Origin of the sequence: Paenibacillus ginsengihumi DSM 21568, assembly GCF_000380965.1 — a bacterium.
Taxonomy (GTDB): domain Bacteria; phylum Bacillota; class Bacilli; order Paenibacillales; family NBRC-103111; genus Paenibacillus_G; species Paenibacillus_G ginsengihumi.
This window is the reverse complement of the sequence record NZ_KB905554.1, coordinates 1-57403: the sequence shown is the minus strand read 5'-3', so window position 1 is coordinate 57403 and position 57403 is coordinate 1. Positions and strand designations below refer to the sequence as shown.

Annotated in this window: 56 protein-coding genes, 5 tRNA genes, 1 pseudogene and 1 other annotated feature (1 of these 63 cut by a window edge); of the genes and pseudogenes, 14 read left to right on the top strand and 48 right to left on the bottom strand. The window is 57.8% G+C overall.

The features are described 5' to 3' along the window. The 9 genes from F591_RS0105705 to F591_RS0105665 form a co-directional block, all read right to left on the bottom strand. Window positions 1-530, bottom strand: the 5' portion of a protein-coding gene (locus F591_RS0105705; protein WP_019533627.1) for a selenium metabolism-associated LysR family transcriptional regulator. 382 nt of this gene lie to the left of the window's left edge; 530 of the gene's 912 nt are visible here — the first part of the coding sequence; it begins with the start codon at window positions 528-530; the stop codon falls past the left edge of the window. A gap of 122 nt (window positions 531-652) precedes the next feature. Next, on the bottom strand, window positions 653-1090 hold the full coding sequence (locus F591_RS0105700) for a hypothetical protein (RefSeq protein ID WP_019533626.1): 438 nt from the start codon (window positions 1088-1090) through the stop codon (window positions 653-655). A gap of 248 nt (window positions 1091-1338) precedes the next feature. Further along, the gene (locus F591_RS0105695) at window positions 1339-1605 is read right to left on the bottom strand and encodes a YlbG family protein (protein WP_026326394.1); all 267 of its coding nucleotides are present in this window, start codon (window positions 1603-1605) and stop codon (window positions 1339-1341) included. 95 nt (window positions 1606-1700) lie between these two features. Next, on the bottom strand, window positions 1701-2141 hold the full coding sequence (locus tag F591_RS0105690) for a YlbF/YmcA family competence regulator (protein ID WP_019533624.1): 441 nt from the start codon (window positions 2139-2141) through the stop codon (window positions 1701-1703). Window positions 2142-2245: 104 nt separating this feature from the next. Then, entirely contained in the window at window positions 2246-4348 is a 2103-nt protein-coding gene (locus F591_RS0105685) for a helicase-associated domain-containing protein (RefSeq protein ID WP_019533623.1), read from the bottom strand. Continuing rightward, entirely contained in the window at window positions 4345-6045 is a 1701-nt protein-coding gene (locus tag F591_RS27470) for a DNA repair helicase XPB (protein ID WP_019533622.1), read from the bottom strand. The genes F591_RS0105685 and F591_RS27470 overlap by 4 nt, the downstream gene beginning before the upstream one ends. Before the next feature lie 111 nt (window positions 6046-6156). Beyond that, the gene (locus F591_RS0105675; RefSeq protein WP_019533621.1) at window positions 6157-7323 is read right to left on the bottom strand and encodes a Gfo/Idh/MocA family protein; all 1167 of its coding nucleotides are present in this window, start codon (window positions 7321-7323) and stop codon (window positions 6157-6159) included. 172 nt (window positions 7324-7495) lie between these two features. Further along, the gene (locus F591_RS0105670) at window positions 7496-7909 is read right to left on the bottom strand and encodes a CBS domain-containing protein (RefSeq protein WP_040741165.1); all 414 of its coding nucleotides are present in this window, start codon (window positions 7907-7909) and stop codon (window positions 7496-7498) included. A gap of 178 nt (window positions 7910-8087) precedes the next feature. After that, window positions 8088-9260 (bottom strand): M20 family metallopeptidase, encoded by a 1173-nt coding sequence (locus F591_RS0105665; RefSeq protein ID WP_019533619.1) that lies wholly within the window; start codon window positions 9258-9260, stop codon window positions 8088-8090. 250 nt (window positions 9261-9510) lie between these two features. Here F591_RS0105665 and F591_RS0105660 point away from each other — a divergent pair, with 250 nt between their 5' ends. Together F591_RS0105660 and ftsW are read left to right on the top strand one after the other, a co-directional pair. Next, entirely contained in the window at window positions 9511-9855 is a 345-nt protein-coding gene (locus F591_RS0105660) for a YugN family protein (RefSeq protein WP_019533618.1), read from the top strand. A gap of 14 nt (window positions 9856-9869) precedes the next feature. Further along, a complete protein-coding gene (gene ftsW, locus F591_RS0105655; protein ID WP_026326392.1) occupies window positions 9870-11048 on the top strand; it encodes a putative lipid II flippase FtsW in 1179 nt (392 codons plus the stop codon). A gap of 75 nt (window positions 11049-11123) precedes the next feature. Here ftsW and F591_RS0105650 read toward each other — a convergent pair whose 3' ends face one another. Both F591_RS0105650 and F591_RS0105645 read right to left on the bottom strand, forming a co-directional pair. After that, window positions 11124-11510 carry an Asp23/Gls24 family envelope stress response protein gene (locus F591_RS0105650; protein ID WP_019533616.1) on the bottom strand — a complete coding sequence of 129 codons (387 nt, stop codon included), beginning with the start codon at window positions 11508-11510 and terminating at the stop codon, window positions 11124-11126. 147 nt (window positions 11511-11657) lie between these two features. Then, the gene (locus F591_RS0105645; RefSeq protein WP_019533615.1) at window positions 11658-12443 is read right to left on the bottom strand and encodes an SDR family oxidoreductase; all 786 of its coding nucleotides are present in this window, start codon (window positions 12441-12443) and stop codon (window positions 11658-11660) included. 193 nt (window positions 12444-12636) lie between these two features. Here F591_RS0105645 and cax point away from each other — a divergent pair, with 193 nt between their 5' ends. After that, on the top strand, window positions 12637-13701 hold the full coding sequence (cax, locus tag F591_RS0105640; protein ID WP_019533614.1) for a calcium/proton exchanger: 1065 nt from the start codon (window positions 12637-12639) through the stop codon (window positions 13699-13701). Between the two features lie 35 nt (window positions 13702-13736). On the opposite strand, the gene F591_RS0105635 is transcribed toward cax, so the two are convergent. From F591_RS0105635 to F591_RS0105620, 4 genes are all read right to left on the bottom strand, one after another. After that, complete coding sequence (locus F591_RS0105635) at window positions 13737-14027, bottom strand: Fpa/YlaN family protein (protein ID WP_019533613.1); 291 nt, start codon at window positions 14025-14027, stop codon at window positions 13737-13739. A 254-nt stretch (window positions 14028-14281) separates the two neighbouring features. Further along, entirely contained in the window at window positions 14282-14530 is a 249-nt protein-coding gene (locus F591_RS0105630; protein WP_019533612.1) for an HPr family phosphocarrier protein, read from the bottom strand. 114 nt (window positions 14531-14644) lie between these two features. Beyond that, a complete protein-coding gene (locus F591_RS0105625) occupies window positions 14645-15760 on the bottom strand; it encodes an aminopeptidase (protein WP_026326391.1) in 1116 nt (371 codons plus the stop codon). A 14-nt stretch (window positions 15761-15774) separates the two neighbouring features. Beyond that, entirely contained in the window at window positions 15775-16410 is a 636-nt protein-coding gene (locus F591_RS0105620; RefSeq protein WP_051109113.1) for a TVP38/TMEM64 family protein, read from the bottom strand. A 460-nt stretch (window positions 16411-16870) separates the two neighbouring features. On the opposite strand from F591_RS0105620, the gene rpsD reads away from it, so the two are divergent. Further along, complete coding sequence (gene rpsD / locus F591_RS0105615; RefSeq protein WP_019533609.1) at window positions 16871-17473, top strand: 30S ribosomal protein S4; 603 nt, start codon at window positions 16871-16873, stop codon at window positions 17471-17473. Between the two features lie 197 nt (window positions 17474-17670). Here the strand turns inward: rpsD and tyrS are convergent, their stop codons facing one another. Beyond that, the gene (tyrS, locus tag F591_RS0105610) at window positions 17671-18924 is read right to left on the bottom strand and encodes a tyrosine--tRNA ligase (RefSeq protein ID WP_026326390.1); all 1254 of its coding nucleotides are present in this window, start codon (window positions 18922-18924) and stop codon (window positions 17671-17673) included. A gap of 72 nt (window positions 18925-18996) precedes the next feature. Further along, window positions 18997-19307, bottom strand: a binding site (T-box leader). Window positions 19308-19442: 135 nt separating this feature from the next. On the opposite strand from tyrS, the gene F591_RS0105605 reads away from it, so the two are divergent. Next, window positions 19443-22637: a transglycosylase domain-containing protein gene (locus F591_RS0105605; protein WP_019533607.1), complete on the top strand. Its 3195-nt coding sequence runs from the start codon at window positions 19443-19445 to the stop codon at window positions 22635-22637. Window positions 22638-22740: 103 nt separating this feature from the next. On the opposite strand, the gene acsA is transcribed toward F591_RS0105605, so the two are convergent. Then, window positions 22741-24465 (bottom strand): acetate--CoA ligase, encoded by a 1725-nt coding sequence (gene acsA, locus F591_RS0105600; protein WP_019533606.1) that lies wholly within the window; start codon window positions 24463-24465, stop codon window positions 22741-22743. A gap of 234 nt (window positions 24466-24699) precedes the next feature. Between acsA and F591_RS0105595 the strand changes: the two genes are divergently transcribed. Both F591_RS0105595 and F591_RS0105590 read left to right on the top strand, forming a co-directional pair. Continuing rightward, a complete protein-coding gene (locus F591_RS0105595) occupies window positions 24700-25332 on the top strand; it encodes a GNAT family N-acetyltransferase (protein WP_019533605.1) in 633 nt (210 codons plus the stop codon). Between the two features lie 23 nt (window positions 25333-25355). Beyond that, window positions 25356-26561 (top strand): acetoin utilization protein AcuC, encoded by a 1206-nt coding sequence (locus tag F591_RS0105590; RefSeq protein WP_019533604.1) that lies wholly within the window; start codon window positions 25356-25358, stop codon window positions 26559-26561. Window positions 26562-26622: 61 nt separating this feature from the next. On the opposite strand, the gene F591_RS0105585 is transcribed toward F591_RS0105590, so the two are convergent. Next, a complete protein-coding gene (locus F591_RS0105585; protein ID WP_019533603.1) occupies window positions 26623-27189 on the bottom strand; it encodes a YkoP family protein in 567 nt (188 codons plus the stop codon). 84 nt (window positions 27190-27273) lie between these two features. Then, entirely contained in the window at window positions 27274-27669 is a 396-nt protein-coding gene (locus F591_RS32620) for a hypothetical protein (protein ID WP_245580988.1), read from the bottom strand. On the opposite strand from F591_RS32620, the gene F591_RS0105580 reads away from it, so the two are divergent. Next, on the top strand, window positions 27583-28587 hold the full coding sequence (locus F591_RS0105580) for an MGDG synthase family glycosyltransferase (RefSeq protein ID WP_245580985.1): 1005 nt from the start codon (window positions 27583-27585) through the stop codon (window positions 28585-28587). The two genes, F591_RS32620 and F591_RS0105580, sit on opposite strands and share 87 nt — an antisense overlap. An 89-nt stretch (window positions 28588-28676) precedes the next feature. Here F591_RS0105580 and F591_RS0105575 read toward each other — a convergent pair whose 3' ends face one another. The 13 genes from F591_RS0105575 to aroA form a co-directional block, all read right to left on the bottom strand. Then, the gene (locus tag F591_RS0105575; protein WP_019533601.1) at window positions 28677-30059 is read right to left on the bottom strand and encodes a glycine--tRNA ligase; all 1383 of its coding nucleotides are present in this window, start codon (window positions 30057-30059) and stop codon (window positions 28677-28679) included. A gap of 59 nt (window positions 30060-30118) precedes the next feature. Beyond that, window positions 30119-30820 carry a 5'-methylthioadenosine/adenosylhomocysteine nucleosidase gene (locus F591_RS0105570; RefSeq protein ID WP_019533600.1) on the bottom strand — a complete coding sequence of 234 codons (702 nt, stop codon included), beginning with the start codon at window positions 30818-30820 and terminating at the stop codon, window positions 30119-30121. A 64-nt stretch (window positions 30821-30884) separates the two neighbouring features. Beyond that, window positions 30885-31904: a catabolite control protein A gene (gene ccpA / locus F591_RS0105565; protein ID WP_083935326.1), complete on the bottom strand. Its 1020-nt coding sequence runs from the start codon at window positions 31902-31904 to the stop codon at window positions 30885-30887. 309 nt (window positions 31905-32213) lie between these two features. After that, complete coding sequence (locus F591_RS0105560; protein WP_019533598.1) at window positions 32214-32633, bottom strand: hypothetical protein; 420 nt, start codon at window positions 32631-32633, stop codon at window positions 32214-32216. A gap of 153 nt (window positions 32634-32786) precedes the next feature. After that, on the bottom strand, window positions 32787-33221 hold the full coding sequence (locus F591_RS0105555) for a VanZ family protein (protein WP_019533597.1): 435 nt from the start codon (window positions 33219-33221) through the stop codon (window positions 32787-32789). A gap of 10 nt (window positions 33222-33231) precedes the next feature. Continuing rightward, the gene (locus F591_RS0105550; RefSeq protein ID WP_019533596.1) at window positions 33232-33768 is read right to left on the bottom strand and encodes a type 1 glutamine amidotransferase domain-containing protein; all 537 of its coding nucleotides are present in this window, start codon (window positions 33766-33768) and stop codon (window positions 33232-33234) included. A 43-nt stretch (window positions 33769-33811) separates the two neighbouring features. Further along, window positions 33812-35572, bottom strand: coding sequence for a phosphoenolpyruvate--protein phosphotransferase (gene ptsP / locus F591_RS27465; protein WP_019533595.1), 1761 nt, complete (start codon window positions 35570-35572; stop codon window positions 33812-33814). Next, window positions 35565-37454: a glucose PTS transporter subunit IIA gene (locus F591_RS0105540; protein WP_019533594.1), complete on the bottom strand. Its 1890-nt coding sequence runs from the start codon at window positions 37452-37454 to the stop codon at window positions 35565-35567. The genes ptsP and F591_RS0105540 overlap by 8 nt, the downstream gene beginning before the upstream one ends. 211 nt (window positions 37455-37665) lie before the next feature. Beyond that, window positions 37666-38361: a hypothetical protein gene (locus tag F591_RS0105535; protein WP_019533592.1), complete on the bottom strand. Its 696-nt coding sequence runs from the start codon at window positions 38359-38361 to the stop codon at window positions 37666-37668. A 136-nt stretch (window positions 38362-38497) separates the two neighbouring features. After that, window positions 38498-39148: a thiamine phosphate synthase gene (thiE, locus tag F591_RS0105530; protein WP_019533591.1), complete on the bottom strand. Its 651-nt coding sequence runs from the start codon at window positions 39146-39148 to the stop codon at window positions 38498-38500. Window positions 39149-39151: 3 nt separating this feature from the next. After that, complete coding sequence (locus F591_RS0105525; protein WP_019533590.1) at window positions 39152-39580, bottom strand: CoA-binding protein; 429 nt, start codon at window positions 39578-39580, stop codon at window positions 39152-39154. Window positions 39581-39646: 66 nt separating this feature from the next. Beyond that, on the bottom strand, window positions 39647-40480 hold the full coding sequence (locus F591_RS0105520) for a C39 family peptidase (RefSeq protein WP_019533589.1): 834 nt from the start codon (window positions 40478-40480) through the stop codon (window positions 39647-39649). 55 nt (window positions 40481-40535) lie between these two features. After that, window positions 40536-41831 (bottom strand): 3-phosphoshikimate 1-carboxyvinyltransferase, encoded by a 1296-nt coding sequence (gene aroA, locus F591_RS0105515; protein ID WP_019533588.1) that lies wholly within the window; start codon window positions 41829-41831, stop codon window positions 40536-40538. A gap of 214 nt (window positions 41832-42045) precedes the next feature. Between aroA and F591_RS0105510 the strand changes: the two genes are divergently transcribed. Then, entirely contained in the window at window positions 42046-42339 is a 294-nt protein-coding gene (locus F591_RS0105510) for a rhodanese-like domain-containing protein (protein ID WP_019533587.1), read from the top strand. A gap of 53 nt (window positions 42340-42392) precedes the next feature. On the opposite strand, the gene F591_RS0105505 is transcribed toward F591_RS0105510, so the two are convergent. Then, complete coding sequence (locus F591_RS0105505; protein ID WP_019533586.1) at window positions 42393-42917, bottom strand: shikimate kinase; 525 nt, start codon at window positions 42915-42917, stop codon at window positions 42393-42395. 218 nt (window positions 42918-43135) lie between these two features. Here F591_RS0105505 and F591_RS0105500 point away from each other — a divergent pair, with 218 nt between their 5' ends. Further along, a complete protein-coding gene (locus tag F591_RS0105500) occupies window positions 43136-43483 on the top strand; it encodes a hypothetical protein (protein WP_019533585.1) in 348 nt (115 codons plus the stop codon). Here F591_RS0105500 and gndA read toward each other — a convergent pair. From gndA to F591_RS0105450, 10 genes are all read right to left on the bottom strand, one after another. Beyond that, complete coding sequence (gene gndA, locus F591_RS0105495) at window positions 43480-44892, bottom strand: NADP-dependent phosphogluconate dehydrogenase (RefSeq protein ID WP_019533584.1); 1413 nt, start codon at window positions 44890-44892, stop codon at window positions 43480-43482. The two genes, F591_RS0105500 and gndA, sit on opposite strands and share 4 nt — an antisense overlap. A gap of 129 nt (window positions 44893-45021) precedes the next feature. Next, entirely contained in the window at window positions 45022-45789 is a 768-nt protein-coding gene (locus F591_RS0105490; protein ID WP_019533583.1) for an SDR family oxidoreductase, read from the bottom strand. Between the two features lie 21 nt (window positions 45790-45810). Further along, complete coding sequence (locus F591_RS0105485; RefSeq protein ID WP_019533582.1) at window positions 45811-47367, bottom strand: gluconokinase; 1557 nt, start codon at window positions 47365-47367, stop codon at window positions 45811-45813. After that, window positions 47368-48636, bottom strand: coding sequence for a nickel pincer cofactor-dependent isomerase, group 22 (locus F591_RS0105480; protein ID WP_019533581.1), 1269 nt, complete (start codon window positions 48634-48636; stop codon window positions 47368-47370). Further along, on the bottom strand, window positions 48633-49649 hold the full coding sequence (locus tag F591_RS0105475) for a LacI family DNA-binding transcriptional regulator (protein WP_019533580.1): 1017 nt from the start codon (window positions 49647-49649) through the stop codon (window positions 48633-48635). Before F591_RS0105475 ends, F591_RS0105480 begins: the two co-directional genes overlap by 4 nt. Window positions 49650-49830: 181 nt before the next feature. Further along, complete coding sequence (locus F591_RS0105470) at window positions 49831-50427, bottom strand: hypothetical protein (RefSeq protein WP_019533579.1); 597 nt, start codon at window positions 50425-50427, stop codon at window positions 49831-49833. Between the two features lie 524 nt (window positions 50428-50951). After that, a complete protein-coding gene (locus F591_RS27460; protein ID WP_051109111.1) occupies window positions 50952-51860 on the bottom strand; it encodes a stalk domain-containing protein in 909 nt (302 codons plus the stop codon). A 329-nt stretch (window positions 51861-52189) separates the two neighbouring features. Further along, window positions 52190-52266 (bottom strand) — tRNA-Pro (locus tag F591_RS0105460). A gap of 4 nt (window positions 52267-52270) precedes the next feature. Beyond that, window positions 52271-52347: transfer RNA gene (locus F591_RS0105455), tRNA-Arg, on the bottom strand. A gap of 40 nt (window positions 52348-52387) precedes the next feature. Further along, window positions 52388-52459: transfer RNA gene (locus tag F591_RS0105450), tRNA-Gly, on the bottom strand. Between the two features lie 242 nt (window positions 52460-52701). Between F591_RS0105450 and F591_RS0105445 the strand changes: the two genes are divergently transcribed. The 4 genes from F591_RS0105445 (at window position 52702) to F591_RS0105430 (ending at window position 55054) form a co-directional block, all read left to right on the top strand. Then, window positions 52702-53691: a quinone oxidoreductase family protein gene (locus F591_RS0105445; RefSeq protein ID WP_019533577.1), complete on the top strand. Its 990-nt coding sequence runs from the start codon at window positions 52702-52704 to the stop codon at window positions 53689-53691. 39 nt (window positions 53692-53730) lie between these two features. Next, window positions 53731-54363, top strand: a complete 633-nt coding sequence (locus F591_RS27455; protein ID WP_019533576.1) for a DedA family protein — start codon at window positions 53731-53733, stop codon at window positions 54361-54363. Window positions 54364-54479: 116 nt separating this feature from the next. After that, window positions 54480-54608: a hypothetical protein gene (locus tag F591_RS33220; RefSeq protein WP_019533575.1), complete on the top strand. Its 129-nt coding sequence runs from the start codon at window positions 54480-54482 to the stop codon at window positions 54606-54608. Further along, the gene (locus F591_RS0105430; RefSeq protein WP_019533574.1) at window positions 54605-55054 is read left to right on the top strand and encodes a MarR family winged helix-turn-helix transcriptional regulator; all 450 of its coding nucleotides are present in this window, start codon (window positions 54605-54607) and stop codon (window positions 55052-55054) included. Before F591_RS33220 ends, F591_RS0105430 begins: the two co-directional genes overlap by 4 nt. A 76-nt stretch (window positions 55055-55130) precedes the next feature. Here F591_RS0105430 and F591_RS0105425 read toward each other — a convergent pair. From F591_RS0105425 to F591_RS33510, 5 genes and pseudogenes are all read right to left on the bottom strand, one after another. Continuing rightward, window positions 55131-55214, bottom strand: a tRNA-Leu gene (locus F591_RS0105425). A gap of 11 nt (window positions 55215-55225) precedes the next feature. Next, window positions 55226-55308, bottom strand: a tRNA-Leu gene (locus tag F591_RS0105420). 225 nt (window positions 55309-55533) lie between these two features. Then, complete coding sequence (locus F591_RS0105415; protein WP_019533573.1) at window positions 55534-56301, bottom strand: SDR family NAD(P)-dependent oxidoreductase; 768 nt, start codon at window positions 56299-56301, stop codon at window positions 55534-55536. Window positions 56302-56361: 60 nt separating this feature from the next. Then, window positions 56362-56676, bottom strand: a complete 315-nt coding sequence (locus F591_RS0105410; RefSeq protein ID WP_156829466.1) for a hypothetical protein — start codon at window positions 56674-56676, stop codon at window positions 56362-56364. 578 nt (window positions 56677-57254) lie between these two features. Then, window positions 57255-57403: pseudogene (locus tag F591_RS33510) on the bottom strand (IS256 family transposase); the annotation flags it as partial.

The window sequence follows — 57403 nt, the reverse complement described above, 5'->3', positions numbered from 1 at the left end:
AGCGGATGATTCCTGGCCATGATGAGCTTCAATTCGTCACTGAGGAGCGCTTCCGTATGTACGTCGGGGTGGTGCACCTCCGCCTCGACCAGGCCGAACGTCAGCTGGTGAGCCAATATTTCCTCCAAAATCTGTTTCGTATTGATGACCTTCATGCTTACCGAAATGTTGGGATATTCCTGGCTGAAAGGGCCGAGCAGCCGCGGCAGTATGTATTCCCCTACAGTTAAGCTTGCCCCAAGGTGCAGCCGCCCTTCCAGCATATGCGTGAACTTGGACATGCTGACGTCGGTTTCTTTCATCAGCTCGATGCTTCTTCTCGCATACGGCAAAAGCGTTCGGCCCGCTTCGGTCAGCTCGATTCTTTTGGTGGAGCGCAAAAAAAGCTTCGTGCCGAAGTAATCCTCCAAGGACTGCACCTGCATCGTCACCGCCGGCTGAGTCATATGGAGCGCTTGCGCCGCATGCGAGAAGCTGCCTTTCTCCGCAACGGTATAAAAAATATGCAGCTGATGAAAATTTAACGCCATGTTCGATTTCCCCCGGTTGCCGTAATTAAGCCTTATTTATTATAACAAAAAACGAAAAAGCCCGCCGTTGTTTTTACGGGCAGGCTTGTCCTGCGAGGCGCGGGAGCGCGCTCCGGAACCGTTCACTTATGCTTGCGGCTGTTCTTGATCAGCGTCATGCGGCGGGAATGGCGGAGCCACGAATAGTAGGAGCGCAAATCTCTCAGCTCCATCGTCTCCGACATTCTCCCCAGGAAGGTAACGACGATCATCTTGTGAGCCGTCTTTCTGTCGGCAATGCGGCTTACATCCAGCGGAGCAAATTCGGCAACCATAACCAAATCCTCATCTATGACATAGACGTCCTGTTCATTCTTGTAATAGGGACGTATCCTGTTCTCCTTCAGCTTGCTCCACAAATAACCGGCGATATTGTGAAAGCCGGTCCTGGAATCCTCGACGCGATCGTTCCAGCGGCTTCGGGCATGATGGGTAATGACGATCTCCGCAATGACGCGTCCGTTCAGCTCGCACGGCTCAAGCCGTCCCGGGCCCGGTCGGCCAAGGTTTCTTTCCCCCATAAACGATACCCCGCTCCCATAAAAATAGTGCTTGTCGCCTATATACACCATTCCACTATTTTCTATTGTACTTGATTTGGCGGGAGAATAAAAATTAAAAAAACTTTAGAAACTGTGTGCGGTTTCAATTCGCAGGCAACGGGTCGTCCTTGTCCGTTTAGTCTCTGTAAATGCGGGGAGCTGTCGCCATGGACCGGCATCCTTGTGCAGGCCGAAAGGATGTCCCGATCCTGCTCTAGCATACTCGGCTACAGCGTATAGAAACGCGTCTTGTCCGGTATGTTGCTGCTATATTCCGTCTTGATTTCGTTGCGGTACGAGCGTTCCACCTTTTTCACATACGGGAGCCGCTGCAGCTGCTTCATCGTCTCCTCCAGGCGGTCGGCATACACGTACATCGCCACATAGTGCAGCCGCTTGGAGATGAAGTGGACGCTTCCGTATTTCTCCATATGCCTGGCTGCCGCTTTGATATCGCTTACCCATACGATCAGGCCGGTGCGCTCGGTTAAGATGCCGCTATATTGGGACAAATTCGGTCACCTTCTTTCTTCATCAAATCATTCGCCGTAAAACCGGTTTCGGGCGGAAAAGCCGGCAAGCGCGGCGATTAACCGCACTTGCCGCTGCATGCGCCGCCGGAGGCGCAGCCTCCTGCCGCCGGCTCGTTGCCCGGCACCAGGATCGAATCCGACACCGCGCGGGCGATCGTCTCGGACACGTCGTGCAGCAGCTCATCCAGCTGCTTCTCGGCCAGCTTGAAGCGCCGCACCGACTCGAGCGCCTCGAGCCTTGCTTCCGCTTCGCGCATCCGGTCCTTGGCCTCATGGTAATTCGGATGAAAATGGCCGAACCGCTGGCATTCCTCGAACAATTCCTTGGTTCGATTGAATTCGCGGATCAGCCGCTGCGCCTCGGGGTCGATGTCGACCTGCCGGCGCCAGTATAAGTAATCCGCCGTTTCCGCGGAGTTCTTGATCATATCCGCCAGCTCGTAAGAGCCGAGCAGAATGGCAGACATATCGAGCGTCTGCGCTTCGGTGACCGCCAATTGAAGCACCTGCCTTTCTGTCTTCCAGCCTTCCAGCTTTTCAGCCTTTCAGCCTTTCAAGACAAGTCTATCATACCACAATCGGCCCGCGTCATGCTTCAAGATTATTTTTCATTGATTCCCGGCAATATCAATTTCATTTCCTGCCATTCCTCGGCGTACCACCGGATCTCCTGCCGCGGTTCGGCCGCCGCCGGCTTAGCGAGCCCCGCGTCCCGCGGCCAGCCGCTGCCCAGGCCGGCCGCGGCATCGCCCGGCGCTGGCGGCTCCCAACCGCTAAGGCACCACGATCCTCTGCTTTCGGTCACTTTCCTCGGGGCGATCCGATAATCGCACCCGCCTCGCCGCAGCTGCAGCACCGCCTTCCACTCGATCGCCTTCTCGACGATCTCTTTGCGCGTGGACGAATGATAGGCCCGGTATTCCTTGAGCCAGGCGGCCGGGATATGGGACAGCTCGGGATAAAGGTCGTACGGCTCGGGCAGCCTTTTCTCCATTTCGAAATAGGCGACCGGGGAGCGGACATAGAGCAGGCCTTTGCCGTCGGGCAAAGCTTGGGCCAGCTGCAGCGGCTCGAAGGCGGGGGAAGCCGGCTGCGGCGGAAGCTTCGGGTAACGCGGCTTGCTCAGCCCCTCGTCCCCCGGCTCCGGCAAGGCGACATCCCCCGGCATAAAGCCCGCTTTCTCCAGCAGCGCCTTAAGCGGCCGGACCTGCTGCGGGCTGACGAGCAGATCGCGCTCGCCGATCCGTCCCTGCGTCCATTCGGCCGCGCCGGGGAGCCGCTCGATTCGGTCCGCCACCTCCGGACCAGAGCAGCGCAGCAGGATCACCCGCTCGAAGCGGGCTTGTCCGAACGGCCGGGCCCACTGCGCCAGCGTCTCCCGGACGTTGCCGGGGACGCCGTACGCCGCGTTGCGCTCGAGCAGGGCGAGCATCTCCGCCGCGGTGCGGTCCGATTCCAGGCCGCGACGGACGCTGTCCTTGCTCATCCGGTAAACGGAAAGCTTGCCGGAGGCGACCCGGTCCGCAAAGCTCTCCAGCTCGAAGCGGACAAGCGGCGGCGTCTGCGGCGGCACCAGCACGTCGAAGTCGGGCTGAACGATGAGCACGCCGGCATCGCCCCCCGCAGCCGCCGCGTCCGCCCCGCACTGCGCCGGCTTCTCCGACCAGCGGTAATGGACGCGGCCGGCTTCGTCCGCCGCTTTCTCCATCCAGCCGAAAGCGATCATGGCGTTAATCCAGCTCTGCTCGAGCGAAGCGAGCAGCAGCTCGCCATCCTCAGCCGCCGCTTCGCCCAGCAGCCCGCTTGCCTGAAGCCAGCCGGTGAGCGACGAAGCGGCGAGCCACATCCCCTCAGGCAGCGATTCCAGCGCCAGCGCCGCATGCTGCAGCCAAGGCCGCTCCGGGAACGCCGCCATCCGCCACATGCGGTAAAGCACGGCTTGTTGCTCCGCGGCGCAGCGGCGCAGCCAAGCGGCGCATGCCTCGGGCTCCAGCGCCCACGCCTCCGGCTGCGGCTTCAATAGCCCCAGCCTGAGCAGCATATCGGCCACCAGCGCCAGCTTCAGCGGGTAGATGTCGGAGAAGGCGTATTTAAGCCCCAAGCCGGCAAGGAGCGACGTCTCGAGCCCGATGGAGTCGCTGAGCCGCTGCATCGTCTTCTTGTGCAGCGTGCCGTTCTTGGTCAGCTTGAGCGGACCTGCGGCGCAGCAGGCGAGCGCCTGGACGAGCTCGCGGGACAGCTCCGTTTCGGCGGAGGCGAGGACCGTCAAGCCGCTTTGGGGCGAAGGCTCCTCCTCGCCGTCCGTCAGCGGCTCCGGGACGAGAATCGCCTGCCACACCTTCAGCCCTTCCTGCGGCAGCACATAGACGTGCTCGCCCCACGACTTGCGGAAGGCGAAGACGATCAGCTTGTGCAGCAGCCCGATCAGCCCCGCTCTCGCCTCCGCTCCGGTCATCAGGCCGTCCGCCGCCTTCTCCAGCCGCCGCTCGTCGAACGGCTCGCAGCCGACAGAGCGGACGATCACGCCGAGCGCTCGCCGCTCCGCGCTGCTCATCCGATTGAACACCGTCTCCATGATGGATACGGAGGTCAGGATCGAGGCCATCGTTTCCCCACGGCCGAGCCACGGGGCGTAAATGTCCTGTCTCTCCAGGCGGGCCCGGAGCTCCCCCGGCATCCGCCGCAAATAAGCGTCGTAGCTCACGTCTGGATCACTTCCTTATCCGGCTTCCATGCTTCCGTGCGGTAGCGGTAGCCCTGCTCGACCAAAAACAGCTGCCGGTTCCAGGCAAATTCCTGCTCCCTGGAATCGGCGGTGACGATCGAGTAGAAATAAGCCCGGTTCGCGTCGGCCTTCGGCCGCAGGATGCGGCCCAGCCGCTGCGCTTCCTCCTGCCTGGAGCCGAAGCTGCCCGACACTTGCACGGCGACCGACGCATCCGGCAGATCGACGGCGAAATTGGCCACCTTCGAGACGATGAGGACGCGCTCCTCCCCGTCGCGAAAGCGCTGATACAGCGCCTCCCGCTTCTCGTTCGGCATTTCGCCGGTGATGAGCGGCGCCCCGGTCCGGGCGGAAATGCGCCTCAGCTGAGCGAGATATTGCCCGATAATAAGCGTCGGCTCGCCTTCGTGCCGCTTCAGGAGAGCGTCCACCACGTCCAGCTTGGCCTCGTTCTCGCTGGCGAGCCGCATGCGCGAGCGGGCGTCGGCTGCCATGTACCGTTCGGCCTCCTCCTTGCCGAACGGAACGCGGTATTCGATGCATTCGACGGCGGCGATCCAGCCCTGCCGCTCCAGATCCTTCCACGGGAGCTCGAACCGCTTCGGGCCGACGAGCGAGAAGACGTCCTCCTCGCGCCCGTCCTCGCGAATCAGCGTCGCCGTCAGACCGAGCCGGCGCGTCGCCTGAATGTCGGCCGTCATGCGGAATACCGGAGCGGGGAGCAGATGCACCTCGTCGTAGACGATGAGCCCCCAGTCTCTTTTGCGAAACAGCTCCATATGCAAAAAAGGCTCGTCCTTCGCTTTACGGTAAGTCAAGATCTGGTAAGTGGCGATCGTTACAGGCTTTACGTCTTTGCCGCTGCCTGTGTATTCGCCGACCATCTCCTCCGTCAGCTCGGTCTTCTCCAATATTTCCCGCTTCCACTGCCGCACCGACGTGCCGTTCGTCGTAAGAATAAGCGTGGCGCAGCCGAGCTTGCCCATCGCGGCGATGCCGATGATCGTTTTGCCCGCGCCGCAGGGCAGGACGATGACGCCGCTGCCTCCCTGCAGGCTTCCTTCGCGGTAGAACGATTCGACGGCCGAACGCTGGTAATCGCGCAGCGCGAAGCTTTTGCCCGCCGCCGTCCTTGACTTCAGCCGGATCGGCAGCGCTTCTCCCGGATTATAGCCGGCCAAATCCTCGATCGGATAGCCGAGCTTGATCAATTCCTGCTTGAGCAGCCCGCGGTATTGCGGGGAAAAGCGCAAGGTCCGCTCGTCCACCTGGCATAAGCCGTACGACTGGAGCGATTTGAACTGGCACATCTCCTTGATCGCCCCGATATCGTCCGAAACGAGCAGCAAATCTTCCCCGAGCCGTTCCATGCGCACGAGTCCGTACCGGTCGATGAAACGGCGGATTTCCCTTTGCACCGCGAGGGGAATGCCGAACTTGGCGCGGCTGTCCAAAAAAGCGATCACCTCGTCCGCGCCGACCCCTGACGCCGCCGCATTCCACAAGGACAGCGCCGTGATGCGGTAAGTATGCACATGATCCGGCGTTTTGACCAGGTCGGCAAACCGCGACAAGCCTTCCCGCGTCTCATCGAACGCGGGGTGCCTGGCCTCCAAGAGCACGCTGAAATCGCTCTGCACGATGAGCGGCCGGTCTTTATGGAATTGCACCGTCATCCCTCCTGCTGTCAATTAATTCTAGTATGAGGGTTGCGGCCCGGATTTAAACGTGAGCAAGCAAAAACCGCGGCCAAGGCATGAAGCCCTGACCGCGGTGAACGGGAGCGATTAATGAGTGCCGCTGACATCCATATGTCCGATTTGGCGCACTTCTTTCTTGAAGGTCGAGTGAGCAATGCGCTCCTGCAGCTTCTCGTAATACAAGTCTTCGTCGATCGGCAGATCCACCCAATTGTCCGTCCAGGTGGACAGGTGCATGGCGTTGGACAGCGTCAAGCCCTTGATGCCCTCTTCGCCCGGAGCGAGCAGCGGAGTGCCCTTCAGTATATGATCGACGAAGTTTTGCGTAATCCCCTTGTGCCCCCCTTGCCCGGGAGGAACGGGAATTTCGCACTTCCAGCATTCCGGAGACCCGAAGCCGGCCTTGTACTCGCGGTTGAATTGCGGCTCGGGCACGCGCAACCGCCAGAAGGTCAGCTTGCCGTCCTCGATGACGATTTTGCCGTTGTCGCCGGATACCTCGTAACGGTTCGTGCCCGGCGCCTCGCCTGTCGTCGTGACGAACAGGCCGGTCGCGCCGTTCTCGTATTCGACATAGGCCGTAACGTCGTCCTCCACCTCGATGTTGCGGTATTTTCCAAAGTGGCAAAAAGCGCGAACCCGCTTCGGCATCATATCGACGGTCCACTGCCACAAATCGAGCTGGTGCGGGTCCTGATTCAGCAGCACGCCGCCGCCTTCGCCGGCCCACGTCGCGCGCCAGCCGCCCGAATCGTAGTAGCTTTGGGAGCGATACCAGTTGGTGATGATCCAGTTGGTACGGCGCACCTGACCGAGCTCGCCGGAGGTGACGAGATCGCGAAGCTTCTGGTACAGGCCGTTCGTCCGCTGGTTGTACATAATGCCGAACGCCTTGTTCGACTTGGCCGCCGCCTCGTTCATCTCGCGAACCTGCTTGGTGTATACGCCCGCCGGCTTCTCCACGAGCACATGATATCCGTGACGGAACGCTTCGATGGCGATCGGAGGATGATCGTAATGCGGCGTGCAGATCAGCACGGCGTCGCAAGCGCGGGCCGCAAAGAACGCTTCCAGATTGTCGAATAATTGGAAGCGGTCCGGTCCGTAATTTTCTTTTACCCAATCCAGACGCGCCGGGTCCGTGTCGACAATCGCCGTAAGTTCTCCGCCCTTGACTTCGTTCTTCGTCAAGTAGCCGGCATGGCCCTTACCCATATTCCCCATACCGATAATGCCGATGCGCACTTTGTCCATTGTATCCCCGCCTCTCCCAAATTTGAAAGTTAAAGCTTCGGAAAATCGATGATGTAAGCATTTTCCGGATTGAGTTCATTATACAATGCACACGTGAACAATACAATGCTAAGCCGTCAAAAAATAAAAAGGCTCCTCTGCATTTCGCAGAAGAAGCCAAAATAAACGGAAATTATCGCAGCATACCTTCTTTGTTTTTCTCCGAAATTTGGCTCAGCGCCTCGCCTGCTTCGTCCTCGAAGCTGGCGCGCACAGCCAGGTCGCCGATGGATACGATGCCGACGAGATCGCCGTTCTCGACGACAGGCAGTCTGCGAATCTGCTCTCTGGCCATCAATTTGGCCGCTTCATCGACCGTCGTGTCCGGGCTGACGGACACTACCTTGTCGCTCATGACCTGCTCGACCGAGGCCGAGCCTTCCCGTTTTTCCGCGTAGCCGCGCAGCACCAGGTCGCGGTCGGTAATGACGCCGATCAGCTTGCGGCCCTCGACGACCGGAATAAAGCCGGTATCCTCCTGCTTCATCTTCACGGCGACTTCATAGACGTTATCCTTCAAGGTGACGGTCGAACAATCGGTCGTCATTATTTCGCGAAGCGTTCTGCTGCCCAAGGCTTATCCCTCCTGAAGCGAACTTGCGGGCAGACGGGGGCGAAGCCCCGCTCCTCACCCGCCCGCAGCCTTCTTAGGCTGTCCCGTTCGCCGCGCGAGGATGCACCGGGGCCGGCTAGCACTTAACGGAAGGAAGGCGGACAACGGCCCGTCAAGCTCCCATGCGGTCCCTTATCATCGCCAAAAACAGGCGGGCGGCATGTCGCATCGACGATTCGTCGATATCGAACTGGGGATGATGATGCGGATAGACGATGCCCTTCTCTTTATTCCCCGCCCCGACGAACATGAAGCAGCCCGGCACGTGCTGCAAATAATAGGCGAAATCTTCGGCGGCCATGATCGGCGGGCTGACCGACACCGCCTTCTCTCCCATGACATTGGCGGCTGCGCGGAAAAAGCGGTCGAACTCCGCCTTGTCGTTGACGACTGGCGGATAGCCGAGCTTGTACTCGATAGCCGCCTCCGCCCCATGCATGAGGCAGGTTTGCTCGGCAATCCGCTGGATGCGTTCCTTGGCGGCGAGCCGCAGCGATTCGTTGAACGTGCGGACCGTTCCCTTGAGCACGGCCCGTTCGGCAATCGCATTGAAGCCGGCCCCGGCATGAAAAGCTCCGACGCTGACGACGCAGCAATCCGTCGGGTCGGTATTGCGGCTGACGATCGACTGCAGATTGACGACGAGCTGCGAAGCGATGTATATGCTGTCCACCGTCTCATGCGGCAGTCCGCCGTGACCGCCGCGGCCCTTCACCTCGATGACGAACTCGTCGGCCGCCGCCATCATCGCTCCCGGCTTGCTGCAGGCCGTGCCGACAGGAAACGGCGTCCACAAATGAATGCCGTATATGGCGTCCGCATCCTGAAGCGCCCCTTCCTTGATCATCGGCAGCGCACCGCCTGGCGTCGTCTCCTCCGCCGGCTGGAACAAAAACAGCACATCGCCCGGCAGCTTCGCCGCGCTGGAGCTTAAAATGCGGGCCACCCCCAGCAGCACGGCCGTATGCGCGTCATGGCCGCAAGCATGCATCACGCCGGGAACTTGCGAGGCATACTCGCACGATTTCTCATCCTGAATCGGCAGCGCGTCCATATCCGCTCGCAGGGCGACGACGGGACCCTTTCCCTCCCCCCGCAGTCTTGCGACGATGCCGTGGCCGCCGACATCTGTCCTCACCTTAAGGCCCCAATTGCGAAGATGTCCCGCCACGAACGCGGCCGTGGCCGATTCCCGGTACGACAGCTCCGGGTGACGGTGAAGATGCCGGCGCCATTCGACCATCAGGGGATAGGTTTGCTCAAGCAAATCCGTCCAGTCCTTCATCCGATTGTCCCCCTCCACAGCCAGTGCGTTGTCTTGTCTATTCCGATATTTTACATGTTTTTATTGTAGCAAATTCGCCGTTTCGTTTCACGCAGGTGTCACAAGATTTTCATATATTTCAATTTCTCCGCCGAACCGCTTTTGCATGAGGCTTGCGCGCAGGGGGGAAACATAATATCATGATGAGAGGACAAACGCTTTATTCATTGATGTTTGCATTCGCACGATTTGCGCTTAGGAGGGCTTGCAATTGATTATTGAGAACACCGGCTTGAAAGGCTTGAAAAGCGACCTCGCCCATCTGGACGACGTCATGGGGCAGCTCGGATTTGTCCGCTGGCAGTGGGAATATTACCGGGCGACCTACGATTTGAAAATCGAGGACAAGAAAACCGGCAGCGATTACTTTCTGCGCATCAACGCGCGGGTGGAAAGCGGCAAGCTGGAGTCGCCCTACGCCATTTTATACATAGAGAGCGTCTACATCGGCAAAGCGACCTTCCCGCACGGTCTCGACTACGAATCGCCGATTCCGGATGCCGTTCTGAAGACGGCGAATGGCAAATTGGCCGAATTGAAGGTTAAGCTGGCTTAGGAGCCGCGAGAGCCATGACCTCACCGCGCAGAGGAACGCCCGACTTCATGCTGCTGTTTCTGACATTTTGCCTCGTATGCTTCGGACTGGCTTTCGTGTTCAGCGCAACGATGGCTTACGAGCCCGGCAAGCCTTGGGCAACCGCCGGCAAACAGGCGATTTTCATCGTCATCGGGACGGCGGCCATGCTTTTCTGCATGAATGTCGACTACCGCAAGTTTAAGAAATGGGTCGTACCTGCCATGGGGGCTGTCGTCATTTTGCTGCTGCTGGTGCCGATTATCGGCGTTGAGAGAGGCGGCGCGACAAGCTGGATTCAGATCTCCGGCGGCTTTACGCTGCAGCCGACGGAATTTGCCAAGGTCGCGGTCATCATCTATTTGGCCGCCCTGATCAGCAGGAAGGAAGAGCGTATCCGCGATTTTCAGCGAGGTCTCATCCCCCCCATTCTGATCGTCGCCTTCATCGCCATGCTCATCATGCTGCAGCCGGATTTAGGTTCGACCATGATTTTGGTCATGAGCGCAGCGCTGATGATCGTCGTCGGCGGGGCAGAATGGAAGCATCTGGCGATATTAGGCGCCGTCGGCTCTTTTTTGCTCGTTATCGTCATTCTCGTCTATTTCATCGCAACTGGCGGCAACACCCACCATATGGACCGGTTTACGGCATTTTTGGACCCGTGGGCCGATCCCGATGTGTCGGGATTCCAGCTGATTCAATCGCTGTACGCTTTAGGGCACGGCGGCTTGACAGGCGCCGGCTTCGGGCAAAGCGTGCAGAAGCTGCATTATTTGCCGGAAGCGCATAACGACTTTATCTTCCCCATCATCGGAGAGGAACTGGGCTTTTTCGGAACGACTCTGTTCCTGCTTCTGTATTTGGCCTTCTTGTGGCGCGGACTGATCGTAGCGCTTCGCTGCAGCGACACGTTCGGAATGCTCGCCGGCGTCGGCATCATCGGCCAGATCGGCATTCAGGCGTTTATCAATCTGGGCGGCGTAACGGGCACTATTCCGCTCACTGGCGTCACCTTGCCGCTGATCAGCTACGGCGGCTCTTCCATGCTGGCGACGCTGATCTCGATCGGCGTTCTGCTCAGCATCTCTCGCGAATACAACAGGCAGGAGAAAGAAGTCAAGAAGACGTCGGTAGACGAGGTCACGCGCAGGCAACGTTGGGTTGCCCACTAAAGGCAAGCATAAAGGGGCTTGGCCGAATGCTGCGGTTGCAGCGTGCGGTACAAGCCCCTTTTCATGAATGATCCGTTATTTGACCCGGTGCGGATCTTCGGGAGCAGCCGGTTCTTCCTCGCGAAACGCTACCCCTTCGACCTTCACGTTGACCTCGACGACGGTCAGCCCCGTCATATTCTCAACGGCTTCCCGCACGTTCTCCTGCAGCATGCGGCATACCTCTTGAATCTTGCTGCCGTAGTGGACAATCACTCGCAGATCAATGGCGGCCTCTACTTGTCCGACCTCGACCGATACGCCCTTCTGAACGTTTTTGCCGCTCAGACGCTTGGCCAAACCTTCCGATATGCCACCCGACATTGCGGCGATCCCCGGAGTTTCCAATGCTGCCAACCCTGCGATCGTTGATACGACATCATCGGATATACGAATAACGCCTGCTTGAATCTCTTCACTCATGAGGATCACTCCTTCAAGGGTTATGTCTCTATTGTAATAACTTCCCATAGGGAACGCAACTTCATGGGCCCCATATTGCCGACAAGAATTGACAAATTGATGTCTTTACCGAAAATATGGAATTATTACCGCGGCGCGACGGCCACATCAAATGGCCTTGACCAGTCCGCCGTCGACATGATAGACCGATCCGGTCATATAGCTGTTCTTCGGAGACAGGAGAAATGCCGCCACCGCGGCCAGCTCCTGCGGCTCGCCGTAACGTCCGAGCGGAATTTCCACGGCCTGCTCCCGCTGAATTTCAGCGAGCGTCTTTTGCTCCCGGGCGGCCTTGAGCCCATCGAGCTCGGCCAGCCGATCCGTCATAATCCGCCCCGGGCATACGGTATTAAGCAATATGCCGTCGCGAGCCCACTCGGTCGACAGCGTCTTCATCAGGCCGATGACGCCGGTGCGCAGCGTATTCGACAATACGAGCCCCGGAATCGGCACTTTGACCGACGAAGAAGCGATCGCTACGATCCGCCCTCCTTGCTCCTTCATGAGCGGATAAAACCCTTTGGCGAGCCGGACGACGCTCATCAGATTCGTCTGCACCGCCCGTTCCCATGCCTCCTCGTCCAGGGACAGGAAGCTTCCGCTCGGCGGCCCTCCCGCATTGCACACCAATGCGTCGACCGTTCCGTAACGGTCCGCGGCCTGCTGCACGAGCCAGCCGATCTGCTCCGCGCTGGACAGATCCACGGCCAAGCCTTCCGCCTGAACGCCGTACTGCTGCTGCAGCTGCGAGGCGGCGTCGCAGATCGCCTGTTCGTCGCGGCTGCACAAGAGCAGCCGCGCGCCTTCAGCCGCCAGCTGCTCCGCGATCGCTCTGCCCAAGCCTCTGCTGGAGGCGGTCACGACGGCAACCTTCCCTTTCAAACCTAAATCCATGCGGCCATCTCCTTTATGTACCGTTTTAAGTATTATAAGCTTTTTCCAGCAAGGCATTCAATTGGCTTGCTTCGCGGGCATCCTCTGCCGCCAGGCAGCGGCATGCCATAATTTGTATGGGCGCGGCCGTCGATTTTATCCCCGCGGCTGGAAATGCTATGCTTGGTTAATGCCGCAAGTGGGGTGATTGCATTTGAGACGTTTCGCTTTTACGATCGGACTGCTGCTCAGCTTTGCGCTAAGCGCCGCGGCGCATTATGTCGGCGCCCCGCTATTCGGCCCGACGGCGCAGTTTATCATCTCGGCGGTGGCGATCATCTTCGTGGCCGGCTTTCTCGGCCAAGCGACGGAGAGCGTGGCCCATTATGCCGGCGAACGGCTGGGCGGGTTCCTGAACGCCACCTTCGGCAATGCGGCGGAGCTGATCATCGCTATTTTCCTCGTGAGGGACGGCCTGTTCGAAGTGGTCAAAGCCAGCATCACCGGCTCGATCATCGGCAACATGCTGCTCGTGCTCGGACTCAGCGTGCTGCTGGGCGGCCTGAAGTTCAAGGAGCAGCGCTTCAATCTCAAGCTGGCGGGACATAACGCCTCGCTGATGACGCTGGCGGTCATCGCCCTGTTTATCCCGGCCGCTTTCTCGCGCAGCTTGACGACCCGCGAAGTGGCCGGCGTCAGCATCGTCGTCTCGATCTTGCTGATCGCCGCCTACCTGCTGTGGCTTTATTTCTCGATGGTGTCCCATAAGAAGGAGCTGGAGGGCGGGGCTGACCGAGAGCCGGAAAAGCCGGAAGAGCCGAAATGGCCGAAGGGCCGCTCGATCCTGTATCTTCTGCTGGCAACAGCGATGGTCGCCTTCGAGAGCGAATGGATCGTTCATACGCTGGAAGACTTCAGCAGACGATTCGGGCTGTCGGAGCTGTTCGTCGGGGCTTTCCTCGTCGCCATCGTCGGCAATGCGGCCGAGCACAGCGCCGCGGTCATGCTCGCGCTGAAAAACCGGATCGGCGCATCCGTCGAAATCGCTATCGGCAGCTCGCTGCAGATCGCCCTGTTCGTCGCTCCGGCGCTGGTGCTTCTCTCGATGCTGTTCGGCAGCACGATGGATATCGTCTTTACGACTCATGAGCTGCTGGCGATCGGCGTCGCCGCGCTGATTGCGATCTCGATCTCGCGGGACGGATCGACGAACTGGTACGAGGGCGTGCTGCTGCTTGTCGTGTACGCCATTCTCGGGCTCGTTTTCTTCCTCGTCTGAACAGGCAAAAAAAGAGCAGCCTTCACGGAAGAAGGCTACTCTTCGCAGCCGCTGTTCATCGCTTCATACAGCAAAGCCAGATTGCGTTCCAGCTCGACCAAAATCTGCTTGCCAGCGGCTTCATCGATAAGCTCTGCCCGAATCGCAAAATCGATAGAGCGGGAGAGTCCGTACATCTGCGTATCCAACACCTCTTCGTACAGAGGACACTTTCTCGTAGTCAAATTCTCCATCTGCACCTCGATCAGCTTCTCGATCTTGTTGGCATCCTCCTGAAGCAGCTGGAGGGCCTTCTGAGACAAGCTGAGCAGCACATCCGATGACATGTAGCTTCCCCCCTGGTTTCACCCGAGCATTCCGCGCGCCTTGTACAGCCGCGTCGGCGCTTTCCCATGACCTTCAATGACGATCGATGATATATGGGAATATTAAGAATAAGCTTACCCGCTCATACGGCGTCGTTCTCATAGTTTAATATTAGACGAAAATCGGACAATAAACAAGTGATAAGCGGTGATTATCCGTATCAAAACAAACGGGGCACCCCCGATTGCTTCGGAGATGCCCCGCCTGTGCCGGATCAATCCTCGACGATGTTCACGTTCAGGTTATGCTTGGCAAAAACTTCGGCCATCGTCTTCTTGGCCTCGTCCGCGTCCGGTCCGTGCACATGGAGATCGTATGTTCCGGATGTCAGCAGCGTGGTGAACAGTCCGAGAATGCTCTTCACGTCGATGTACTTGTTATCATACTGAAGAACAATGGAAGAACGGAATTTGTTGGCGGTTTGCGAAATTTCCACAATCGCTGCGTTGTTGGCGTTTGGCATAAAAATCCCTCCATGCGTATCGATCAATCATTCGCTGTATGCTCCGGTAACCGGGTCACTAAATAAATCGCTTTCTTCCCCTATGATACATGGGAACGGTTCGGCCCGCAACCCTTATTTCAAGTTTTCGGGATTGAGTCCTTCCAGCTCGGGAACAACGAATCGCCCGTCCTTGCGGATCAGCCTGTCGTCAAAATAAATTTCTCCGCCGCCGTATTCGGGCCGCTGGATAAGGACCAGGTCCCAATGAACGGCGGACCGGTTCCCGTTATCGGCCAGCTCATAAGCTTGGCCGGGGGTAAAATGCAGGCTGCCGGCGATTTTCTCGTCGAACAGCGTATCCTTCATCGGATGCAAAATATGTGGATTGAAGCCCAGGCTGAACTCCCCGATATAGCGGGCGCCTTCGTCCGTATCCAGTATATCGTTCAGCCGCCTCGTATCGCTGGACGAAGCTTCGACGATTTTCCCGTTTTCGAACCTGAAGGCGATGCGCTCGAAGGTCACGCCGGAATGAACGGACGGCGTATTGTAAGCGATCGTGCCGTTTACGGAATGCTTGATTGGCGCCGTATACACTTCCCCGTCCGGAATATTGCGGCGGCCGCTGCATTTGACGGCCCCGATGCCTTGAATGGAGAAGACGAGGTCGGTGCCGGGACCGACGATGCGCACCTTGTCCGTTCGGCTCATCAGACGGTGCAGCGGATCCATTGCCGCATCCATGCGCGAATAATCCAGGTTGCATACATTAAAGTAAAAGTCCTCGAACGCCTCGGTGCTCATATTCGCGGACTGCGCCATCGAAGCATTCGGGTAGCGCAGCACGACCCAGCGCGTCTTCTTCACCCGCTGTTCCAGATGCACCTTCTGCTGATATATGCGGCTGTACAGCTTCATCCTCTCTTCCGGGACGCCGGACAACTCGCTGGCATTCTCCCCGGCCCGAATCGCCACATAGCAGTGCATCTCCTTCATGCGCGCCAAATCCATCTCTGCCCAATGCCGAATCTGCTCTTCCCCGGCTGTCTTCAGCACGGCGGCGAGCACGCGGTGATCCTGCAGATGAACATAAGGATGGCCTCCCCGCGCATGCACCTCCTCGACCAGGCATTTGACAAGCTCCCGCTCCGAGCCGATCATATCGATCAGCACTCGTTCCCCTGGCTGAACGTCCAGCGAATAGCTGGCCAGATTGCGGGCCAACATCTGCAATCTCGGATCTCTCACAGGCTACTCTCCCCTCATTGTTGTCCTCCGCCCGCTTTCGCTTGCCCCGGCTTGCCGAACCACCTTCGCTTCAGACCGCGGCCGACGATCAGCAGCACGGCGAAGACGGTCAGCAGCACAAACAGGCGGGCCTTGTGCTGGTGGAAAAACAGCAGATCGTGCCCGATCAGCGACTCCACCCATATCATCGGCAGCTTCCCGATCAGCGTGCCGAGGACGAAATCCCTGGCGCGCACCTTCGTCACCGCGGCCGCCAGACTGATGGCCGTCGAAGGAAGGATCGGCAGCAAGCGGCTCGCCGTTATGTAAAACAAACCGTTCGTTTCCAGCAGCTTGTTGAGCTTTCCCATATATTCGTACTGCTCGAGACGGGCTTCTATTCTCGCTTTTCCGTATTTGCGAACCACGGTAAAGACGGCTATCGACCCCAGGCACGCAAACACATAATTGACCGCAAAGCCCGGCCAAAACCCGAACAAAAGCACGTTAGCTCCGGCCAGCACGACGAACGGCACAACCGGAAATGCCGACTGCAGCGCGACAAGCAGCGCGCCTGCGGCATAACCGTACCAACCAAATGACCTCAGCCATTCGGACAACTGTCCGATATCCAACCCCGTCACGCCGGCCACCTCCCATCGTCTGCTCATCCTGCTCTCTGGCTTGCCGGCGGCTTGTCCCCCGGGCGCCTAATCTCATGGTATCATCCCGGGCGCGATTTCGTCACGCGGATTTTTGCCAAGGAACAAGCTGGAACAACAGTAGCATGTCCCCCTTTGAACGGAATATTCTCGGGGATCGCCCCCTCCTGCAAAAATGCGCTCTCCGGCGGCTGATTTCGGCCGTCCACTCTCTTGACACGGCGCCTCGTTATCTTATAGAATAAGAAGTCGAGAACTAGCGTGTGCCGGGTATTGGACGGCTGCATGCTGGATGGCGGAAGCTTGTGTCACCCTCACTGGCTTTGTGCCGGCGGAACCGCGGCTGGGTTTCTTTCCGCCGGAAGCGTAGTTCGCGCCTTGCGATCTCACGCTGCCGCATTGCCGGGCACAAACTTCGCCCGTTCATTTCACAAACTCATTTTATTAGCCAAAGGAGCTTTTGACGCACATGTCACGTTATACTGGACCTAAGTTTAAATTAAGCCGCCGCCTCGGCATCTCCTTGAGCGGCACAGGCAAAGAATTGGCGAAGCGCAACTTCCCTCCGGGACAGCACGGCCCGGGTCAACGCCGCAAGCTGAGCGGATATGCCATTCAATTGCAAGAGAAGCAAAAACTGCGCCATATGTACGGCCTGAACGAGAAGCAATTCCGCAACCTTTTCGAGAAAGCGTCCAAGCTTCCGGGGATCGCCGGCGAGAACTTCATGTTCCTCCTGGAGAGCCGTCTGGACAACCTCGTATACCGCCTCGGGTTCTCCAATTCCCGTGCGGGCGCGCGCCAACTGGTCGCTCACGGCCACGTTACGGTGAACGGCCATAAGGTGGACATTCCGTCCTATATCGTGAAGCCTGGCGACGTGATCGGCCTGCGCGAAAGAAGCCGCGGCCTGAAGGTCATCAAGGAAGCGCTCGAAGACCGCGCCTATTTGCCGGCATACCTGGAATACAATGAAGCCGCCGTCGAAGGCAAATACATCCGTTTGCCGGAACGCGCCGAGCTTGATCCGAACATTGACGAGAAGCAAATCGTCGAGTTCTACAGCCGTTAATCCGAATAGCGCATCTCAAGGTCCGGATCATCCGGGCCTTGTTTTGTCGCCGACATCCGCGATCGGCGAAACTGGGCTGCCGGGAATGGATTGCTCGCCTGGCTAGCCCCCCCTTACCTATGCTGTTTGCGCTGCACGCAACAGAAGGCCTTACAGCCGCCCTCCTCGGTCGGCTATAAGGCCTTCACTTCACTCATTTACCCCAGTTTCACTTTGGCGAATTTGCGCTTGCCTACCTGAACGATATCCCCGTCCTGGGGTGTCAGCTCCGCATTCGGGTCATCGATCCTTTGCTCGTTGATGCGGACGGCCCCCTGCTGCACGCTGCGGCGCGCCTCGCTGTTGGAGCTCTGCAGGCCGAGCGCAACGAGCAGCTTGACGATCCGGATTTTGCCGCCATCCAGCTCGGATGCCGGAAGCGCGATCTCTTCGATCTCGTCGGGAAGAGCCCGCTGCTGGAATACGGTGACAAAATGCCGCTCGGCCTCCTGCGCTGCCGCCTCGCCGTGGTACATTCGCACGAACGTGCCGGCAAGGCGCATTTTGGCGTCCCGCGGATGCACCGCGCCGCTCGCCAGCCCTTCCCGCAGCTGCTGCAGCTCTTCGTTCGAAATGTCCGTCGCCAGCTCGTAGTATTTGACCATCAGCTCGTCCGGGATCGACATCGCCTTGCCGTAAATTTCGTTCGGCTGCTCGTCGATGCCGATATAATTCCCGAGACTCTTGCTCATCTTGTTGACGCCGTCCAGCCCTTCCAGAAGCGGCAGCATGATGGCAATCTGCGTCTCCTTGCCGTACTCCTTCTGCAAAGTGCGGCCCATCAGCAGGTTAAACTTCTGGTCTGTGCCGCCCAGCTCGATGTCGCTCTCCAGCGCGACCGAATCGTAGCCCTGCATGAGCGGGTAGAAAAATTCGTGAATGTGAATCGGCTGACCGGCAGCGTACCGTTTGGAGAAATCGTCCCTCTCGAGCATGCGGGCCACCGTCAGCTTGGCCGAAAGCTCCACCACATCGGCGAAGGTGAGCGGACTCAGCCATTCCGAATTGTAGTAAACCTCCGTCTGCTTCGGATCGAGTATTTTGTATATTTGTTGTTTGTAAGTCTCGGCATTGCGCTTGACGTCCTCTTCCGTCAGCTGCTTGCGCGTCTCCGACTTGCCTGTCGGATCGCCGATCCGTCCGGTAAAATCGCCGATAATCAGCTGCACCTGATGTCCCAGCTGCTGGAATTGGCGCAGCTTCTGCAGGACGACCGTATGGCCGACATGAATGTCCGGCGCCGACGGATCAAGCCCGAGCTTGACCTTCAGCGGCTTGCCGCTGACGACCGATCGCGCGATCTTGTGCTTCAGCTCCTCCTCCGGCACGATTTCCACGACGCCCCTCCGGATCCATTCCAGCTGGCGCTCCACCTCCGACTGCTGCTCGCGAGTCAGCTCTTCCCATTTGATCATTGCCAATGCTCCTCCTGTCCTTACTTGTTACGCCTTATGCCGATGAACAACTAAAAAAGCCTTCCGTCCATAAGGGACGAGAAGGCTTTAAACTCGCGGTACCACCCTAATTAAAGCTTGTCCGGCGGCGTCGCGGCAGAAACGCGATGGCGTCTTATGCGTCTTGCCAAAGGCGCGCACAACAAGCTTTCACTCTGCTGGGTAACGGGCGATGATAACCCGGCGGGAAGCTACTGAGCCGGGCCGTACAAGACAGCCGCCGTTCCCTTCCTCTGCTCCGGACCGTAATTCGGCGCCGGGGCCAGTACCGGTTCGCACCATCCACCGGCTCTCTGACAGCTGGAATCCCCGCCCTACTGCGTGTCCATCTAAGCATTTGGTCGATATAAAAATGTAAACTCATTTATACCACAGGCCCCCCGGCATTGTCAATGGTCGTATCGTTCGTGTCCATCCTTGTCGCTTTATGTTATAATATGAGCGAATGTTTTCCAGTCAGGAGGAATACATGCTTAATGGAAAAGGAGAAAGATTGGGACAACGAAAGAGATAAGGAGAACCAGACTGTCGAAGCGCCAAAAGGATCCAAAGCTAAAAATATAGCTTTAGCCACCGGCAAATACATATGGCTCACTGTCAAATGGCTGTTCATCATCGGAATCATCGCCGGCTTCCTGGCCGGAGGAGCGGGGTTCGGCTACGTCACCGCGCTGGTCAAGGACGATCCCGTGCGCTCGAAGGAAACGATGATGAAGCAGATTCGCGAAAACGATTTGACCGGCTTCGTTTATTTTCGCGACGATACGGTCGTTGGCCAGCTAAGGTCCGAGGAGGATCGGCGTTTGGCGGAGCTAGGCGAAATTCCGCAGGTGGTGCTCGACGCCGTCTTCGCCATCGAGGACAACAACTTTTACGAGCATATCGGCATCGACTTGAAAGGAACGATGCGCGCCGTTATGCAGAAGCTGCTCAAGCAGGAGGTTCAGACCGGCGGCAGCACGATTACGCAGCAGCTGGCGCGCCGGGTGTTCCTCACCCTGGAGAAGGCCGACAGCCGCAAGGCGAAGGAGATTTTGCTCGCGCTGCGCATGGAGCGGCTGATGTCGAAGGACGAGATTTTGCTCGCCTATTTGAACAAAATCCCTTACGGCAACGGATCGTCCGGCTACGGGCTGTACGGCATCAAGGCGGCGGCCAAAGGCATCTTCAATATCGACGATCTGAGCCAGCTGAACATCGCCCAGGCGGCTTATTTGGCGGGGTTGCCGCAGCAGCCGAGCAATTATTCGACGTTCACCAGCAAAGGCATTTTCGACCCGGCTGCCTTCAAGCGGGCCAAGCAGCGCCAGGAGCTTGTGCTGCGCCGCATGCTGGAGGAGAACAAGATTACGCAGCAGCAATATGAGGAGGCGCTCGCCTTCGATCTGCAGGCGACGCTTGCGCCGACGTCGCAGAAGGCGTACAACACTTACCCTTATTTGATGATGGAAGTGGAGAAGGAAGCGGCCAAAGCGCTGCTCAAGGCGAAGCAGCCCGAGCTGACCCCCGAGTCGGACCCGGCCGCATACAGCGAGGCGCTGAAAAGCGCGCAGTCGGACTTGACCCGCGGCGGGTATCACGTTTATACGACGATCGACAAGCAAATTTACGATAAGATGCAGGAGATCGCCAAAGACAAGAACAATTTTACGCCCGACGATCCGGTCAAGGGCATGGAACAGGTCGGGGCGATGATGATGGACAGCAAAACCGGCGCAATCCTCGGCATGATCGAAGGCCGGGACTTTATGAAAGAGCAGCTAAATCACGCGACCCAGGCGTACCGCCAGCCCGGCTCCACCATGAAGCCGATCGCGGCGTTCCTGCCAGCGATGGAAATGGGGCTGATTCAGCCCGCGTCCGTCATCGACGACGTGCCGATTCTGCTCAAGGACGGGCGCTACGGATACCATATTCCGGAGAACTGGGACGACGGGTATCACGGCCTCATCACGGCCCGCCACGCGCTCAACCATTCCTACAACATCCCGGCCATCCGCCTGTTTACGGAGGTCGTCGGGATCGATAAGGCGTGGGAGTTCGCCCGCGGCATGGGGATCACTTCCGTAACGGAAGAAGATTACGCCGCCCAGACGGGCGTTATCGGCGGATTGAAATACGGCACTACCGTCAAGGAGATGACGAACGCTTACGCCACGATCTCCAACAACGGCATCTACAACGAAGCGTTCCTGATTCGCAAAATTACCGATTCCGAAGGCAAAACCGTGTACGAGCATGAGCTTAAGCCGAGCACGGCCTTCTCGGAGGAGACGGCTTTCCTGATGACGGATATGTTGCGCACCGTCATCACCTCGGGCACGGCGACGGACCTGATGAAAAAATTCAACGCATACGGCAAAATTCCGATCGCCGGCAAAACGGGCTCGACGCAGGACGACGCCGACGCCTGGTTCATCGGCTATACGCCGGATATCACGGTCGGCGTATGGGCCGGATACGAATCTCCGGTGCATAAACTGAGCAAGGCTGGCCGGCAGCGGGCCAAAAATATATGGGCACTGATCATGAACGCCGCCGTCGAGACGAAGCCCGAGCTGTTTCCGACCAACAAGTTCCATAAGCCGGACAATATTGTTTCCATGGTCGTCTCTTCCTTGTCGGGCAAGCTGCCGAGCGCAGCGACGAAAAGCGCCGGCAAGCTGACGACGGACTACTTCAACAAGAAATATGTGCCGACGGAAGAAGACAACGTGATGGTCCTGCTGCCGATCATCACATACAACGGCATCAATTATATCGCCCAGAAGAGCACGCCGGCGGATTTCGTGACGGAGAAGGTCGTCGTTAAGCGGGATCAGTCGCTGAACGAGCTCTTCAAGAAAATTCAGGAGATTATGCCGTCGCTGCCCAAATCGCGGCAGCGTCCGATCAGCTTCTACTTCCCTAAGGATTACTCGAGCGACGCCCCTTCCGAGACCGATCCGCGGCAGGACGACGGCAAGGCGCCTTCCCCTCCGACGATGGTGGTTGCCACCAATTCGGGGGATAGGAGCACGATCACGTTCCAGGCCAGCGAGAGCCCGGATGTCGTCGGCTACCGGCTGTACCGTTCGGAAAACCGGGGAGATTTCAAAAGGGTTAACGGCAACGTCGTAATGGCCGGCAGCGAAACGAAATTTACCGATGGCGGAGCGCTTACCGGCGTCCTGTACGGCTATTATGTCACGGCCGTTGATGTGGCCGGCAACGAATCGGTGCCGAGCAAGGCGGCCTATACGGATGGAACGGCGGTGGACTTGATGTTCCTGACGCCGGACGGCAATGAGCCTAGCGCCCCGGCGGGCGACGGGCAGGACGATAAGGCGAAGGGGAACAAACCGAAGGACGGCTCCGGCGATGCCAAGCCGCAGGCCCCTCCTACCGCTCCTCCTTCGCCGCCTACCGGCCTGTCCGTGAAGGCGAACGGCTCGGGGATCGAATTGAAATGGAAGGCGAACCCCGACAAGGAAAGCGTAAGCCGCTATGTCGTCTATCAAAGCGACAAGGAGAACGGAACATACAAGGAGCTCGGAACGGTCGAGGGCGGCACGGCGTTTCGCTATTACGCCGCCGGAGCCGACGGCTACTACCGCGTCATCGCGGTGAACAGCGTCGGCGAATCGAAGCCTTCCGCTACGGTGCGCTTCAAGAAGGAAAAAGACCATTGAGCGAAAAACAACCCGGCATCAGAACGCCGGGTTGTTTGTGTTCAAGAAGCGTTAGCGATCAGGCATCGCTGCATCATGTTGGCATAGCCATGAGGTTTATTTCTTAATCTTCGATCGTCGACAGATCGCCCGTCGGCAAATTGAGCTCCCACGCCTTCAGCACCCGACGCATAATTTTGCCGCTGCGCGTCTTGGGCAGCTTGTCGCGGAATTCGATCTCGCGCGGCGCCGCATGAGCGGATAAGCCGACCTTGACAAACTTGGCGATCTCCTCCTTCAGCGCCTCCGACGGTTCATAGCCTTCGCGCAGCGCGATGAACGCTTTGATAATCTCGCCGCGCATCGGATCGGGCTTGCCGATGACGCCCGCCTCTGCCACCGCCGGATGCTCGACCAGCTTGCTCTCTACCTCGAACGGGCCGACCCGCTCGCCGGACGTATTGATTACGTCGTCGATGCGTCCCTGGAACCAGAAGTAGCCGTCCTCGTCCATATAGGCGGAGTCCCCGGATATATACCAGCCGGGCACCCGGAAATACTCCTCGTATTTGGCCGGGTTGTTCCAAATTTTGCGCATCATCGACGGCCAAGGCGTCTTGATGGCCAGGTTGCCCATGCGGTTTGGCGGCAGGATGTTCCCCGCATCGTCAATGATCGCCGCCTCCACGCCAGGGATCGGCTTGCCCATCGAGCCCGGCCGAATCGTCATGGCCGGATAGTTACAGATCAGATGCGCCCCGGTCTCGGTCATCCACCACGTATCGTGAATGCGCTGGCCGTAGACCTTCAGCCCCCAGCGCACGACTTCGGGATTGAGCGGTTCGCCGACGCTCAGCACATGCCGCAGCGAGCTTAGGTCGAACGACTTGACCGCTTCGTCGCCCGCTCCCATCAGCATGCGGAAAGCGGTCGGAGCGCTGTACCAGACCGTGACCTTGTACTTCTCGATCGTCTTGTACCAATCCTGGGGGCTGAACCGTCCGCCGCGGATCACATTGGTCGCGCCGTTCAGCCAAGGAGCGAAAATGCCGTAAGACGTTCCCGTAACCCAGCCCGGGTCAGCGGTACACCAATAGACGTCGTCCTCCTTCAAATCGAGCACGATCCGGCCGGTATAATACTGCTGGATCATCGCATTGTGAACATGGAAGACCCCTTTCGGCTTGCCCGTGGAGCCCGAAGTATAATGAATGATCATGCCGTCCTCGCGGTCCACCCATTCGATGTCCAGCTCCTCCGAAGCGGAGGCCATCTCCTGATGAAAATCGACACGCCCTTCGCCAGGCTCCACCTGATCCCCGACGATAATGACGTGCTTCAGCTGCGGCAACTGAGCGGCCGGCACGCGCGGCAGCAGGGCCGGCGTCGTCACGATGGCCGTCGCTCCGCTGTCCTCCAGCCGATCCTTGACGGCCGTTTCCATGAACGCCTCGAAGAGAGGGCCGACGACCGCCCCTATCTTGATCGCTCCCAGCAAAGCGAAGTACAGCTCGGGCGTTCTCGGCATGAAGATGAATACCCGGTCGCCCTTCTTGATGCCCAGCTTGCGCAGGACGTTGCCGAAGCGGTTCGAATTCGCTTTCATTTCCTCGAATGTATACTTCTCGTCGCGCTTGTCGTCGCTGTAATACAAGGCAATCTTATCTTTGCGCGTCCCTTCGGCGTGACGGTCGATCGCCTCGTAAGCGATGTTCACTTTGCCCGACCGGGACCAGGAGAAAGCTTGTTCAACCGATTCCCAATTGAACCCAGCGCGTTCCTCCTCATAGCTTTTCATGTTCGGAGAGCTTGCCGTAGGTGCTATCGTTTCGATTTTCGTACGGTCCATGCGACTACCTCCTAATACCTATCGTTTTTATGATCCGGGAGAAAGAAATTGAACCGCTTTCAACCGGCGGTAATATATAACCTAATAATTGTATAACACACGGCTAATTATAGCACAACCCTTTCGCTGCGGCTATTTTTTTGGTACCATCAAAGGAGAGAAAAGGAACGCCTTCCAATAGAGGGAACTCCTCCGCGGACGAACAAGGCGCGGCTACGAAGGGGGCAGCATGCATTGAAGCATCTGAAAACTTATCATTCCAAAACCGTTGAGCGCAATAACTTACAGATTATCGTCGAGGGGCCCGTGCCGCCGGAGCAGCTCAAAACCTACAGCATGCATCCCGAGCTCGACGCCTTCCGCAGGCCGCCGGAGCAGTTCGCGGCGCTCGTGGAGATTGCGGAGCTTCCTGAAGGCCGCATCCTGGTCGCCCGCAAGGATCGCCTGATTGTCGGTTATGTGACTTTTCATTATCCGGATGAGCTGGAACGATGGTCGGAGGGCGGCATGGAAGATTTGATCGAGCTTGGCGCCGTCGAAGTAGCCAACGAGTACCGCGGCCTGGGCCTGGCCAAACAATTGATTCGGCTGGCGTTCGAGGGCGGACAGATGGATCGTTATATCGTTTATTCGACCGAATATTATTGGCACTGGGATTTGGAGAGCAGCGGACTCAGTGTATGGGAGTATAGAAATATGATGGAGAAGCTGATGAAAAGCGCAGGGATGGTCTGGTTTGCCACTGACGATCCGGAAATATGCTCGCATCCGGCCAACTGCCTGATGGTGAGAATCGGCAAAGAGGTGCCGCTGTCCTCCGTCGAGCAATTCGACCGGGTGCGCTTTCGCCAGCGGTTTATGTACTGAGAACATATTGGGGGCCACAAGCGATGAGCAACAATCGTTCGACGTCCTGCTCGGATGCCTTGTTTATTTATAACGAGCGGTATACGGAGTACCGCTTTCACGAGACTCACCCGTTTAACCAGCGGCGTCTTGTGCCGGCCGTCGACCTGCTTCGGACGGTCGGCGCTTTACATGCCGGGAACAGCTTGACCGCGGAAGAGAATATCGCGACAGAGGAACAGCTGCTGTACGTGCACAGCCTGGAATATGTGAATGCTGTGAAAGCGCTTAGCTCGCTGTCCCCCAATCCGGAATGGCAACGCAAGGCGGGAACGTTCGGCCTGGACACCGAGGATACGCCTTATTTTCCGCGCATGCACGACATCGCCTCGCGGCTGGTGGGCGGCTCCATCGCCGCCGTCGACGCCGTCATGTCGGGCCGTACGGCTCATGCGCTGCATTTGGCCGGGGGTCTTCATCATGCTATGCCGAGCAAAGGCTCCGGATTCTGTATCTACAATGACGCGGCGGTCGCTATAGCGCATGCCAAGCGAACCTACGGGTGCCGCGTGCTGTATATCGATACGGACGTGCATCACGGCGACGGCGTTCAGTGGAGCTTTTATACCGATCCAGACGTATGCACCTTCTCCATTCATGAGACCGGCAAATATTTGTTCCCCGGCACGGGAGCCGTGAACGAACGGGGCGAAGATCGCGGCTTCGGGGCGAATGTCAATATGCCTGTCGAGCCGTTCACCGAGGACGAATCGTGGCTCGAATGCTTCACCGAGGTGCTGGAGCGAACCGCGGCGCATTTCAAGCCCGATCTGATCGTCTCCCAGCACGGCTGCGACGCCCACGCCTTCGAGCCGCTCGCTCACGTTCACTGCAGCATGAACATTTATCGGGCGATGCCGCAGCTGATCCACCGGCTCGCTCATGTCCATTGCGGCGGTCGATGGGTCGCCCTGGGCGGCGGAGGGTACGACGTCTGGCGGGTTGTGCCGCGCGCCTGGAGCCTTCTGTGGCTGGAAATGTCGGCCCACCCCCTGCTCGCCGAGCTCGGGCGCAGCCCGCACCTGCCGCTCCCGGACGAATGGCTGAAGCGCTGGCAGCCGTACAGCAGCGAGAAACTGCCGGACACCTGGCTCGATCGGACGGAAGAATGGGTTCCGATGCCGCGCCGGACGGAAATTGTGCAAAAAAACCGCCAAATGAAAGCGTTGGCGATGCTGTATTTAAGCTGACGGCAGCGGGGAGCGCGGCCTGGAGCAGCTGCCTGCTTGCGCGAATTGCCTCTGCTCAGGCCTAACGCTTGTGCCCGTATCTTTCCAACAGCGTTTTTTTGGACATGACGATATATTTGGGCGATTGTTTTTTAAATGTCTTGAGCGGTTGCGTCACCGAGAGCAAATAAATCGGCAAAATGGTCAACCATTTGAACAGCCTGAACCATGGACTGACGATAGGAAAAATGTCAAAGCCCAGAGGCTTGCAGCCTTTATTCAATGTGCTGATGCCCACGATGCCCCGGATGCGCTCGGACTGGGGATGACTTTGGACATAATCGGCAATGCCGGGAAGCGACCGCTCGATCGCCTGGTAAATATAACGGCCCCTTTGCAGATCGTTGCGAATCGATGAAAGACCGCGCAATAAAACAACATTGTGCAGATGGATTTTAAGCAGCAGATCGCCCTTGTGCAGCACGGTTCCGTCGGCAAGCGTGCCGCCCCGCCCGCGAAAGCGGGTGAGCCTCACCCGGAAAATGTTGTTGTCCGACTTGGGGCCGACATAAGTCAGCCGCGTTAGCGAATAATAAACCGGGTCCAATATGTTCCAAATATTGATAACGTACGACTTGACATTCATCATCGCTCTTCCCCTTTAACGCCTTCTTTGAACGCCTGCGGTTAATATTTATTTTTGCACCAATTGCGTCAAAATTTTAAAGGGACTTTAAGGAGAACGGAAGCGCTTGCCGATTGCCGTTACACTGCGGCGATGTTGGCCTTCTCCGCCGCTTCCTTCGTCAGCGCAATCCATCGCGTTTCCAGTGAAGAAGGCAATTGTCAGCGGTAAATCGTGGCGCCGCCGCAAGTGATACATATCTTCGCGCCAATCGGTCAACATACCTTGTAGACTGATCGATTCGTGGGGGGATGCTACTTGAAAAAAGCGCTGCTTATGCCACTTCTTTCCATGCCATCTGGCCATCATCAAGTTGCCGACGCGCTCGCCGCCTACTTCCAGCGCGAAGCTCCGACAATCGTCTGCGAAAAAGCCGAGCTTCTCTCTTACGCGCTCGGAAAGCTGGAATCGATCGTTTGCTTCTTCTATACCGCTTGGATTCACCGGTTTCCCCGCACCTACAGCCGTTTATACCGGTATGCGGCCTATCGCCACAAGCAAGCCTCACCGCGTTTTCGCTCGTATGAGCTATTCTTTTTGAAACCGATGCAGCGCATTCTGAGCGAGCAGAAACCGGACATCGTTCTTTGCACGCATTGTCTGCCTTCCTACTTGGCCAGCCGCCTGAAAAGAAAAGGACTGCTGTCTATTCCGGTCGTGAATGTGTACACCGATTTTTTCGTCAACGATGTGTGGGGCATCGAAGGCATCGACCTTCACTTCGTCCCCGATCAGCATATCAAGCATATGCTGCTGGAGAGAGGAGTTTCTGAACGGCAAATTGTCGTCACAGGCATCCCGGTACATCCCCATATCACGGACAAAGCGGAATCGCGCGGCGCATCCGCCCCTTTGAACGTGCTCGTCTGCGGCGGCAGTCTCGGAGCCGGCTTCATGAAGCGGCTTATTCAACAAGCGAGTCCAGGCGGAAACGTGCGCTACATCGTGCTGTGCGGCAAAAATCGCCGTCTGTATGAGGAACTGGCCGCCTTGCGCAGCGACTTTGTCATTCCGCTGCCTTATATCAGTTCGAGAGAAGAAATGAACAGGCTGTATGATCATATCGACCTTGTGCTGACGAAGCCGGGAGGCGTCACGGTCAGCGAATGCCTGATCAAGGGCATCCCGATCATCGTGTATCACGCGCTTCCGGGACAGGAGGAAATCAATCTGCAGCATTTGCTGCGGCTCGGCTTGGCCGTGCATTGGCACGATTGGGCGGAGGGCCATGTCGAAGAGCGAATCCATGCATTATGTAGCAGCGGCAGCGAGCTTGCTCAATGGAGAGCCCGCATGACGCGCTACCGGCAGCAGCTCGCCCGGCATGAGCTTTCCGATGCGATTCGGCGAATGATCCGCTAACGGTAAGCTGTCATTTCAGCGCCGTCAAGCGCAGCAAGCCTCCGCCGGCCGCTTGCGTGCGGGTCCATTGGAGGCTTGCAGGTAATGTATTAGAAGTCGATCTTGGCGTCGAGAAACGCCTTGAGCTCGCTGATCGGCATGCGCGTCTGCTCCATCGAATCGCGATCGCGCACGGTCACTTGACCGTCCTGTTCGGACTCGAAGTCGTATGTGATGCAGTACGGTGTGCCGATTTCGTCATGGCGACGATAACGCTTGCCAATGGAGCCGGCTTCGTCGTAATCGACCATATAATGCTTGGCCAAGTCCTCGAACACTTTGCGCGCTCCGTCGGACAGCTTCTTCGACAGCGGGAAGACGGCCGCTTTATAAGGAGCGAGGGCCGGATGCAGGTGCAGCACCGAACGGCTGTCGTCGCCTTCCAGCTGCTGCTCCTCGAACGCGTCGATCAGGAACGCCAGCGTTACGCGGTCGGCTCCGAGCGACGGCTCGATGCAGTAAGGAATGTACCGCTCGTTCGTCTCCTGATCGATGTAATGGAAATCTTCGCCGGAATGCTCCATGTGCTGCTTCAAATCGTAGTCGGTGCGATCGGCGATGCCCCACAGCTCGCCCCAGCCGAACGGGAAGCGGAACTCGATGTCAGTTGTCGCGTTGCTGTAGTGCGACAGTTCGTCTTCCGAGTGATCCCTGAGCCGGATGCTCTCTTCCTTGATGCCGAGCGACAGCAGCCAATCACGGCAGAACGATCGCCAATATTCGAACCATTGCAAATCTTCGCCCGGTTTGCAGAAAAATTCAAGCTCCATCTGCTCGAACTCGCGGGTGCGGAAGGTGAAGTTGCCCGGCGTAATCTCGTTGCGGAAGCTTTTGCCGATCTGGCCGATGCCGAACGGCAGCTTTTTGCGCATCGTGCGCTGCACGTTCTTGAAGTTTACGAAAATGCCCTGTGCGGTTTCCGGCCGCATGTACACGACGTTGGCGCTCGATTCGGTGACGCCCTGGAACGTCTTGAACATCAGATTGAACTGGCGAATCTCGGTAAAATCATGCGATCCGCAATCGGGACAGCCGATATTGTGCTCCTTGATAATCTCCGCCATTTGCTGGAAGGACATCCCGTCCACGATCATTTCGATGTTTTTCTCGCTAAGCGCATTTTCGATCAGCTTGTCGGCGCGGTGGCGCGCTTTGCACTGCTTGCAGTCGATCATCGGGTCGTTGAAGTTGCCGACATGGCCGGAAGCGACCCATGTCTGCGGGTTCATCAAAATAGCCGCGTCGAGGCCTACATTGTACGGCGATTGTTGAATAAATTTTTTCCACCAGGCGCGCTTGATGTTGTTCTTGAGCTCAACGCCGAGCGGACCGTAATCCCACGTATTGGCCAGTCCTCCGTAGATTTCCGACCCGGGAAAAATAAAGCCTCTGTGCTTCGCAAGCGCTACGATTTGATCCATCGTTACAGCCATTCGTCTAATCTCTCCTTCGTCATCTGCACCATACTTGAATTTCGGGATGCCCCGCGCGCTTACAGGCGCCGAAGCATCTGTTCCACGATGCGGTAGGAATGCTCGGAGGCTTGAACCGTAAACTCCGCAAAGTTGACATGCGCCGAGCCGTCCGCCTTGTCGGACATCGAGCGGATCACGACGAACGGCAAGCGGTTCATCGAGCATACCTGGGCGACCGCGGCGCCTTCCATCTCCGTGCAGCTACCGCCGAGCTCGCGGTAGAGCCGGCCAACCGTCTCCCGGCTGGCGATGAACTGATCGCCGGACAGCACCCGTCCCGCCTTGACCCTGCCGGGAAACAGCTCGCCGGCCGCCTCCATGGCCAGCACTCGCAGCGCTTCGTCGGCCACGAACAGCGAAGTGTCCTCGTAAGGAATCGTTCCCCGCGGAAAGCCGAGCGCCGTAACGTCCATGTCATGCTGCAGGCATTCCGTCGATACGACGATATCCCCAACCTCCAGCGACGGATCGACCGCCCCGGCGACGCCGGTGAATACGATCGCCTCCACACCGAATGTGTCGATCAACAGCTGCGTGGTCACGGCGGCGTTGACTTTGCCTACGCCGGATTTGCACAGCACGATCGGCTTGCCCTGAAATTCTCCTTCAAAAAACGTAATTCCGGCCTTCACCGATTCGGCCGGCTGCTGCATATGCCCATGGAACAGCTCGATTTCTTCCTTCATCGCGCCAATGACGCCGATCTTGCTGTAAGCCAAATATAACCCTCCCATTCATTCCGGAAAGGACGGAAGCGTCCTTTACAAAAGAAAGAGGCTCACGTTATAAATGAGCCACCGAATTTCTATGAATAACCTCGTGCGGCAATACAACCTGCGTGAGCTCCGCCGTATCCTTCGTCTCTTTATTCATCAGCTTCGTCAGCAGCCTCATCGCCACCGCCCCGATGTCGTACATCGGCTGAGCTACCGTCGTAAGCTGCGGCCGCACCATGGAAGCCATGCGAATATTGTCGACGCTGATCACAGATACGTCGTCAGGCACCTTGAGGCCTCTATCCTGCAGCGTATGAATCGCGCCGATCGCCATCTCGTCTGTCGCCGCGAAAATCGCCGTCGGACGCTCCGGCAGCTCCAGGAAATAGTTGGTCAGCTCAAGGCCGGATTCATAGCGGTAATTGCCGACGCGCACATACTCCTCGCGCAGCGGAATGCCGGCATCCTCCAAAGCCTTCTTGTAGCCTTGATAGCGCGCAAAACCGTTCGCCGGGTCCTGAAGCGTGCCGGAAATCATCGCGATATTCTTATGCCCGTTCTGAATCAGCACGTTCACCGCATCGTAAGCCGCCTTCTCGTGGTCGATGTCGACCGACGGGATCAACCGCTTCTCATCCGCTGTGGCGCAGAGCACGACAGGCACGGAGGATGTCTTGAACGCCTGAACATGGTCGTCGGTAATCGCCCCGCCCATGAACAATAGCCCGTCTACCTGCTTCTCCAGCAGCGTATTGACTACGCGAATTTCCTTTTCCTTCTTCTTGTCCGCGTTGCATAGAATAATATTGTAATGATACATATTCGCGATATCTTCTATGCCCCTGGCCACTTCCGAAAAGATCGAATTGGATATATCGGGAATGACCACGCCGACGGTTGTCGTCTTCTTGCTGGCCAGACCGCGGGCAACCGCATTAGGACGGTACCCAAGCCGTTCAATCGCTTCGAAGACCTTCTTGCGCGTCTGCGGCTTTACATTGGGATTGTTATTGACTACCCGCGAAACGGTCGCCATGGAAACGCCTGCTTCTCTGGCTACATCATAAATGGTTACAGTCACGGACATTCTCTCCAATTATTGTAAGATATAGAGTACGATCCTTGTAATTAGATTTATCATACGACAAAAAGCACGTTTTCGCAATGAACTTGGACATTTCCTAGCATTATAGTACCAAAAAAACGCAAAAAAGCCAACTGCCGCCCGGCAGAGGCTATTCATCGCGCTTTTTCCCTGTATTCCGCCGCTTGACGAACGGGGAGAAAGCGGTCAATGATTTGCGCGTTCAGGACAAAACGCCTATAACGAACGAAACTTCGTCATCGGTCGTCGCCTGCGGTGTTGAAACTTTGTCGATGGATACCGCCAATGATTTCAAGATAAATCATGCGCGGATAAAGAGTGCTTGGCAATTTGGGACAGCCGCCCTCTGACGTCCGCCATCCAGGCTTCGTCCTGCAGCGATTGGGCGAGCAGAAGCAGGTCCAACAGCTCATTGACCCGCTCTTCGATAATCTTCTCCACCGGGTCGGCTTCCCGCGATTTCTCGGAGGCCTTCAGCATCAGGCCGGCGATTTCGCTAATCTCCTCAAAATGCAGCAGGCTCTTGTCCGGCTTGGCGCCAAGCTGCTTGATCAGGCCGGTCAGTTCCGGCTTCACCTCGGCGAACACCTCGCTTCGGTTGCAGTCATCGCAGGAGAATACCGGAACGTTCTCGATCTCCACTTTGTTCTGATAAATCACGGTTCGCAGACGAATATTCATATTCGTGCCGCACTGGCAAACCTTATGCAACAAATACCACTCCTTTGTAAAACCAGCCGACGTTTGCTTTATTACAATCATTCGATTTTCCGTCGGCAAACTCCTGCCCGCAGCCTCTAGCAATATTTGGCGCAAGCGCCTGGGACGGCCATCCGGCTGCGAACAGCGCCGCCTTCCGAAGCTTCAGCCAAAAAAGCGGACAAGCCGCGCAAAGCGGCGGTATACGGCAGGAACGGACATCAGGAGCATGGCCAGCGCGGCCCCGATTCCGTCATTGCGCAAATCCGCAACGTCGGGCGTTCTCCCCGGAACAAACGACTGGTGAAATTCATCTGTCAAGCCGTAAAGCAGACAAAGAGCTACGATGCCCGATTTCACGCCAAGCGTGAGGCGCTTCGGTCTCCAGGCCCACAAATACGTCAGCGCCAAAATGAAATAGGCGATAAAATGCCCCCAGTCGAAGCTTTTCATGAAGGGGACCAGCCAGCGAATTTCGTCGAGCCAGCCGCCAAGATCGTCCCCCGTTCGCGACGACAGGTAATAGATCACCGCCATCCAGCCGGCAGCAGGCAGCCAGCGCACAAGGTGCGCCGCGCTCCTCGCCTTCCCTTCCGCCACGGGCGCTCCTCTAGGATCGTCCCGCATATTCCGCAAGCACTCTCACGAATTCGCGGGTGAATGCCGGCAAGTCCGGCGGACGTCTCCCGGAGACGATGTGGCGATCGACGACGACCTCCCGATCGACCCAGATCGCTCCCGCATGCTCCAGGTCGTCCTTGATTCCCGGCGTGGAGGTCATCGTGAAGCCGGCGCAAATTTTGGCCGAGGCGAGCACCCAGCCGGCGTGACAAATGTGGGCGATCGGCTTGGACGCTTCGTGAAATTCGCGCGTCAGCCGCAGCACCTGCTCGTAGCGGCGCAGCTTGTCCGGCGCCCAGCCTCCGGGCACGTAGAGACCGATATAATCCTCGGATTTCACTTCATCCAGCGAACGGTCCGCTACGAGGGGCACGCCGTACTTTCCGCGATAAGCGCGGCCGGCCTGCAGGCCGGCGGTGTGCACCTCGCAGCCGGACTCGCGCAGTCTCAGTACCGGGTACCACATCTCCAAATCCTCGAACTCCTCGTCGACGAATGCAAGCACCTTGTATCCTTTCAGTTCCATTGTCTTACCTCCCGCTTGTTGGATTTTGCAGCTTTTCCTTATGTCAGCCTTGGGCAGGCGGAGCCGCATCGATCTCTCTCGCAATGTCATGCTGCGCATATTTGCCCAGCACCTGCGCAATCTCCTCGCTCGATCCGCAGCCGGCCAGCTCCTCCCATATTAGCGCGCTTTCGCTGGCGCGGCTTTGCAGCAGGCTGTTCTTGACCCGCAGTATCGACTGAACCGACATGCTCAGCTCCGATATGCCGAGCGCGATCCACAGCGGCAGGGCGCGAATGTCGCCGGCCAGCTCGCCGCAGACGCTCACATGCGTGCCGAAGCGTCTGGCATTGTCCACGGTGCTTTTGAGCATGCGCACAACGGCCGGGTGGAACGGGTCGTACAGATGGGCTACCGTCTCGTTCATCCGGTCGACCGCCAAGATGTACTGCACGAGATCGTTCGTGCCGATGCTGAAAAAGTCGACCTTCTGCGCGAGCAGGTCGGAAATCATGACGGCGGCGGGAACCTCGATCATAATGCCCACTTTGATGGAAGCATTGAAGGGCTGGTTCTCCCACTCCAGCTCCCGCTTCGCCTCAGCCAGCACCTCGTTGGCCGCGGCCAGCTCCTTCAGCGAAGAAATCATCGGATACATGATCTGAATGTTGCCGTAATGGCTCGCCCGCAACAGCGCCCTCAGCTGCGTTTTGAACAAATCCTTGCGGTCCAGCGAAATGCGGATCGAACGATAGCCGAGCGACGGATTTTCCTCCTCCGGAAGCTCCAGGTAATCGAGCAGCTTGTCGCCGCCGATATCCAGCGTCCGGATCACGACGCGCCTGCCCTCGAGCCGTTCCGCCACCTGCTTGTAGACGCGGAACTGCTCCTCCTCGTCGGGGAATGTCGAGCGGTCCATGTACAAAATCTCGGTCCGGAACAGCCCGACGCCGGACGCTCCGTAGCGCAGCGCCTGCTCCAGCTCGCTGACCGAGCTGATGTTGGCCGCGAGCTGAAACGGCTGGCCGTCGGCGGTGCGGGACGGGAACCCCGCAAGCTTCTGCAGCTTCTCGCGGATCGCGATCAAGGAGCTTTGCCGCTCCTCGTACTGGCGGATGACAGACTCCTCCGGGTTGATGTGAACAACCCCTTCATCGCCGTCCAAAATCAAATAATCCCCGGTCTGGATCGGCGTCTCCAGCTTGCCCTCCAGGCCGACGACATAAGGAACTCCCATCGCTCTGGCCATGATGGCCACATGGGACGTTTTGCCCCCCAGCATCGTGACGATTCCGAGCGCATGCTTCGTATCCAGATGCACCATCTGCGAAGGGGATAGCTCCTTGGCTACGAGAATATAAGGCTTATCCTTCGGCGGCATCGTCTCCTCCAGCGCGCCGAGCAAATGCTTGAGCAGCCGGTTGCCGACGTCTTTAATGTCCAGCGCCCGCTCCTTCATATACTGATCGTCCAACAGGTCGAACATGTTGACGAACTTTTCGATCGCTTCCTTCACGGCCACCTCGGCCGCCTTGTACTGCCGCTGCATGATCCCCTGAACCTCGTTCATAAAGATCGGATCTTCCAAAATGGCCAGGTGCGCATCGAAAATTTGCGTCTGTTCCTCGCCAAGCACACTGACGAATTCCTGCTTGATCTGCTCGATTTCGTTGCGGGAATGACGGATGCCGTCGTACAAGCGTTCAAACTCGTAGGCGAGATCCGCTACGTCGATCAGCTTCTCGGGAAAATCCCATTCCCAGGCGGGCAGGACGAAAGCCCTGCCCATCGCAATCCCGGACGAAGCCCCAATGCCGTCAACCAAGCGTGTCCCCTCCCCCTGTTGCCGCCGACTTGAGTACAACCGACATGACGGACGCCTGCCCTTTTTTGACCGCCTTATACGGAGCGAAGCTCCACGATTTGACCTTGTCGGTATTCGTAATCAGCATCGGCGTTGCCAGCGATTTGCTGTTCGCTTTTACTTTTTGCAGATTGAATTTGACAAGCAGCTGCCCCGGCTCCACCTCATCGCCTTCCTTGACGAATGCGGTGAAATATTTGCCCTGCAGCTGAGCCGTATCGATGCCGATATGCAGCAGCACCTGCAGCCCCTCCTGCATTTCGATCCCGACCGCGTGAAGCGACGGATAGACGTGAATCACCTTGCCCTTGACCGGCGAGACAAGCTCGCCTCTGTCCGGAAGAAACGCCACACCGTCGCCGACCAGCTTCCCTGAGAAGATCTTGTCGGGGACCTCCTCGAGCGGAATCATCCGACCCTGGATCGGCGAGCTGAACATGATGCGCTGCACGTCCTTGCGCAGCACCTTCATAATCTCTTCGCGGATCAGCTCGGAATACGTGCCAAACACGACCTGCACGTTGCCGCCGCCGAGGGAGATGACTCCCTTGGCGCCGAGATGCTTCAGCGCGACGGTGTCAATCAGCTTCTCGTTCTCCAGCGTAAGCCTTAGCCGGGTAATGCAGGCTTCGATGTTCTTGATATTTTCCTTCCCCCCGAGCGCTTGCAGAATGAGCGGAGAGCGATAAGGAATGTCGCCTGCCCATTCCTCAAGCGGCGAGCCTTCCTCCCGGCCGGGCGTCGGTATGCGGAAGCGGCGGATCGCCCAGCGGAACAGCACATAGTAAATGAGACCGTAAGCCAGGCCGAGCGGGATCAGCAGCCAGCCGTTGCTCGACAGATGAAGATTGATCAAGTAATCGATCGCCCCGGCGGAATACGAGAAGCCGTGGCGGATGTTCAGCTCGTAAGCGATCCACATCGCCGCCCCGGACAGAATGGCGTGCCCGACGAACAGATAAGGCGCCACGAACAAAAAGGCAAACTCGATCGGCTCGGTGACGCCCGTCAGGAACGAAGCAAGCGCCGCCGTCAGGAACGTTGCCCGGATTTTCGGCTTAAGATCCTCCCTCGCCTCCTGAATGATGGCCAGCGCGATCGCCGGCAGCGCGAACATCATGATCGGATACAAGCCGGCCATGTAAATGCCCGCCGCAGGGTCTCCGGCAAAAAAACGCGGCAGATCGCCGAACACCGGCTCACCATCCGCATCGTAGGCGCCGAGCTGGAACCAGAAAAAATTGTTGAACACATGATGCAATCCGGACGGGACGAGCAGCCGGTGAATGATGCCGTACAGGAACGTGCCGAAGCCTCCCAGGCCGAGAATGGCGTTCGTAAGCGCCTGCATTCCGGAGGACAGGAAAGGGCCGATCTGGATCATCACAAGGCTGAGCACAAATACAGCCAGCCCCATCAGCACAGGAACCATCCGGGGGCCGCCAAAAAATTGAATATATTCAGGAAGCTGTATATGCTTGCAGCGATGGTAGAGAATGGCCGCCATCAAGCCGATCAAAATCCCGCCGGGCACGCCGAGCTGAAGGTAGGAGCCGAGAAAATGACGGATCGTCTCGTTGAACATATAATGTCCGATGAGCGCTGACATGCCGGCAATTCCGGCGCTTTCCGTCAGACCGAGGGCGACGCCCACGGCGAAGATGAGCGGCAGATTGGCGAAAATGGCCGAGGCCGTATAAAGAAAAATGTCCCGCGCCCCGGGAAGATGGATCGCTTCCCATGGAAGATGGCCGAGCCACAAGGCGATGGCCGCGACCGGCAGCGTAATCGTCGGAAGCATGAGCGAGCGTCCGAGCTGCTGCAAATTTCCCATCCAGTTCAATCGGGCCTTTTCCTCCCCTCGTTAAGCAGTCTATTCTCGATGGTAAAGCTACGCCCGCCTTTTGTCAATGATTCGCCTGCCACCTGCCAGGAATGAACGGCTGCGCGCCCCTTCTGCAAGAAACGATCTTCGTCGCTCATGCTCCTGCGGGCAGCCTGCGCAGGTGCAAAGAAAAAGCGGGCCCCCAGGACCCGCTCATTCGCATAGATCATTAAAACGAAAAACGGTTGTTCAAGCCGTACTGGCTTTGCGCCGGCTGCATCGAATCAGCGCGCAAATACGCATCGTGGCCCTGCTGGTTGCCGCGGTAGTTCGCCAAATGGTACGACTGCGGGCTTGCCTGCTGGCCGAATGGCTGGCTAGCAGCGTACGGCTGGCTTTGGCCGAACTGCTGGGCTTGATTCGCGCTGCCGTATTGGCTCGCCGCTGCGGAGCCGAACTGGCTTTGCGCCGGCTGCATCGAATCGGCGCGCAGATACGCATCGTGGCCCTGCTGATTGCCGCGGTAGTTCGCCAAATGGTACGACTGCGGGCTTGCCTGCTGGCCGAATGGCTGGGTGGCAGCGAACGGTTGGCTTTGGGCGAACTGCTGGGCTTGATTCGCGCTGCCGTATTGGCTCGTCGCTGCGGAGCCGAACTGGCTTTGCGCCGGCTGCATCGAATCGGCGCGCAGATACGCGTCGTGGCCCGGCTGGTTGCCGCGGTAATTCGCCGTATGATAGGATTGTTGGTTTTGGAACGAAGCGTACGGCTGGGAAGCTCCGAACGACTGGCCAGCGAATTGGTTGCTTGCCCCTGCGTTGTACTGCGATTGAACAAAGCCTACCGGTTGGTACTTGTTCTCGATACCGCGGTACTGGGAAGCTTGGTTTTGAACATTGTTTTGCTGAAAACCTTGGCTGTACATGGAAATCCTCCCTGTTAACATATTGTAAGTCTTCCGGTGCCGGCACGTATGTCCGGTCTCTGCCAGAAGCCTTTCTTATTGTCTTCAAGGAGGATTTTTTTTATAACTTTGTCCGGCGGCGAATTTTCGCTACCACTTATGACTGCTCCGCGGCGGTCACCCGCGCCAGCAATTCCTTGGCGGCGGCAGCGGGGTCGGGCTGCTTCGTAATCGCGCTGACGACGGCGACGCCGGCCCCGCCCGCCGCGATCACCGCCGCCGCGTTGGATGCGGTAATCCCGCCGATGCCGACCAGCGGCATGTCCGGACGGAGGGCGGACACCTCGCGGATTAAGCCCGTGCCGATCGGCGCGCCCGCATCCTCTTTGGTCGATGTAGCGTATATCGGACCTATGCCCAAATAATCGGGCTCGGCAGCCAATGCGGCGTTGGCTTCTGCCGTCGTGCCTGCGGAGATGCCGACGATCTTGTCCGGCCCAAGCAGCCGCCGCGCGTCGGAGCCCGGGATATCGTCCTGACCGACATGAACGCCGTCGGCGTCAAGCAGCAGGGCGACGTCGACCCGGTCGTTCACCAGAAAAGGAATGCCGCGGCGGCGGCATAATTCGCGCAGGCGGCGTCCTTCCTCCAGCACCTGCGGCAGGGGGGCGTTCTTCTCGCGCAGCTGCAGCATTGTCACGCCCCCGTCCAGCGCCGCCTCGGCAATTTCGTATGCGGACAAGCCGACGTGCCCCTCGAGGCCCATCACCAAGTAAACTTTCAAGCTATCGCGAACATGCTGGCGCAAGGCTTATCTTCCTCCCGGAAGGAGGATGGCGTCCTCGACCTTGATGCAGCGGTCCATAATGACCGTAAGGCCCCCCTCGGCGGCGATTCGCGCCGCATCCTCGTTATAAATGCCCTGCTGCAGCCACAACACCTTCGCCTTGATGTTTACCGCTTCCTCGGCGACAGGCACCGTCTGTTCGCTTCTGCGAAAGACGTTGACGATATCGACCGGCTCAGGAATGTCCGCAAGCGAGGCGTAGCATGTTTCGCCCAATATCGTTCCGGATACGTTCGGGTTGACGGGAATAATCCGGTACCCCTTCTTCTGCATTGCCTCCGCAACCATATGCGAGGTGCGGTCAGGCTTGTCCGACAAGCCGACGACGGCGATATTGCCTGCTCCTTGCAGCAGCTCCTTGATACGTTCTCTGGACGGATTTTCGAACGCCATGCGCTCTTCAGCTCCTTTCGGCGATTGAGATGCTATACAGCCTTGGTCGAATCCGGTACGGGCGCTTCAGGAGGCGGGCAAGTATGTAATGGCCTGCCGCCCCATCGCTTCCCACGTTTGCACAAACTGCTCTTTGTTCAGCTTGTAGTTCGCTTTGCCGGAATACGGGTCGTTCACATATACGTGCTGTTCGTCGTAGCCGACCAGCAGCACGGCATGCTCCTTGAAGGTGGTTCGGATCGGACCGACCGGAGTATCCCACGTCACCCATTTGCTCGGGACTTGGAAATCGATCGTCGTCCAGACGACGACCGGAACGCCCTTCCGAAGGTGCTCCTCAATGTCCTCGAACGGCTTGCGGGTCAGGTCGACGGCCGCCGGGATATACTGCTCAAGCAGCTCGAACAGAGCCGTATGATAGATGCCGAAGCCGATCGATTTGCGCGTGACGTCGCCGACAAAACCGGTGTTCGGGTTCCCCCAATACGCGATGGAGCCATCCTTATTGTAGCGGATCGGCGTAGGGTCCTTCTTCATTTCGTCGGCCAATTCCAGCTTCGTTTTGCTGATGCCGGAGAACTGCAGCAGCATCGTCAGACTTGTGACCTCGCAGCCTGCCGGAAGCTCGGGACGCTGCCTGACGATCGGCGCTTCAATCAGAACCGACTTCGGCGGCTCCGGCTCGGAAGCTTGCTCGGCCGCTTGCTGGCCGCTTGCCGCCGAATCGGCCGCGTTCGCATCCGCGACCGCCGCTGCCGCTTGGGCGACAGGCTCTTCAAACCAGGCGTTCCCCGTTATTTTGGCATACAGCAGCACGCCGAACACCGAGCTGGCGAAAGCAAGACCCGCAATCAGGAAAAGCCCGAACGTCACCTGCAGTCCTTTCCAAATTACCGACACAGCCTATCCCCCCCTTTCGCGAGGCATCGTTGTTGTAAGCGACAGCCGTCCGGCGTCAAGATGAGACGATTTCGATATTGGCGCCGAGCGAAAGCAGATGATCGAAATATTGCGGATACGATTTGGCCACGTGATGCGCATCGTTGATCGTCAGTCCTTGGGCCGAGCGCATGCCGACGACAGTCAGCGCCATGATAACCCGGTGATCGTAATGGGCGTTGATTTCGACGCCGCCGGCCACCCCGTCAGGACGCCCGTGGACAATGATCTCGCTCTGCCTTTCCTCCACGTCGGCACCCGCCTTGCGCAGCTCCGTCACAAAATCGGTAATCCGGTCGCATTCTTTGTAGCGAAGATTCTCGACATTGTAAAAACGCGAGGTGCCCTCGGCGAAGACGGAAGCCGCAACCATGGCCAATACGCCGTCCGTAAAGTGGTCACCGTCGAATTCTCCCGCAGTCAGCCGGCCGTTGCCGCGGATGTGCACGATATCGTTGTCGTGGCTCAGCGGAACGCCCATCGCCCGCAGCACATCAACGACGGCGCGCTCGCCCTGCCGGCTCTTCTCGGCGAGACGCAGCACCTTCACGTCCGAATCGATGACGGAGGCCGCCGCCAGAATCGCCGCCGAGCCCGGGTAATCGCCTTGCACGATATACTCCTGCGAGGCATATTTTTGCCTGCCAGGAATTCGGTAATGCATCAGGTCGGGGGAAGCCTCGATCCTTACGCCCGCCTGCTCGATCACTTCCAGCGTCTGGCCGACGACGACCTTCGATTTCAGGTCGCTGAGCACCGTAATTTCGCTGTCCTCGTCCAGCAGAGGAGTCATGAACAGCAGCGAGCTCAAATACTGCGAGCTGACGCTGCCCGATACGGTGATGCGGCCGCCCTTCGGCCGTCCGCCGCGAATCGTAATCGGCAGCTTGCCGCCGTTGTGCTCGACCTGCACGCCCATTTGCCCGAGCGCGTCGATCAGGTCCTCGTGCGGCCGTTTGCCGAGCGAATCGGGATAGGCGTTAATGAAGGTCACCTCCGGGCAAAACGCGGCCACGGACATGAGAAAACGCAGCACCGCTCCGGCATTGCCGACGTTCAGCTCGCGCACGGGCGCCGGATTGCGGCCGAAACCGCGGATGACCATCTTCTCGTCGTCTTCCTCAAGGATTGCCCCCAAGTCTTTGATGCAGCGGCGCATCGCATCGCTGTCTTCGCTGCGCGCGGGATAATAGATCGTGCTTGTCCCTTCGGCCAGCGCTCCGATCAGCATGTAACGTGTCGTATAATTTTTGGAGGAAAGCGCGTTGATCGTGCCTTCCAATCGTTGTGTCGGCTTGACTATGGCTTTCATGTATGATCGACTCCCTTACTGTGACATCGGCAAATTCCCCGTCAAAACCGCGGTAGGCCGCCTCATCGCGCACTTACCGGACAATACCTTCGACATGGGGCAAGGCAAACCCTCTTTTTTGAGCCGGCGCGATGCTGCTAAAATGTTTGACAGACGCAGCGCGCTTCATTAAGATGAATAGCAAAAACGTGCCCAACCTAAGGAGGCCAGCCTAATGAACACGATCCTCCCGGAGGAGCTCAAGCAAAGACTGGAGCAAGGCGAGGCGCTGACCATCGTCGACGTCCGCGAGCCCGAGGAAACCGCCGCCGGCATGGTGGCCGGAGCGGTAAACATTCCGCTGCAGGAGCTGCCGGTCAGAATGGCGGAAATCCCGAAGGACCGGGAGACGGTCCTCATATGCCGCAGCGGCAACCGCAGCGGACGCGCTTACGAGTATTTGGCTTCGCAGGGCTATACCCGGATCGTCAATATGACCGGCGGCATGCTCGCCTGGGAGCAGCTGTAGCAAGCGAGACCGTTCGCCCCGCCCCGCCTCGCTTTGGCGAAGGCGATTAAGCGTCATCGCTGGACCGCTCCCGCTTCCCACTGGCTCACGATCAGGCCGACAATGTCGGCAACGTCCAGACCTGTCGTGTCGACGGCTGCATCCGCGAAATCGTATGCGTGACGCCGCTCCTCCATGATCGCCCGGACACGCTGCTCCAGATCGCCGCTGAGCAGCGGGCGGTTCCTGTCGTGCCGCACTCTCTCGATAATCGTCTCCGCCGACGCCGCCAGCCTGACGACATAGCCCGTGCGGGTCATCGCCTGGCGGTTGGCTGCGGCGAGCACGGCGCCGCCGCCGGTCGCGACGACTTGCCGCTCGCCTTCCATGATGCGTTCGATCGTCTCCGTCTCGGCCTGCCGAAAGGCGGCTTCGCCGTAACGGGCGAATATTTCGCGAATCGCCATTCCCCGTTCCTGCTCGATCAGCGCGTCCGTATCGACGAACGTCCAGCCGAGCCGTTCGGCCAATGCCTGGCCGACGGTGGATTTGCCCGTCCCCATCAAGCCGACCAATACGATATTGTTTTTGTTAGTCATGGCGCACCTCAGCTTATTGATCCTAATGCCGCTTCCGATGCGTATCCGCCGGCCGCGAGCTAAATCTATCCTATCATATCACAGCACTTGCTTCGGTGAATAGGATGCGGTTTCGAAACATATGATGAACTGTTGTGAATAAACGCTAGCAAAATGTGCCAAGCTGTGAAGTACTCAGGTCATTTGAATCCATTTTGTGGTCAAGGAGTGAGCGCTCAATGCATTCCGCTATGCCGAATCCACAGGAGCCCCAATTGAATCTGACCGAGATCAAGCTCGCCAAGATTCTCGATCCCGCCCATCCGTTATGCCGGGAAGAAGTCGTCTGGATGCTTGAGTACATCAAAAAAAAGGTGGCCGAGGAAGATCCGAAAATTACGGACCTGCCCCAGCCACGCTTGCTTCAAAACTTTCGTTATTTTGCCGAAATCGCGTTGATGCTGATTCAGCGAAGGAACGGATTCGACTCGGAAGCCGACCGGCTCAAAAGCTGGGTCTATGAAGCGTCCTACGGCCTTCACCCTGAGCCGCCAAGCCGCCGCTTCTCCCCTCCCGGCTCTTATTAATTATCCATCCAGTTAAAGTGGAAGGTGCCTTCCTTATCCACACGCTGGAACGTATGCGCTCCGAAGTAGTCGCGCTGCGCTTGCAGCAGGTTAGCCGGCAGACGCTCGGTGCGGTAGCTGTCGTAGTAGGCGAGAGCGGAAGCGAATGCCGGCACGGCGATGCCGCGCGTTACGGCTGTCGCCACGACCGTTCTCCACGCCTCCTGGTACTTCTCTACGACGCCTTTGAAATACTCGTCCAGCAGCAGGTTTTTCAGCTCCGGATTGCGGTCGTACGCATCCTTGATATTTTGCAGGAAGCGGGCGCGGATGATGCAGCCGCCGCGGAAAATCATGGCGATGCTGCCGTAGTCGAGATTCCAGCCGTATTCCTCCGAGGCAGCCCGCATTTGCGCGAAGCCCTGCGCATAGGAGCAGATTTTGCTGGCATACAGCGCCTGGCGCACCGCTTCGATGAATTGGGCGCGGTCGCCGTCGAACGGCTTCTGCTGCGGCCCGCTCAGCACTTTGCTGGCGGCGACGCGCTCTTGCTTCATCGCCGAGATGAAGCGGGAGAATACCGATTCCGTAATGATCGAGAGCGGCACGCCAAGGTCGAGGGCGCTTTGGCTTGTCCACTTGCCCGTTCCCTTCTGGCCGGCGGAGTCGAGAATGACGTCGACCATCGGCTTGCCCGTCTCCGGATCGTTCTTTGTGAAAATGTCGGCGGTAATCTCGATCAGATAGCTGTCCAGCTCGCCTTTGTTCCATTCCGAGAAAATCTCGTGCAGTTCCTGGGTGCTCAGGCCGAGCACGTCCTTAAGCAGTTGATACGCTTCGCAGATCAGCTGCATATCCCCGTACTCGATGCCGTTGTGCACCATCTTCACGTAGTGGCCTGCGCCGTCCGGACCGATGTAGGTGCAGCAAGGATCGCCGCCGACCTTCGCGGAGATCGCCGTCAAGATCGGCTCGACAAGCGCATAGGCGTCCTTCTGGCCGCCCGGCATGATCGCCGGCCCCTTGAGCGCGCCTTCCTCCCCGCCGGAAACGCCCGTGCCGATGAAGCGGATGCCGTGCGCCTCCAGCTCCTTGTTGCGGCGCTGGGTATCCGGGAAATACGCGTTGCCGCCGTCGATGATGATATCGCCTTGCTCCAGATGCGGAATAAGCGATTCGATGGTCGCATCGGTCGCTTTGCCCGCCTGCACCATGATCAAAATTTTGCGCGGCTTTTCAAGCGAAGCCACGAACTCCTCGATGGTATATGTACCTACGAGATTTTTGCCCTTCGCTTCTTCGAGCAGAGCATCGGTCTTCTCGCGGGAACGGTTGTACACGGATACGGTGAAGCCTCTGCTCTCAATATTGAGCGCCAGGTTCTTCCCCATGACGGCCAACCCGATGACGCCGATTTGTTGTTTGGACATTCGTTTCTCTTCCTTCCCCTGTATTTATTGAATTGCAACCGCCTTGAAAACAAAACTACTTCCTTACTGAATGGTAATGGAATTTGTCCGCATTTTCAAGAGCGGCTGCAAGCGTAACGATCATCCCGCTTAAATGGTAATCGCTCCAAATCCACCGTCCACGCGCAGCAGCGTGCCTGTCACGAAGCCGGACGCTTTCTCGGAGGCGAGATACACGGCCGCGCCCTGCAGCTCCTCCGCTTCGCCGAAGCGGTTCATCGGGGTATGCCGCATGATCGCTTCGACCCGATCCGGGGACAATATTTTGCGGTTTTGCTCGGCCGGGAAAAATCCGGGAATGATGGCGTTGACGCGCACCCGGGCCGGAGCGAACTCTCTGGCCAAATATTTGGTCACGTTGTTGACCGCCGCTTTGGAGGCCGAATACGTAAAGACGCGGGACAGCGGCGGATCGGACGAAACGGACGAAATGTTGATGATGCTGCCGCCCTCTCCTTTGTCCACCATATATTTGCCGAAAATTTGGCAGGCCAAAACGACGCTCTTCAGGTTGACCTCCATGATGGAATCCCATTCTTCCATCGTGATTTCGAAGAACGGCGTCGCGCTGTTTTTGCCGGGGCAGTTCATCAGCACGTCGCAGCGGCCTGTCCAGGCCAGCACCTCGCCGAGCACGCGCTGCAAATCTTCCGCCTTGGTCGCGTCGGCGCTGAAGCTTTTCGCTTTGCCGCCGGCTTCCTCCACCCGCTTCACGACTTCCTCGCACTTCTCCTGATTGCGGCCGACGATCGCCACATCCGCCCCGTGTCCGCCGAGCGCCACGGCCATCGTGCCGCCAAGCGTGCTGTTGCCGCCGATAATGACGGCCGTCTTGCCGGTAAGATCGAATAAATTCATTGCCATCTTGTACCCCTCCCGTTAATTGGCGTGCTCCTGCTGAAACGCCGCGATCTGGTCGAACTCGTCCTTCAGCTGGTGGTAGACACGCTGATAAATGCTTGTCAGCCTTGCGTATGTCTCATGGTTCGCCGCGTTCGGGCGCAGCGTCTGCTGCACCTGCATCCAGCCGTGCACGCTGGAGAAATCGTTGATCTCGCCCATCGCCAGCATGGCGAGCTGGGCAGCGCCGAGTCCCGAGCTTTCGATCGAGTTGGGCACCGCGACCTTGGCGCCGAGCACGTCAGCCATCATCTGCAGCCAGAAGCCGGAGCGGGCGAATCCGCCGGATGCGCGAATTTCTTTGGTCGGTCCGGTCGCCTCCTCCAGCGCCGTGACGACGGAGTGAATGCGGTACATGACCCCTTCCATAACCGAACGGATCATGTGCTTCTTCTCGTGGAACAGCGACAGGCCGAAAAATACGCCGCGCGCGTTCGCGTTCCAATACGGCGCCCGCTCGCCGGTCAGCAGCGGCAGGAAGATGAGCCCGTTCGCGCCCGGCGATACGCCTTCGGCCAGCTGCGTCAAATAGTCGTACGGGTCCATGCCGCGGCGCCGCCCTTCCTCCGCCTCCTGCGTCGCGAGCTGATCGCGCACCCAGCGCAGCATAATGCCGCCGTTGTTGATCGCGCCGCCGACGACCCAGAAATGTTCATTCAGCGCATAGCAGAAAAGCCTGCCCTGCGGATCGGTCACCGGCTCGCGCACGACTCCGCGCACGGCGCCGCTCGTGCCGATCGTCACCGCGTAGATGCCCGGCTCGAACGCGCCGACGCCGAGATTGGCCAGGACGCCGTCGGAGGCGCCGACGACGAACGGCGTACCCGCGTCAAGCCCGGCCGCAGCGGCATATTCGGCCTTCATGCCTTGGCATATATGCATCGTCGACACCGGCTCTGAGAGCTGCTCGCGGCGCACGCCGCAAGCCTCCAACGCCTTGTCGTCCCAGTCGAGGCGGCGCAGGTTGAACAGCCCGGTCGCGCTGGCGATCGAATAATCGATGATAAGCTGGCCGAACAGCTTCGCGAAGACGTACTCCTTGATGCCGATAAATTTGTACGCCTGCTCGAACAGCTCGGGGCGATGATCGCGGAACCACATCAACTTCAGCAGCGGAGACATCGGATGAATCGGCGTTCCCGTATTCCGGTAGATCGACAGCCCGTCCAGCTCCTCCTTCAGGACGCGGACATACTGCACGCCGCGGTTGTCGGCCCAGGTGATGCAGCGCGTGAGCGGGTTCAGCTCCTTATCGATCGCGATAACGCTGTGCATTGCGGAGCTGAACGAGACGCAGAGCACCTGCTCCGCCCCTACGGCCGCCTTCTCCCTGACCAGCCGAATCGCTTCAAGCACCGCCCGGAAAATCTCGTCAGGGTCCTGCTCCGCCATATCCGGGCGCGGCGTATGAAGCGGATACTCGATCGAATGGGAGGCCAGCACCCGGCCTTCCCTTACGTCGATGACCAGCGTTTTGGCGCTGGTTGTGCCGATATCGGCGGCAATGATGTACGGCTTGGATACGGACAAGCTCATCTAGATCAAATTCCCTTCGCTGTTGAATTGCCATTCGTAAGGCTCGGTCAATATGTCGATATCCGGATGCTTGCGGGCCTCCCCCAGCAAATTGACGGAAATTTCGATTTCGCCGAGGTGCAGCGTATCCTGGATGCGGACGAGACGGCAAGTCGTATAGTCGAGAATGTTGCACGTTTTGACAGCGGCCTTGATGGCGTACAGATCGTTCTCCAGCGTCGTCGCGATCTTGGTCGGCGCGCAGACGGTCGAGGTCAGGCCGTTGGCGTACGTCGCCGCCAAATCCGTCTTGTCGACCAGCCGCTGGGTCGTGAAGTCGGCCGTGCCGACGCCGTTGGCGTTGCCTTTCGTCTCCGGCGTCAAATCGAGCACGACCATCTTCGACACATCCGGCCCGCCGTGCGCATAAGGCGTCGGATACCGGCCGGTGACGTTCGGGTCCATGCCGTCGCCGCTGATGTTTTTGCCGATATAGTCGATGACGAGCACGTCGATCTGATCGAACAAAATTTTGGGAAGCCGGGACTTGGCGATCTCCAGCAGCTGCTTCTCCCGCTCTTCGATCTGCGCGGCCGGCAGCACCTCGACCATGCACGTCTCGTCATAGGCGTTCTCCACGAGCGCAACGCCGAAGACGATCGGCAGCTTCTCCAGCATAATGCGGGCCATTGCCGGCACGTTCTCCGCCATATATTTGAAGCCGAGCTGATGGCACGCTTCCGCGCCCTTCTGCTTGCCGAGGCCGATGGCAATCATCTTCATGATGCCGCTCTCGATCGGCCCCCGGAATGCCGTATGCGGCTTGACCCGGTTGATGACGACGATGGCGTCGGCCTGCGAAGCGATCTTGTCCACATAGACCGGCAGCCCGTTCGGCAGCTGATCGATCTGAACGACTTCCATCGAGGAACGGATCTCGGCGCCCATAGCCTCCTCCGTGACGCCCAGATGATGCAGCACCTCGCGCTGGCCTGCGGCCGTCGCTCCGCCATGGCTGCCCATGCAGGGCACGATGAACGGAACGGCGCCGGCCGCTTTGATCGCGTCGATCACCGTCTTCGTAAACAGCGCGATATTGGCCACGCCTCGGCTGCCGACGGCCACAGCGACCTGCTGCCCCGGCTTGATCTGGTCGATCGCTCCCGGCTTGCGCAGCTCTTCCGCCAGCACCTCGGCCGGATTGTCCAGCTTGCTGGCGTCGAACTTCTGGCGGATCCGCACCATCTTCGGAATCGGAATGTCCTTCAGCAATTCTCTCAAAACGCTCATTGATCGTTGGCCTCCTGTATCGTAGTTACGGATTCCCGAATGACGAGCTCCGTATGGAAGTAAACCGTATCTTTCTCGACCTGCTTCTTCTCGATAAAAGCCAGCAGCCGGATCGCCCCCTCGCGGCTCATCGCCTCGATCGGGCGGCGCACCGTCGTCAGCGCGGGCGTCATGAAGCCGGAGAACAGGAGATCGTCGAAGCCGACGACGGAAATATCCTCCGGCACCTTAAGCCGCCGCTGCGTAATCGCCTTGACGGCGCCGAGCGCCATGTCGTCGTTGCTGCAGAACACGGCTGTCGGCCGCACCGGGTGCTCGAGCAGCCGGTTCATGCCCGCATAGCCGCTCTCCAGGTCGTATTCGCCCGGGACGCTGTAACCGCCGGGAATTTGCACCCCGTAGTCCCGCAGCGCCTCGTCGTAGCCTTCCCGGCGCGCCTGCGTCGACTTGAATCCCGGCTTCCCTTCGAGGATGGCGATGCGCCGGTGGCCTTGCCGGATCAAGTATTCGACGACCCGGTAGGCTCCGCTCTTGTCGTCGGGCACGAGGTTCATCACCTGCACGCCGTCGACCTGCCGATTCAGAACGATCAGCGGGATCTCCTTCTCGGTGGCATATTCGATGAACGGCTGATCGCTGGCGCTCTGGCTCATCACGATCAAGCCGTCGAAGCTCTTGCGGTTAATATTATGAAAGTCCTTGTAATCGTCAATGCCGCGCACAATCAAGTTGTACCGATCCTTGATGACATCGTTGACGCCCTTGACCGCTTCATACAAAAATCCCGCAGTCGTGCCGGAATGCAGGGTTGAAAAAAACAGCCCCAGATTGTAAGATCGATCAAGCACAAGGCTTCTGGCGCTGAAATTGGGCGTGTAGTTCAAGCTGCTGGCAATCCGTTGTATGCGTTCTTTCGTCTCCGGATTGATTAGCGGACTGTCGTTAAGCGCTCTGGAAACGGTCGTATGAGATACGCCCGCCAGCTTCGCGATGTCCTTGATCGTCACGCTCATCCGACCACCTCTGTTTCATCATATCATAGGGTGCACACGTTAACAATGTACTATTTTTGCACAGCGCCTGCGGAATTTCAACTTTTTTTGTGCTGCTAAGGGCCGGCGGGCCGCCTGCTGAGTGAACGGCAAAAAACGGCCTGTGCCCCTTGACGCACAGACCGTTCACGGATTCGCCATATTACATTTCCAGCAGCAGCATTTCATACCTGAGCTCCCTCAGCCTTTCCTTGCTTTTTTCCGCCGCCTCGCGGTCTCCGCTCTGAATGGCCTCATGAAGCGTCGCCAGCTCGTAATCGAGCTCCATCCTCAGCACCGGAATGCGATCGTCCGGCCGTCTCGACTTGAATGCCTGCATCATTTCTTCCATGGTGACCACGGGCTCCTTTTGAAACAAAACCTTATGCTCCACACCCGAAATTTCGACCATGCGGATGATTTCCCCGAACATGATATTTTCAATCAAGATCTGCCTGTCTTTAAACCGTTTGACGACGGCATGGCCGCGCGTATCGCCGATCATCTTCTCCATCAGCTCCGCCAGCTTCTCGTCCTTGAACGAATAATTCCCCACGATCTTGTACCTCTCCCCGATGCGCTGAAACTTCAGCTTCACCAGCTTGCGTCCGGTTCTGATCGAGACGATGAACTGCTGGTCGCTTTCGTTCCAATAGAGCGAATAGCCTTCCTGAATCAGCGTCTTGATGAAGTTACGGATTTGCCGACGGTCAAACCGTAATTCCAGGTTGCAGTATTCCACTTCATGACTCTTGCTCACGGCAATCCCTCCCTCGAAAATACCCGGCAGCATGCTTGCACCGGCAAAATGGATTGATCGAATTTTCTGAACATTCTGTTTCTTAGTTTTATCTTATTATGATTCTTATGATTTAGCAACTTGGTTATTGACTTTTTTTAAGCAATTTTGAACCTATTTTTTGCGGGCTTGGGGAAGACGTGCGCCGCGGCGCGGATGCGCGGAAAACAAAGGAGGGCGAGAAACGGCCGGGCGGCTGTCAAAACCGAGTAAGCGCTTGCGTTTAAAGGACGCTGCATTCCGCTACCGCTTTCGCCTTAGCGCATGGTTCAGCTCCCTGAGCATCAGGAATGCTTCGCTGCTTACGCATCCGGCGGAGCGGCTCTCCCCTTTGACGGGGCGCTCGGCAGCGAAGCAGAACAGGCGAACCAACGGAATCGCGAACGGATCGCGCCATTGATTCGCCTGCCGTCAAGGAGAAGCGGCGACTTGCGGTCGCCGGGAGGTCGCCGGGAGGTTGCCGGTGGTTGCAGGCGGTTGCCGGTTCAGGAATCGGCAGCTTCCCGCTCCTTCTCCTTCTCCTCCAGCCGCTTCTGCCATTCCGTCTGCAAGTTCTTCTTGTCGAACAGTTCCACCGTGTACAAGCCGGTAATGTCGTCCTGCTTCGTCTTCAGACGGGCCAAATAGTAGGACTCCACCGTTCCGGCCTTGGTGGTATACACCCGCTCCTGGAACAGGAAGTCGTATTCGTTGTCGCTGATTTTGTCGATCATGATCGGCCTCGTCGTGAACGTCAGGTCATTTACCTTGTAGTTCAGCAGCATCTGGATGTGCTCCTGAATCTTTTCGATTTTTTTCGGATTGATCTCGCCGCCGACATAATACCTGTCCTTGACGTTCACCCGCACCGGAGGCGTATTCCAGCGCGAGCGCAGTTCCTGCTCGTTAACGAACAAATACTGGGTATATTTCTCCTTCACTTTGTTGAGCCCGTCCGTGTCGATGCCCATGCGGCGCACGTCGGACAGCCGGTAATAGACGGCGCTGCCGTTGGTCTTCTTGTCGTACGTCATCAGCAGCGGGTATTCCGCTCCCAGATAGCTGACCTTGATGAAGCTCGGCGTCTTCAGCTCGATCTCTTCGTATTCGCCATCCTCCTCCGGCGTCTGCTGCTCGGGGTAGATGCGGCTGTTGATGAAAATCGTCTTCGAATCGCCTCTCCATAGTATGTTGGCCCCCAGCAAGCTGCCAAGCTCCTTGAGCGGCAAATAGCTGTTGTCGTTGTAGATGAGCGGCGGACTGCTGAGCAGCACCTGCTCGCCATTGAGCATAACCCTGAAATCAGGGCGCAAATACGCATCGACCCGTTGCAGCACATCCTCGGCGTAGACGCCGGCGGCGAATGCCCCTGACATCAGGGCAGCGGTTACGAGCACCTTGTTCCATCGTTTCATCGTTCCTCGCTCAAACCTTCCTCTTGTCGAATATTGGACACCTGTGTTCACTCCACGCAAATAGGCAAGAATGCGCCAAATCTGGCGAGCAGGCGTCAAGCTTTCAGGTTACTTTATATATCGGCGACAAGGCCCTGTATTTGAAGACGACCCGGCGGCTCTGTCAGGCGCTTGACCGGCATGGACGCCGCTTCGGGCATCGGCTTTGCCGCAAGCTCTGTTGACGGCCAGCCTGTATGCGTTAGATCGAACGCAAAAAAGCCCTGCCGGAGCGCGTCCGCAGGACTTCTGAATCGATATCCGAATATCGAATGGTTGTTATGGGAGAATGGTCGAGACGACAGGATTTGAACCTGCGACCTCTTGGTCCCGAACCAAGCGCTCTACCAAGCTGAGCCACGTCTCGACAGTGGCGTGCCCTGAGAGATTCGAACTCCCGACCTTTTGATTCGTAGTCAAACGCTCTATCCGGCTGAGCTAAGGGCACATCATATTGCATGCAAATCGAAATATCCAACGAATGAGAAAGCGGAAGACGGGATTCGAACCCGCGACCCTCGCCTTGGCAAGGCGATGCTCTACCCCTGAGCCACTTCCGCGCATAAACGAATGCAATCGAGAGGACCCGGCCTCCGCGGCTGACAGGTTGTCCGCCGGAAGCGGAAACTCCTTCGTCATTATACCTATAACCCGAATTGAAGTCAAGAAGGAGAACACGGTATCCGAGACAAATTGGGCCAGATCGCTTTTTTCACAAAAAAACGTGCATTTTGCACATAATTATGATACGTTTATTTATGTGCAAAATGCACATAAATAGAGTGGAGGAAGGTTAAAGACCATGCAGGCAGCCATCGTCAAGGAAATGGGGGCAATCCCCGTATTCGGTCAATTCGATTCACCAGTCGCCACAGGCAGACAAGTTTTGATTTACGTTTCGGCAGCAGCCTTAAGCCGGGTTAGCAAGTTCCGCTCCATGGGGCTGCATTACTCATCGGAAGCAAGCTTTCCCATCATCGCCGGCATAGACGGTGTCGGTGCTCTGGAGGATGGAACCCGCGTCTACTTCGCCCTGCCCACTGCGCCATATGGCAGTTTGGCCGAGCAAACCATCGTGAACGAAAAGTGGATCGTTCGCTTGCCGGACGGCATCGATGATGTCACGGCAGCCGCGATCGCCAACCCGGCAATGTCGTCCTGGGCCGCGTTACTATTTCGGGCTCGCTTCCAATCCGGTCAAACGGTTTTAATTCATGGCGCCACCGGGGCATCGGGCAGTCTGGCCGTTCAAATCGCCAGACATTTGGGAGCGGGGAAGATCATTGTCACAGGCCGCGACCTATTCAAGCTGCAAGCCCTTGAAGCTGACGAGGCCATTGCCTTTGATCTGACAGCCAACAACGGCGCCAAAAGGTTTGAAGCCGCCCTCGAGCCAACAATTGCCGAAGGCGTTGATGTCGTGTTGGATTATCTTTGGGGCGACAGCGCCGTCGCCATCATGTCAGCGATCGCCAAGAGCCGCGCACAAAACACCGTTCGCTTTGTCAGTATCGGAACTGCAGCGGGAGAAGAAAACATTGCGCTGCCGTCATCTATTCTTCGCTCGTCAACCATCGAGCTGCTGGGCAGCGGCGATAAGAGCGTCTCAAAATCCGATATGTTATTGGCGGTCAAGAGCATTTTTGAACTAGCGGCCGCGGGGAAGATCCGCATTGCTACAACAGAGTTTGCCCTGGAAAATATCGAGGCTGCATGGCGTGCGCCGTTGACGCCGCGGCCGGTTGTAAGGATACAACCGAATGGGCCGGCAACACTCCAATACCGAAGGTGACGAGCAGCAAAAGCTCCCGGCAAGGAAGGAGAGGATCGCTTGGTCAACGATTTTTTAATCCATTTGTCCGACCAGTACGGGTATTTTATCTTTTATGCAGCGCTAAGCCTCGGGCCGTTCGGCTTGCCGCTGCCGTGCGAAGTGATCGTAACGACAAGCGGGTGGATTTCCGGCAACGGGAGGCTCGATCCGCGGATCGTCTATTTGTGCGTCGCCGCGGGGATGATCACGGCCGCAACCGCCGCATTTTGGCTCGGCGCCTGCCTTGGCGAACCGCTGGTCGAAAAGCTGCGCAAGCACCGCATTTATTCGCGGTATATCGCTGCGGCGGAACGGCTGTTGCAAAGCTGCGGAGACATCGCCTTGTTCGTCGGCTACTTCATTCCCATCGTCCGTTATCTCGTCCCGCTGATGGCCGGCGCCGGGCGAATTCCTTTCCGGAAGTTTGCCGCAATCTCGTACAGCGGCGCGATCGCGTGGACACTCTGCTTTTTCGGAATCGGCTATTATACCCGCACGGAATGGGCGGAGGCCGCGGCCAAGCTGCCCCCGGGGATGGAATTCGTCCCCTGCATTGCGGCAGCGCTCGGATTGGCGACCGGTTATTGCCGCAGACGCCTTGCGATCAGGCAAGAAGGAGAATCCCAGCATGAGTGTCGAAACAGTATATGATCTGGTCTTTTCCGGGAACTACCGAGAGCTGATCTGGCTCGCTTTTGTGCTGACGAGTGTTTTTGTCATCTTCCGGGTGCAGGCCAGCAGCAAAAAACGAACGGAGGGTTGCCGCCATGAACGGAAAGATTCCCATTATCGATAACGGTCCGGAAAACCGCGTTGACGCGTCCGTCAACAAAGCCGAGCAGCTCGTCGCCGTACGAGGCCAAGACATGCCGCCGGCTTCGCGGGCCATTCAATGAACATGAACATGATGGAAAATGAAATATTCAAAGCGCTGATTGATATCGTTGCCATCATCAATCGACCAGATCGCGATAAGAAAATGATCGCCCAGGCCGGGATCAATCTGGAAGGAGCAGCCTTTCGCGTGTTTGTCGGCATCGGGCATCTCCAACCGACTAGCGTCGGTGATTTGGCCGCGCTGATGGGGAAAAATTACTCGAGCGTCAGCCGGCAAATTGACAAGCTGGAAGCAGCCGGGTTGGTTCGTACTTATCCATCCAGCGAAGATTCCCGCATTCGTTTGTCCGAATTGACCGATGACGGGGAGAAAATCATCTCGATGATTAACGTTACCCGCCAGCGCATCATGCGCGAAGCATTGGCCGAATGGACGCCGGAGGAAAAAAACGGCCTATTGAATAATTTAAGGAGGTTGATTGAGGCATTGAACAAGTTCGACTAGTTCCTTGACGCGGATGCAAAAAAGCTCCTGAAGCGTCGTAAAGACGAATTCAGGAGCTTGTTCATCGTTAAGCTGATGCGGTCGAGAGGACTCGAACCTCCACGGCTGTTACACCACTAGAACCTGAATCTAGCGCGTCTGCCAATTCCGCCACGACCGCAAGGTGGCTGATGCGGTTGAGAGGACTCGAACCTCCACGGGCGTAAGCCCACCACCCCCTCAAGATGGCGTGTCTGCCATTCCACCACAACCGCTCAATGCTCGAAGACGGCCGGCATAGAGAACCGGCTCCCGTCTCACGAACGGATCTTTAATATAACATAAAACGCTGTAAGAATGCAAGGGGAAATTTCGGCCAGTTCCGCTAGTCTTTTCGCCGCCCCGCACATCAGCCTGCACATGAGATCGAATGGCGGCAAGGACAGCCTGCGGACGATTCCATGACCGCCCCGGCCACGTCCGCAGACCTTCAGCCTTGTTTAACGCATCAGCATGCCGCCGTTAATCTCGATCGATTCGCCGGTCAAATAGGCGGCCAGATCCGACACCAGATACAGCACGGCGCCGGCCACGTCCTCCGGCTTCCCTTCCCGTTTCAACGGAATGGTGCTGACGGTCGCCCGGCGCGCCTCGTCCGTCGTGAACGTGGCATGAAACATCGTGTCGCCGATGAACCCCGGGGAGACGACATTGACGGTGATGCCGTCGGCGGCCACTTCCTTCGCCAGCCCCTTGGAATAAGCCCATACCGCCGCCTTGCTGGCCGCGTACAGGCTGGAGCCTGGTCCCCCGCCGTGGTGCGCAGCAACCGAGGACATGTTGACGATGCGGCCGTAGCCCTTCGCCTTCATGCCCGGAAGCACCCGCTTGCACATAAAAACGGTGCTCTTCAAGTTCACATCCATAACGCGCTCGTACAAGTCGACCGTCATCTCCGCATTTTTGCGGCGCTCGAGCATCGAACCCGCATTGTTGACGAGGATGTCGATGGTGCCGCCGAAAGCGTTCTCCACCTCCGTTACAAGGCGCTCGATCTGCCCGACGTCGGAGACATCGGCCTGGACGAGCACCGCCTCTCCCCCTGCTGCCCGAATGGCCGCCACCGTTTCTTCGCCTTGACGCACATTGCGCAGACAGTTGACGCCCACCTTCGCCCCGCTTGCCGCCAGCGCGACGGCAATGGCTCTGCCGATGCCTCCGCTCGAACCGGTGACCAGCGCAATTTTGCCGTTAAGCTGAATGTTCATGCCATTTCTCCTCCCAATCCGTGGTATGTTCCATTGTTGCCGCATATCTTCCATTTAATTTTACTTTGAACGATGGCGTTTTCCCAGACTCTCTTGAAAAATTTGCTGTTCATGCTGTTGATGCCAGCAAATTTTCAGCACCGCAGGGGGCGGCCGATGACGAAGGAATCGCCCGTCATAGGCGTCTATCTTGAAAATAGCCCGGGGGGCGTGCGACACATTTTCACCATCTGATGGTGCTGCGCCAGCGGCATGGGCGTCTATCTTGAAAAGAGCCCCCAGGGCGGGCGGCACATTTTCATCATCTGATGGTGCTGCGCCAGCGGCATGGGCGTCTATCTTGAAAATAGCGCTTAGTGCACTGCCCATTTTCATCTTCTGATGGTGCCCGCGTAAGCCGCCCAAGCCGTGTTCTTTTTACTGCTGCTCCTTCCTGGTCTGTTCCTTCCCGCGCTCCCGTCGAAGCATCCGAGATCTCTAACGCTCGTGAAAAACGCTATTTTACTTGAATCGTACTTTTTTTAAATGTAACGAAACTGAGTAGCGCTATTTGGACAGAAACGCTGAATCGGGTAACTCAAAATGCCGAAGTAAGGCTGCTCACTTGCGTTAGAATGTCAAAATCGATCGTTTCGAGCTAAATAAGCTCTCTGGCTTGCGTTAACCCAGGCAAAACGAAACAGCACCCTAGACTAACGAGCATGAAGAGACGTTCCACGTCAGCGTGCAAGCTCCGCATTAGCGCGGGCCCCTACCCGGGGACACTCGAGTTCATGAGGCGACAAATCCTGCAAAAAATGCAACTTTTTCTGCTCCCTTCGCACAAGAGGGTAGTGTCAAGAAGTTTGTGTAACGTAGTAGATATATCCAGAAGTGGTTGCGTGAACGCATAGTGTTTGAATGTTCTGACACCTTGGCGAACATAGCCCAAGCGTAGGCGGGGCGCTGGTTTTTTATTCCACCGATGTTGCAGTCGTGGGATAACGCTCCTCGAACATCTGTACCAGCTTTTCCTTGACACCCGGCTGACCGAAACCAGTAGTGACGCGGTTAGCATAACGCTCGTTGTAGTCCATGATGTCGAGGTAAATGATCTTCTCCA

Bases quoted from the DNA above. Each gene is read 5' to 3' on its own strand.
- F591_RS0105700 (WP_019533626.1), bottom strand. From the start codon at position 1,090: ATGGGGGAAAGAAACCTTGGCCGACCGGGCCCGGGACGGCTTGAGCCG.
- F591_RS27470 (WP_019533622.1), bottom strand. From the start codon at position 6,045: ATGACGGTGCAATTCCATAAAGACCGGCCGCTCATCGTGCAGAGCGAT.
- F591_RS0105675 (WP_019533621.1), bottom strand. From the start codon at position 7,323: ATGGACAAAGTGCGCATCGGCATTATCGGTATGGGGAATATGGGTAAG.
- F591_RS0105670 (WP_040741165.1), bottom strand. From the start codon at position 7,909: ATGACGACCGATTGTTCGACCGTCACCTTGAAGGATAACGTCTATGAA.
- F591_RS0105665 (WP_019533619.1), bottom strand. From the start codon at position 9,260: ATGAAGGACTGGACGGATTTGCTTGAGCAAACCTATCCCCTGATGGTC.
- ftsW (WP_026326392.1), top strand. From the start codon at position 9,870: ATGACCTCACCGCGCAGAGGAACGCCCGACTTCATGCTGCTGTTTCTG.
- F591_RS0105650 (WP_019533616.1), bottom strand. From the start codon at position 11,510: ATGAGTGAAGAGATTCAAGCAGGCGTTATTCGTATATCCGATGATGTC.
- F591_RS0105645 (WP_019533615.1), bottom strand. From the start codon at position 12,443: ATGGATTTAGGTTTGAAAGGGAAGGTTGCCGTCGTGACCGCCTCCAGC.
- F591_RS0105635 (WP_019533613.1), bottom strand. From the start codon at position 14,027: ATGTCATCGGATGTGCTGCTCAGCTTGTCTCAGAAGGCCCTCCAGCTG.
- F591_RS0105630 (WP_019533612.1), bottom strand. From the start codon at position 14,530: ATGCCAAACGCCAACAACGCAGCGATTGTGGAAATTTCGCAAACCGCC.
- F591_RS0105620 (WP_051109113.1), bottom strand. From the start codon at position 16,410: ATGAGCAGACGATGGGAGGTGGCCGGCGTGACGGGGTTGGATATCGGA.
- rpsD (WP_019533609.1), top strand. From the start codon at position 16,871: ATGTCACGTTATACTGGACCTAAGTTTAAATTAAGCCGCCGCCTCGGC.
- F591_RS0105605 (WP_019533607.1), top strand. From the start codon at position 19,443: ATGGAAAAGGAGAAAGATTGGGACAACGAAAGAGATAAGGAGAACCAG.
- acsA (WP_019533606.1), bottom strand. From the start codon at position 24,465: ATGGACCGTACGAAAATCGAAACGATAGCACCTACGGCAAGCTCTCCG.
- F591_RS0105590 (WP_019533604.1), top strand. From the start codon at position 25,356: ATGAGCAACAATCGTTCGACGTCCTGCTCGGATGCCTTGTTTATTTAT.
- F591_RS0105585 (WP_019533603.1), bottom strand. From the start codon at position 27,189: ATGATGAATGTCAAGTCGTACGTTATCAATATTTGGAACATATTGGAC.
- F591_RS0105575 (WP_019533601.1), bottom strand. From the start codon at position 30,059: ATGGCTGTAACGATGGATCAAATCGTAGCGCTTGCGAAGCACAGAGGC.
- ccpA (WP_083935326.1), bottom strand. From the start codon at position 31,904: ATGTCCGTGACTGTAACCATTTATGATGTAGCCAGAGAAGCAGGCGTT.
- F591_RS0105550 (WP_019533596.1), bottom strand. From the start codon at position 33,768: ATGGAACTGAAAGGATACAAGGTGCTTGCATTCGTCGACGAGGAGTTC.
- F591_RS0105535 (WP_019533592.1), bottom strand. From the start codon at position 38,361: ATGTACAGCCAAGGTTTTCAGCAAAACAATGTTCAAAACCAAGCTTCC.
- F591_RS0105525 (WP_019533590.1), bottom strand. From the start codon at position 39,580: ATGGCGTTCGAAAATCCGTCCAGAGAACGTATCAAGGAGCTGCTGCAA.
- aroA (WP_019533588.1), bottom strand. From the start codon at position 41,831: ATGAAAGCCATAGTCAAGCCGACACAACGATTGGAAGGCACGATCAAC.
- F591_RS0105510 (WP_019533587.1), top strand. From the start codon at position 42,046: ATGAACACGATCCTCCCGGAGGAGCTCAAGCAAAGACTGGAGCAAGGC.
- F591_RS0105505 (WP_019533586.1), bottom strand. From the start codon at position 42,917: ATGACTAACAAAAACAATATCGTATTGGTCGGCTTGATGGGGACGGGC.
- F591_RS0105500 (WP_019533585.1), top strand. From the start codon at position 43,136: ATGCATTCCGCTATGCCGAATCCACAGGAGCCCCAATTGAATCTGACC.
- gndA (WP_019533584.1), bottom strand. From the start codon at position 44,892: ATGTCCAAACAACAAATCGGCGTCATCGGGTTGGCCGTCATGGGGAAG.
- F591_RS0105490 (WP_019533583.1), bottom strand. From the start codon at position 45,789: ATGAATTTATTCGATCTTACCGGCAAGACGGCCGTCATTATCGGCGGC.
- F591_RS0105485 (WP_019533582.1), bottom strand. From the start codon at position 47,367: ATGAGCTTGTCCGTATCCAAGCCGTACATCATTGCCGCCGATATCGGC.
- F591_RS0105480 (WP_019533581.1), bottom strand. From the start codon at position 48,636: ATGAGCGTTTTGAGAGAATTGCTGAAGGACATTCCGATTCCGAAGATG.
- F591_RS0105475 (WP_019533580.1), bottom strand. From the start codon at position 49,649: ATGAGCGTGACGATCAAGGACATCGCGAAGCTGGCGGGCGTATCTCAT.
- F591_RS27460 (WP_051109111.1), bottom strand. From the start codon at position 51,860: ATGAAACGATGGAACAAGGTGCTCGTAACCGCTGCCCTGATGTCAGGG.
- F591_RS0105445 (WP_019533577.1), top strand. From the start codon at position 52,702: ATGCAGGCAGCCATCGTCAAGGAAATGGGGGCAATCCCCGTATTCGGT.
- F591_RS33220 (WP_019533575.1), top strand. From the start codon at position 54,480: ATGAACGGAAAGATTCCCATTATCGATAACGGTCCGGAAAACCGCGTT.
- F591_RS0105430 (WP_019533574.1), top strand. From the start codon at position 54,605: ATGAACATGAACATGATGGAAAATGAAATATTCAAAGCGCTGATTGAT.
- F591_RS0105415 (WP_019533573.1), bottom strand. From the start codon at position 56,301: ATGAACATTCAGCTTAACGGCAAAATTGCGCTGGTCACCGGTTCGAGC.
- F591_RS0105410 (WP_156829466.1), bottom strand. From the start codon at position 56,676: ATGAAAATGGGCAGTGCACTAAGCGCTATTTTCAAGATAGACGCCCAT.